The 55869-nt window shown below is 65.4% G+C and carries 54 protein-coding genes, 2 tRNA genes and 1 pseudogene (2 of these 57 running past the window's edge); 35 read left to right on the forward strand and 22 right to left on the reverse strand.

Annotated features, from left to right (window positions below):
* Positions 1–237: the final stretch of a methyl-accepting chemotaxis protein gene (locus LGN17_RS18620; RefSeq protein ID WP_226198084.1), read on the forward strand. Its footprint begins 1437 nt before the window's first position; the window shows 237 of its 1674 coding nt (coding positions 1438–1674); the start codon falls outside the window, past its left edge; its stop codon occupies positions 235–237.
* Between the two features lie 106 nt (positions 238–343).
* On the opposite strand, the gene LGN17_RS18625 is transcribed toward LGN17_RS18620, so the two are convergent.
* The 4 genes from LGN17_RS18625 to LGN17_RS18640 are packed head-to-tail and all read right to left on the reverse strand — an operon-like array spanning position 344 to position 5240.
* Positions 344–1219: an HlyD family secretion protein gene (locus tag LGN17_RS18625; RefSeq protein ID WP_011351755.1), complete on the reverse strand. Its 876-nt coding sequence runs from the start codon at positions 1217–1219 to the stop codon at positions 344–346.
* A gap of 12 nt (positions 1220–1231) precedes the next feature.
* A complete protein-coding gene (locus LGN17_RS18630; RefSeq protein ID WP_048244099.1) occupies positions 1232–1435 on the reverse strand; it encodes a DUF1656 domain-containing protein in 204 nt (67 codons plus the stop codon).
* The gene (locus LGN17_RS18635; protein WP_226198085.1) at positions 1432–3633 is read right to left on the reverse strand and encodes an FUSC family protein; all 2202 of its coding nucleotides are present in this window, start codon (positions 3631–3633) and stop codon (positions 1432–1434) included. The genes LGN17_RS18630 and LGN17_RS18635 overlap by 4 nt, the downstream gene beginning before the upstream one ends.
* Positions 3634–3647: 14 nt before the next feature.
* Positions 3648–5240, reverse strand: a complete 1593-nt coding sequence (locus tag LGN17_RS18640; RefSeq protein WP_226198086.1) for an efflux transporter outer membrane subunit — start codon at positions 5238–5240, stop codon at positions 3648–3650.
* A gap of 157 nt (positions 5241–5397) precedes the next feature.
* Between LGN17_RS18640 and LGN17_RS18645 the strand changes: the two genes are divergently transcribed.
* Entirely contained in the window at positions 5398–6339 is a 942-nt protein-coding gene (locus LGN17_RS18645) for a LysR family transcriptional regulator (protein WP_226198087.1), read from the forward strand.
* Between the two features lie 117 nt (positions 6340–6456).
* Positions 6457–6609, forward strand: coding sequence for a hypothetical protein (locus LGN17_RS18650; RefSeq protein ID WP_163008969.1), 153 nt, complete (start codon positions 6457–6459; stop codon positions 6607–6609).
* Between the two features lie 62 nt (positions 6610–6671).
* Here LGN17_RS18650 and LGN17_RS18655 read toward each other — a convergent pair whose 3' ends face one another.
* Genes LGN17_RS18655 through wrbA form a run of 4 tightly spaced genes read right to left on the reverse strand, consistent with a single transcriptional unit; the run spans position 6672 to position 9977 of the window.
* The gene (locus LGN17_RS18655; protein WP_226198088.1) at positions 6672–7502 is read right to left on the reverse strand and encodes a metallophosphoesterase; all 831 of its coding nucleotides are present in this window, start codon (positions 7500–7502) and stop codon (positions 6672–6674) included.
* A gap of 25 nt (positions 7503–7527) precedes the next feature.
* Entirely contained in the window at positions 7528–8946 is a 1419-nt protein-coding gene (locus LGN17_RS18660; protein WP_226198089.1) for an FAD-binding oxidoreductase, read from the reverse strand.
* A 21-nt stretch (positions 8947–8967) separates the two neighbouring features.
* Positions 8968–9360, reverse strand: a complete 393-nt coding sequence (locus tag LGN17_RS18665; RefSeq protein WP_175971714.1) for a DUF2069 domain-containing protein — start codon at positions 9358–9360, stop codon at positions 8968–8970.
* Entirely contained in the window at positions 9357–9977 is a 621-nt protein-coding gene (gene wrbA / locus LGN17_RS18670) for an NAD(P)H:quinone oxidoreductase (RefSeq protein ID WP_226198090.1), read from the reverse strand. Before wrbA ends, LGN17_RS18665 begins: the two co-directional genes overlap by 4 nt.
* Positions 9978–10122: 145 nt before the next feature.
* Between wrbA and LGN17_RS18675 the strand changes: the two genes are divergently transcribed.
* Complete coding sequence (locus LGN17_RS18675; RefSeq protein ID WP_226198091.1) at positions 10123–11454, forward strand: YihY family inner membrane protein; 1332 nt, start codon at positions 10123–10125, stop codon at positions 11452–11454.
* A gap of 16 nt (positions 11455–11470) precedes the next feature.
* Here LGN17_RS18675 and LGN17_RS18680 read toward each other — a convergent pair whose 3' ends face one another.
* The gene (locus LGN17_RS18680) at positions 11471–11788 is read right to left on the reverse strand and encodes an Mpo1-like protein (RefSeq protein WP_226198092.1); all 318 of its coding nucleotides are present in this window, start codon (positions 11786–11788) and stop codon (positions 11471–11473) included.
* A 158-nt stretch (positions 11789–11946) separates the two neighbouring features.
* Here LGN17_RS18680 and LGN17_RS18685 point away from each other — a divergent pair, with 158 nt between their 5' ends.
* The 3 genes from LGN17_RS18685 (at position 11947) to aroC (ending at position 15855) form a co-directional block, all read left to right on the forward strand.
* Positions 11947–12402 carry a CBS domain-containing protein gene (locus LGN17_RS18685; protein ID WP_006488504.1) on the forward strand — a complete coding sequence of 152 codons (456 nt, stop codon included), beginning with the start codon at positions 11947–11949 and terminating at the stop codon, positions 12400–12402.
* 142 nt (positions 12403–12544) lie between these two features.
* A complete protein-coding gene (locus LGN17_RS18690; protein ID WP_226198093.1) occupies positions 12545–14479 on the forward strand; it encodes an MFS transporter in 1935 nt (644 codons plus the stop codon).
* Positions 14480–14754: 275 nt separating this feature from the next.
* Positions 14755–15855, forward strand: a complete 1101-nt coding sequence (aroC, locus tag LGN17_RS18695) for a chorismate synthase (RefSeq protein WP_226198094.1) — start codon at positions 14755–14757, stop codon at positions 15853–15855.
* A 136-nt stretch (positions 15856–15991) separates the two neighbouring features.
* On the opposite strand, the gene LGN17_RS18700 is transcribed toward aroC, so the two are convergent.
* Positions 15992–17665 carry an electron transfer flavoprotein-ubiquinone oxidoreductase gene (locus tag LGN17_RS18700; RefSeq protein WP_226198095.1) on the reverse strand — a complete coding sequence of 558 codons (1674 nt, stop codon included), beginning with the start codon at positions 17663–17665 and terminating at the stop codon, positions 15992–15994.
* A 178-nt stretch (positions 17666–17843) separates the two neighbouring features.
* On the opposite strand from LGN17_RS18700, the gene LGN17_RS18705 reads away from it, so the two are divergent.
* The gene (locus LGN17_RS18705) at positions 17844–18626 is read left to right on the forward strand and encodes an SDR family oxidoreductase (protein ID WP_011351770.1); all 783 of its coding nucleotides are present in this window, start codon (positions 17844–17846) and stop codon (positions 18624–18626) included.
* A 32-nt stretch (positions 18627–18658) separates the two neighbouring features.
* Positions 18659–19090, forward strand: coding sequence for an acyl-CoA thioesterase (locus LGN17_RS18710; RefSeq protein ID WP_011351771.1), 432 nt, complete (start codon positions 18659–18661; stop codon positions 19088–19090).
* Between the two features lie 110 nt (positions 19091–19200).
* Here LGN17_RS18710 and LGN17_RS18715 read toward each other — a convergent pair whose 3' ends face one another.
* Positions 19201–19746, reverse strand: a complete 546-nt coding sequence (locus LGN17_RS18715) for a LuxR C-terminal-related transcriptional regulator (RefSeq protein ID WP_226198155.1) — start codon at positions 19744–19746, stop codon at positions 19201–19203.
* A 222-nt stretch (positions 19747–19968) separates the two neighbouring features.
* Here LGN17_RS18715 and LGN17_RS18720 point away from each other — a divergent pair, with 222 nt between their 5' ends.
* Both LGN17_RS18720 and LGN17_RS18725 read left to right on the forward strand, forming a co-directional pair.
* Positions 19969–20673 carry a CoA transferase subunit A gene (locus tag LGN17_RS18720; RefSeq protein ID WP_175952969.1) on the forward strand — a complete coding sequence of 235 codons (705 nt, stop codon included), beginning with the start codon at positions 19969–19971 and terminating at the stop codon, positions 20671–20673.
* A gap of 1 nt (position 20674) precedes the next feature.
* The gene (locus LGN17_RS18725; RefSeq protein WP_047900502.1) at positions 20675–21316 is read left to right on the forward strand and encodes a CoA transferase subunit B; all 642 of its coding nucleotides are present in this window, start codon (positions 20675–20677) and stop codon (positions 21314–21316) included.
* Positions 21317–21392: 76 nt separating this feature from the next.
* Here LGN17_RS18725 and LGN17_RS18730 read toward each other — a convergent pair whose 3' ends face one another.
* From LGN17_RS18730 to LGN17_RS18740, 3 genes are read right to left on the reverse strand one after another with little or no spacing between them, the layout of a single operon-like run.
* Positions 21393–22106 carry an SDR family oxidoreductase gene (locus tag LGN17_RS18730; protein ID WP_226198096.1) on the reverse strand — a complete coding sequence of 238 codons (714 nt, stop codon included), beginning with the start codon at positions 22104–22106 and terminating at the stop codon, positions 21393–21395.
* Between the two features lie 37 nt (positions 22107–22143).
* Positions 22144–23154, reverse strand: a complete 1011-nt coding sequence (locus LGN17_RS18735; RefSeq protein WP_226198097.1) for a polysaccharide deacetylase family protein — start codon at positions 23152–23154, stop codon at positions 22144–22146.
* A gap of 11 nt (positions 23155–23165) precedes the next feature.
* Positions 23166–23723 carry an ester cyclase gene (locus LGN17_RS18740; RefSeq protein ID WP_226198098.1) on the reverse strand — a complete coding sequence of 186 codons (558 nt, stop codon included), beginning with the start codon at positions 23721–23723 and terminating at the stop codon, positions 23166–23168.
* A 138-nt stretch (positions 23724–23861) separates the two neighbouring features.
* On the opposite strand from LGN17_RS18740, the gene LGN17_RS18745 reads away from it, so the two are divergent.
* The 13 genes from LGN17_RS18745 (at position 23862) to LGN17_RS18805 (ending at position 36810) form a co-directional block, all read left to right on the forward strand.
* Positions 23862–24767 carry a LysR family transcriptional regulator gene (locus LGN17_RS18745; protein WP_226198156.1) on the forward strand — a complete coding sequence of 302 codons (906 nt, stop codon included), beginning with the start codon at positions 23862–23864 and terminating at the stop codon, positions 24765–24767.
* 124 nt (positions 24768–24891) lie between these two features.
* Complete coding sequence (locus tag LGN17_RS18750; RefSeq protein WP_226198099.1) at positions 24892–25788, forward strand: alpha/beta fold hydrolase; 897 nt, start codon at positions 24892–24894, stop codon at positions 25786–25788.
* Positions 25789–25868: 80 nt separating this feature from the next.
* Positions 25869–26222, forward strand: a complete 354-nt coding sequence (locus LGN17_RS18755) for a RidA family protein (RefSeq protein WP_175952967.1) — start codon at positions 25869–25871, stop codon at positions 26220–26222.
* Positions 26223–26266: 44 nt separating this feature from the next.
* Positions 26267–28501 carry a RelA/SpoT family protein gene (locus tag LGN17_RS18760; RefSeq protein ID WP_226198100.1) on the forward strand — a complete coding sequence of 745 codons (2235 nt, stop codon included), beginning with the start codon at positions 26267–26269 and terminating at the stop codon, positions 28499–28501.
* Positions 28502–28588: 87 nt separating this feature from the next.
* Positions 28589–28665 (forward strand) — tRNA-Val (locus tag LGN17_RS18765).
* A gap of 272 nt (positions 28666–28937) precedes the next feature.
* On the forward strand, positions 28938–30845 hold the full coding sequence (gene thrS / locus LGN17_RS18770; protein WP_226198101.1) for a threonine--tRNA ligase: 1908 nt from the start codon (positions 28938–28940) through the stop codon (positions 30843–30845).
* Between the two features lie 49 nt (positions 30846–30894).
* Positions 30895–31419: a translation initiation factor IF-3 gene (gene infC, locus LGN17_RS18775; protein ID WP_071734130.1), complete on the forward strand. Its 525-nt coding sequence runs from the start codon at positions 30895–30897 to the stop codon at positions 31417–31419.
* Positions 31420–31608: 189 nt separating this feature from the next.
* A complete protein-coding gene (rpmI, locus tag LGN17_RS18780) occupies positions 31609–31806 on the forward strand; it encodes a 50S ribosomal protein L35 (RefSeq protein ID WP_004191477.1) in 198 nt (65 codons plus the stop codon).
* A 29-nt stretch (positions 31807–31835) separates the two neighbouring features.
* Positions 31836–32195 carry a 50S ribosomal protein L20 gene (gene rplT / locus LGN17_RS18785; protein ID WP_004192938.1) on the forward strand — a complete coding sequence of 120 codons (360 nt, stop codon included), beginning with the start codon at positions 31836–31838 and terminating at the stop codon, positions 32193–32195.
* Between the two features lie 148 nt (positions 32196–32343).
* Positions 32344–33357 (forward strand): phenylalanine--tRNA ligase subunit alpha, encoded by a 1014-nt coding sequence (gene pheS, locus LGN17_RS18790; RefSeq protein ID WP_006486107.1) that lies wholly within the window; start codon positions 32344–32346, stop codon positions 33355–33357.
* 89 nt (positions 33358–33446) lie between these two features.
* On the forward strand, positions 33447–35876 hold the full coding sequence (pheT, locus tag LGN17_RS18795) for a phenylalanine--tRNA ligase subunit beta (RefSeq protein ID WP_226198102.1): 2430 nt from the start codon (positions 33447–33449) through the stop codon (positions 35874–35876).
* A 72-nt stretch (positions 35877–35948) separates the two neighbouring features.
* Positions 35949–36335, forward strand: a complete 387-nt coding sequence (locus tag LGN17_RS18800; RefSeq protein ID WP_040144036.1) for an integration host factor subunit alpha — start codon at positions 35949–35951, stop codon at positions 36333–36335.
* Positions 36336–36396: 61 nt separating this feature from the next.
* On the forward strand, positions 36397–36810 hold the full coding sequence (locus LGN17_RS18805; RefSeq protein WP_226198103.1) for a MerR family transcriptional regulator: 414 nt from the start codon (positions 36397–36399) through the stop codon (positions 36808–36810).
* 79 nt (positions 36811–36889) lie between these two features.
* Here LGN17_RS18805 and LGN17_RS18810 read toward each other — a convergent pair whose 3' ends face one another.
* On the reverse strand, positions 36890–39100 hold the full coding sequence (locus LGN17_RS18810) for a hypothetical protein (RefSeq protein ID WP_226198104.1): 2211 nt from the start codon (positions 39098–39100) through the stop codon (positions 36890–36892).
* A 336-nt stretch (positions 39101–39436) separates the two neighbouring features.
* Complete coding sequence (locus LGN17_RS18815; protein WP_226198105.1) at positions 39437–40204, reverse strand: tyrosine-protein phosphatase; 768 nt, start codon at positions 40202–40204, stop codon at positions 39437–39439.
* A 444-nt stretch (positions 40205–40648) separates the two neighbouring features.
* Here LGN17_RS18815 and LGN17_RS18820 point away from each other — a divergent pair, with 444 nt between their 5' ends.
* From LGN17_RS18820 to LGN17_RS18835, 4 genes are all read left to right on the forward strand, one after another.
* Positions 40649–41362: a class I SAM-dependent methyltransferase gene (locus LGN17_RS18820; protein WP_226198106.1), complete on the forward strand. Its 714-nt coding sequence runs from the start codon at positions 40649–40651 to the stop codon at positions 41360–41362.
* A gap of 154 nt (positions 41363–41516) precedes the next feature.
* Positions 41517–41593, forward strand: a tRNA-Pro gene (locus tag LGN17_RS18825).
* Between the two features lie 140 nt (positions 41594–41733).
* Positions 41734–42942, forward strand: a complete 1209-nt coding sequence (gene bamC, locus LGN17_RS18830; RefSeq protein WP_226198107.1) for an outer membrane protein assembly factor BamC — start codon at positions 41734–41736, stop codon at positions 42940–42942.
* Between the two features lie 524 nt (positions 42943–43466).
* The gene (locus tag LGN17_RS18835; RefSeq protein WP_226198108.1) at positions 43467–43757 is read left to right on the forward strand and encodes a putative quinol monooxygenase; all 291 of its coding nucleotides are present in this window, start codon (positions 43467–43469) and stop codon (positions 43755–43757) included.
* Positions 43758–43797: 40 nt separating this feature from the next.
* Here the strand turns inward: LGN17_RS18835 and LGN17_RS18840 are convergent, their stop codons facing one another.
* The 3 genes from LGN17_RS18840 to LGN17_RS18850 all read right to left on the reverse strand — a co-directional run bounded on the left by LGN17_RS18840 (position 43798) and on the right by LGN17_RS18850 (position 45398).
* On the reverse strand, positions 43798–44055 hold the full coding sequence (locus LGN17_RS18840; RefSeq protein WP_021162409.1) for a hypothetical protein: 258 nt from the start codon (positions 44053–44055) through the stop codon (positions 43798–43800).
* Between the two features lie 136 nt (positions 44056–44191).
* Positions 44192–44464: a hypothetical protein gene (locus LGN17_RS18845; protein WP_175952958.1), complete on the reverse strand. Its 273-nt coding sequence runs from the start codon at positions 44462–44464 to the stop codon at positions 44192–44194.
* 217 nt (positions 44465–44681) lie between these two features.
* Positions 44682–45398 carry a YdcF family protein gene (locus LGN17_RS18850; RefSeq protein ID WP_226198109.1) on the reverse strand — a complete coding sequence of 239 codons (717 nt, stop codon included), beginning with the start codon at positions 45396–45398 and terminating at the stop codon, positions 44682–44684.
* A gap of 157 nt (positions 45399–45555) precedes the next feature.
* On the opposite strand from LGN17_RS18850, the gene LGN17_RS18855 reads away from it, so the two are divergent.
* Entirely contained in the window at positions 45556–45873 is a 318-nt protein-coding gene (locus LGN17_RS18855; RefSeq protein ID WP_011351791.1) for a hypothetical protein, read from the forward strand.
* Positions 45874–45932: 59 nt separating this feature from the next.
* On the opposite strand, the gene LGN17_RS18860 is transcribed toward LGN17_RS18855, so the two are convergent.
* The 3 genes and pseudogenes from LGN17_RS18860 to LGN17_RS18870 form a co-directional block, all read right to left on the reverse strand.
* Complete coding sequence (locus tag LGN17_RS18860) at positions 45933–47153, reverse strand: ISL3 family transposase (RefSeq protein ID WP_226197338.1); 1221 nt, start codon at positions 47151–47153, stop codon at positions 45933–45935.
* A 227-nt stretch (positions 47154–47380) separates the two neighbouring features.
* Positions 47381–47632: a hypothetical protein gene (locus LGN17_RS18865; RefSeq protein WP_226198110.1), complete on the reverse strand. Its 252-nt coding sequence runs from the start codon at positions 47630–47632 to the stop codon at positions 47381–47383.
* A 201-nt stretch (positions 47633–47833) separates the two neighbouring features.
* A pseudogene (locus tag LGN17_RS18870) lies at positions 47834–48229 on the reverse strand (transposase); the annotation flags it as partial.
* A gap of 431 nt (positions 48230–48660) precedes the next feature.
* On the opposite strand from LGN17_RS18870, the gene LGN17_RS18875 reads away from it, so the two are divergent.
* From LGN17_RS18875 to nusA, 6 genes are all read left to right on the forward strand, one after another.
* Positions 48661–49563, forward strand: a complete 903-nt coding sequence (locus LGN17_RS18875; RefSeq protein WP_226198111.1) for a LysR family transcriptional regulator — start codon at positions 48661–48663, stop codon at positions 49561–49563.
* 75 nt (positions 49564–49638) lie between these two features.
* Entirely contained in the window at positions 49639–50850 is a 1212-nt protein-coding gene (locus tag LGN17_RS18880; RefSeq protein ID WP_226198112.1) for a pyridoxal phosphate-dependent aminotransferase, read from the forward strand.
* A gap of 272 nt (positions 50851–51122) precedes the next feature.
* On the forward strand, positions 51123–52142 hold the full coding sequence (gene scpB / locus LGN17_RS18885; RefSeq protein WP_226198113.1) for an SMC-Scp complex subunit ScpB: 1020 nt from the start codon (positions 51123–51125) through the stop codon (positions 52140–52142).
* A gap of 60 nt (positions 52143–52202) precedes the next feature.
* Complete coding sequence (gene rluB, locus LGN17_RS18890) at positions 52203–53969, forward strand: 23S rRNA pseudouridine(2605) synthase RluB (RefSeq protein ID WP_226198114.1); 1767 nt, start codon at positions 52203–52205, stop codon at positions 53967–53969.
* Between the two features lie 453 nt (positions 53970–54422).
* Positions 54423–54881 (forward strand): ribosome maturation factor RimP, encoded by a 459-nt coding sequence (rimP, locus tag LGN17_RS18895; RefSeq protein WP_014897219.1) that lies wholly within the window; start codon positions 54423–54425, stop codon positions 54879–54881.
* Positions 54881–55869 carry the 5' portion of a transcription termination factor NusA gene (gene nusA / locus LGN17_RS18900; RefSeq protein ID WP_006476166.1) on the forward strand. It continues 487 nt past the right edge of the window, so 989 of the gene's 1476 nt are visible here — the first part of the coding sequence; its start codon is at positions 54881–54883; its stop codon lies off the right edge, out of view. The genes rimP and nusA overlap by 1 nt, the downstream gene beginning before the upstream one ends.

The following is a 55869-nucleotide window of genomic DNA, read 5'->3' on the forward strand; positions in this document are numbered from 1 at the left end:
ATGGGCGACGTCGTGCGCGCGGTCAAGCGCGTGACCGACATCATCGGTGAAATTTCAGCCGCTTCGGACGAGCAGAGCGCCGGGATCGACGAGATCGGCCGCGCGGTCACGCAGATGGACGCTGGCACGCAGCAGAATGCGGCGCTCGTCGAACAGGCTGCTGCCGCGGCGAACGCGCTCGACGAGCAGGCGCAGGCGTTGAAGTCGCTGGTCGGGCGCTTTCGCATCGCGGCCTGAGCGCGCCCGGCAGCGGGCCGGCTGGCCGTGACGCGCGCATCCGGCGGGTTGCCGGCTGTTCCGGGAAGGAAGCGCCCGGGCGGGGCGCCGTCCGGGCGTGCCGCGCTTACGACTTCTTCTGCTTGTCGGGATCGATGATGACCGTGCAGGTCGTGCCTGCCGACAGCACCACGTCGGCCGGCACGTCGTCGATCTTGATGCGCACCGGCACGCGCTGCGCGAGGCGCACCCAGTTGAAGGTCGGGTTCACGTCCGCGACGAGGTCGCGGCTCTGCGGGTTGTCGCGATCGTAGATCCCGCGCGAGATGCTTTCGACGTGGCCCTTCATCACGCCGCCGCTCATCAGCCGCATCTCGGCAGGCGCGCCGATCTTCACGCGCGGCAGCTTGGTTTCCTCGAAGTAGCCGTAGACCCAGAACGAATGGCTGTCGACGATCGCGAGCTTCGCCTGGCCGGCCACCGCGTAGTTGCCCTTGAACGTCTGCAGGTTCGTGATGTAGCCGTCGACCGGCGCGACGACGCGTGTGCGCTCGAGGTTGAGCTTCGCGGCATCGAGCGCGGCGATCGCCTGCTGGTACTGCGCATCGGCGCTCGACGCGCTGTGCGCCGCGTTCTCGCGGTTTTCCTTCGACACGACGAGCGCGTCGAGATCCGCGCGGCGGGCCGCGTCGTCACGGCGCATCTGCAGTTCCGCGCGACGGGCGGCGACGGCCGCTTGCGCCTGCTCGACCGCGATCTGGTAGTGCGACGGGTCGATCTGCATGATCAGGTCGCCCTTTTTCACGAGCTGGTTGTCATGCACGGGCAATTCGACGATCGCGCCCGACACGTCCGGCGCGACGTTGACGATCTCGGCGCGCACGCGCCCGTCGCGCGTCCACGGATCGTCCATGTAGTGCACCCACAGCGAGCGCCCGATCAGGATCGCGACGAGAAGAATGACGGCGGTCGCGACGAAGCCGAAGAGTTTTCTGAGAATCATGATGGTTCGGAATCAACGGTAAACGGCAAGACTCAGTCCGCCGCAAATGCAGACGAGAAGGCAGGCCCGGAACAGCGACGGGTGCCAGACGACACGGTAGAGGCCTGTATAGGCGAGCAGGCGGTCGACGGCCCAGGTCGCGAGCGCGCCGAGGACGAACATCAGCACCACCGTGGGCATGTAGGCATCGAGAATGGCGATTTCACGCGGCATCATGACGAGGCTCCTGGTTGGGGACGCACGGGGCGGTTGCGGTTGAGCGCGGCGAGCGGCGATTCGGGATCGAGCAGTGCCGTGCGCACGAAATGCAGGTGGCTCAGGATGCGCTGCAGCCGGTGACGTTCCTCGCGCGTCGGCGTGAACGCGTCGAGCGTCTGCCGGGTCGCGTCGATCGCATCGTTGACCGCGGCGAGCGTGGTGTCGAAGCGTTTGGCGTCAGGCCGGGTGAACAGCGACGCCAGCGCGGCGCGCATCGTCTCGATCGCGCGTCGCCACGGCGTCGCCGGCGCGTAGCGCGGGTCCGGCGGCAGCGTCGCCAGCTCGTGGCGCAGGTCGATGGCCGCATTGCCGGTTTCGAGCACCGCGAACATCCAGCGCAGCGCGTCGCGCTGCACGTCGGGCTGGTCGGCCGACAGCGTGTGCGCCTGGTACATCAGGTCGCGCGCGCCGCTCTCGAAGCGCGTGCGCAATCCGGCGAGCCGCGCATGGCAGGCCGCGACGGCCTGGTGACGCAGGTCGGCGAACAGCCGCTTCTTGAGCCACGGCGCGGTCGGCGGGAACAGCACGGCGAACGCGATCGCCGATACCAGCATCGACAGCAGCAGCGCGAGCGCGTCGTTCATGAAGCTGGTGGGATCGTAGTGCGTGATGCTGTCGGGGCCGGCCAGGAAGCAGAAGAAGATCAGGTAGCCCATTCCGTAGCCCGCGAGCTTCGGCTTCAGCGTCATGTAGATGCCGATCGCGAGTAACGGCGCGAGCGCCGCGCACAGCAGGACGAAGCCGTCGATCCGCGGGTAGATGCCGAACATCAGCAGGAAGCCGGTGCAAACGGCCAGCGCCGTGCCCATCCCCATCTGCGCGGCCATCGCGGTCGGGCGTGGCGCCGACGACGCGAGCGCGCAGGTCGCCGCGGCGTTCAGCACCAGCATCACGCCGCTCGGCCACGCGGTCTCGATCCAGAACCAGCCCAGCGCGAGAATGACCGTTGCGGTGCGGATGCCGGCGATCGTGGCGGCCGTCCGGTTGGTGCGCGGCTCGTAGCGTTCGATCCAGCGTTCGCGCTCGTGCGTCGCGGTCGTGAGCGACGCATAGGTCGCCGCGTATTCCTGCAGGTCGGTGATGAAGCGGTACAGCAGTTCGGCGGCCGTGTCGAAGTCGAGCAGCGGGAAGTCGGGCTGCGTTTCGAGCTCCGCGCGCGTCGCGCGGATGCGGCGCGGCAGCGCGTCGCGCCACGCGAGCAGTTGCTCGGCCGAGTGCGCGGCGTCGACCGACGTGCGCACGGGTTCGCCATCGCGCGTGAGCAGCGGCGCGATTTCGCGGAAATATGGTTCGATCGCATCGATCGCGGCCTGCGCACCGGCTGCGTGCAGTCGGTTCATCAACTGATGCAGCGCGTGAAAGCGGCTCGACGCGCTCATGAACTCGCTGTTCAGTCGCGCCAGGCGGCCGCTGCGCATGCGCGTGTCCGGATTCTCGAACACGGCCATGCTGCGCGCGGCCTCGAAGCCGACCACGTCGGCGACGAAGCGCGTGTGGATGGTCTCGATGTGCGCGCGGTCGAGCTGGCCCGACAGCGCCGACGCGACGTAGTCGACGAAGCTGCCGAAGCGCTTGCGCACCGTCGTGCGCATCTGTTCGCCCGTGTACTGCGGGAACACGAGCGCGCTGACGACGCCGGCCGACACGATCCCGATGATGACTTCCGAGACGCGCGTCATCGCGCTCATGAATGCACCGTCAGGGTGTTGCGACGCGGGCAGGCCGATCAACGCGGTCGTATAGCCGGCGAGCAGGAAGCCGTAGCTGCGGAAGTTGCGGTTGCGCGCGGCGCCGGCTGTGCACAGCGCGATCCACAGCGCGATGGCCAGCAGGAACAGCTGCGGCTGCTGCGGGAACAGCCCGACGAACGTGAGCGTCGCGATGAGCCCGAAGATCGTGCCGGCGACCCGGTAGAAGCTTTTCGCGAGCACGGCGCCGCTTTGCGGCTGCATCACGATGAAGACGGTCGTCATCGCCGTCTTCGGTGCCGGCAGGTCGAGCCGCATCGACACGCCGAGCGCGATGAAGGTCGCGAGCAGCGCCTTGAACAGGTAGAGCCACGCGGCGCCGTCGGTGCGGGCCCAGTCGCCGAACGCGGCGCTCCAGGCAGAGAACGGACCGCCGGCGGGCGTGGAAGCGGGGGGGAAGGCTGACATGGCGTCGCTCCGCGTTACCGTGCGGCCGGCACGCCGGACGCACCGGCGGCGGCCACCTGCGCGGGCCGGGCGCCTGCCGCCACGGGCTTGGCACCCGGCGCGGCGGCAGGCGCGGCTGCGCCCGCGGCGGATTCGTCGTGCGACGGATGGCCGTCCTGCAGGTCCGTACCCGTCTCGACGCCGCCGCCGAGCGCGGCCATCAACTGCGCGTGTGCGGCGATGCGTTCCGCATCGATGCGGGCGGCCGTCTCCTGCGCGCGCAGCAACTGCTGCTGCGCGACCAGCACGTTCACGTAGTCGGTCAGCCCGCGGCGGAACCCTTCGCGCGACAGCTGATAGCTGCGGTCGTTGGCGGCCACCGAGCGTGCGGCGTCCTTCTTCTGCGCATCGAGCGAACGAATTCGCACGACCTGGTCGGCGATATCCTTGAGCGCGCCGACGATCGTCTGGTTGTAGCGCTCGACCGCCTGGTCGTAGCCGGCATTGGCCGCGCCGAGCTGTGCGCGCAGCCGGCCGCCTTCGAAGATCGGCAGCGACAGCGCGGGGCCGGCCGTCCAGCCGCCGTTCATCGCGCGCAGGAAGTCGGTGAACGGTGCGGTCACGCCGAAGCCGCCGACCGTCGCGAGCAGATCGATGTTCGGGTAGAACGACGCCTTTGCGACATCGATGCCGCGCGCCTGCGCGTCGACTGTCCAGCGCGCCGCGACGACGTCGGGGCGGCGGCCGAGGAGGTCGGCCGGCATCGCCGACGGCAGGCCGGCAGGCGCGTCGAGCGACAGCTGCGGCCGCTTGATCGCGTCGCCCGCGCCCGGACCCTTGCCGGCCAGCGCGGCAAGCTGGTGCCGCGCGAGCTGGATCGCTTCCTCGTAGCTGTCGATCTGGCGCTCATAGTCGGGCAGTGTCGATTCCGCCTGGCTCACTTCGAGCTGCGTGCCGAGGCCCGCCTGCAGCCGCTTGCGCGCGAGATCGGCGAGCGAGTGCTGGCGTTCGAACGTCTGGTGCGCGAGATCGAGCAACGCATAGTTCATCGACATCTGGACATACGCGCGCACGACGTTGACCTCGAGCTCGAGCTTTGCCGCACGCGCATCGGCGGCGCTCGCATGCGCCGTGTCGAGCGCGCGCTCGGTCGCGTTCTTGTCCTTGCCCCACAGGTCGAGGTGGTACGACAGGCCGAGCGTGCCGGTGTTGTTCCAGGTATCGGCGTTCGCGAGCGGCCCCGGGCCGTAGTACACGTTGTCCGGCCAGTGCTCGCGCATCAGCGAGAGGTTGCCGTTGATCTGCGGCAATTCGGCCGAGCGGGCCACGCGCGCCATCGCCTGCGCTTCGCGCACCCGGGCCTCGGCGGCCGCGAGTGTCGGGTTGCCGGCCTGGGCGGCAGCAATCCAGGCGTCGAGTTGCGGATCGCGGTAGGCGCGCCACCAGTCGGCCGCGGGCCAGCCCGCGTCACGGTCGGCAGCACGGATCGCGGCGCCGGCGTCGAGCGCGTTCGCCTCGATGCGGGCCGACTGCGGCTTGTTGTCGCCCATGCTCGCGCATCCGGCCATTATTAATGAGACTGCAAGAACCGCCAGTGCGAGCGTCCCTTTTGTCGCCGGAGACTGCACGATTTTCTCCCTTTCGGATATAGATGAGTCGGATGCGATTATATTTTTCAGTGATTCCTGAATAAATGGACAAGGGTGCAAGTCATTTTTACGAATCCTGAGACAATACTTGTTCGCCTCTGTGCAACAATCCGTCCGGATTCAAATGGGCAATGGGATGGATACGTTACAAAACATGCGGGTATTCGTCCGCGTGGTCGACGCGGGAAGCTTTACCGCGGCCGCCCAGCAGATGAATTCGACCACCGCCTACGCGTCGCGCGCGGTTTCCGATCTCGAGGCGCACCTGCGCACGCGCCTCCTGAATCGCACGACGCGCCGGATCGCGCTGACCGAAGCCGGCGAGCGCTACCTGCAGCGCTGCGAGCAGATCCTCGCGTATGTCGACCAGGCCGAAGCCGAGGCGGGCGACGCGCATGCGCGCCCGTCGGGCAAGCTGAAGGTTCATTGCTTCACGAGCCTCGGCCAGCACTACCTGGTGCCGGCCGTCGCGCGCTATCGCGAGCGCTACCCGGACGTGCACGTCGAGCTGACACTTGCGCAGCGGATGCCCGACCTGCTCGACGAGGGGTATGACGTCGCGATCGTCGTCGGCCGCGACCTGCCGGATTCGGGGCTCGTGTCGCAGCGGCTCGGCGAGAGCTACAGCGTGGTGTGCGCGTCGCGCGGCTATGTCGAGGCCCATGGCGTGCCGCAGCGGCCGGCGGATCTCGCGCAGCACGTCTGCCTCGGGATGGTCGCGCCGGGTTTCCAGTTCGACGAATGGGCGCTGGCGGGGCCGAACGGCGACGAGGTCGTCCCGATCACGGCGCCGCCGTTTCGCGTCAACGTCGCCGAGGCGCTCGCGGTGGCCGTGCGGGAAGGGATGGGGATCGGCGGTCTGCCGCTTTATTCGGCGATCGGCTGGTTGCGCAGCGGCCACATCGTGCGCGTGATGCCCGAATACCGGTCGCACGTGATGAACATCTATGCGCTGTATCCGTCGCGCCAGTACCTCGACGCGAAAATTCGCACCTGGGTCGATTTCCTGCGCGACGAACTGCCGGCCACGCTCGCAGCCGACGAAGCCGCGCTCGAGCAGTACACGCGTGCGGCATGACAGCGCGGATGACTGCGATCTGACGAGATTTGTCCTTCACGCAACATTTTTTTACGAACGCGTGTCAGACAGTTTGATACTGTGGGAATTAACGAGATACGCAACCCCGGAGTAGCAATGGATACGCACCTGATGATCGGCCTTGGAGTCCTGCTGGGCGCGGCCGCGGCCGCCGCGGCGACCCGCGACCTGCTGCGCGCGATGAAGGCGAAGGCGCAGATGAAGCCGGTGCCGGTGCGGGTGCGCGAGCAGCGCCGCCCCGGCCGCTGATCCCGCCGTTATCACGCTCCAGGTCGAACAAGGCCGCGCAATGCGGCCGGGCGGGCCGGCGTTCAGCCGAGCTCGACGACCTTGTCCCACGCGAACGCGGTATTTTCCAGTTCGCCGGTACGCCGGTGGATGTAGCCGCGCGGGTTGCACACCACGCGTGTGCCGCCGTCCGCCACGTAGTCGAATGACGTATGCGTGTGGCCGTGGAGCCATAGATTGACCGGCGGCTGCACGAGTGCCGCCATGTCCGTCACGAATCCCGCCGACGCAAGATCTTCCGCATAGCGCTCCGCCAGCGAGCGCCGGTGCGGCGCGTGGTGGGTCACGACGATCGTTTGGCCCGCGAACGGCGTCGCGAGCTGTGCTTCGAGCCACGCGCGACTGCGTCGATGCAGCGCGATGGCGTCGGCCGGCGAGAAATCCCGTTCCGGCGTGCCCGGCACCGCATGCAGCGCCGCGTCGTGCGGCCAGGTCACCTGGATCAATCCCTTGAAATCGAGCATCACGCGCAGCCCGGCCTCGATCGATCGGGCAAGGCTGGCTTCGTCGGCACCGAACAGCGAAAAATCGGCCCAGAGCGTCGTGCCAAGCACGCGAAAACGCTGCCCGGGATCGACGTAGGCGTCGTTGTTCAGGTAATGCACGTTGTCGAGCGCCTGCGCTGCATCGCGCATCGCCGTCTCCAGTGCGCCGAATTCCCCGTCGTAGTACTCGTGGTTGCCCGGCACGTAGATCACCGGCACCGCGGGATCGAACGTTTCGGCGGCCCAGCGCAGGCCTTCCGCGTGGTTGTGGATGTCGCCGGCCAGCACGACGAGATCCCCGTCGGCATGCGGAATCGCGTCGGGCAGGTTGCTTTCGAGATGCAGGTCGGACAGGACGCGGACTTTCACGGACGTGGCTCCGGAGTGGGTGGCTTCAGCGCAGGACCTTGCCGGGATTCATCAGGCCGCGCGGATCGAGCGCGGTCTTCAGCGTGCGCATCAGCGTCGTTTCCACCGGCGACTTGTAACGCTGCGCGTCCTCGATCTTCAACTGGCCGATGCCGTGCTCCGCGCTGATCGTGCCGTGGTGGCGGTGCACGTTGTCGTAGACGATCCGGTTGATCGGCGCCTGGAACGCGGCCAGGAACGCTTTCGGGTCGCCGCCTTCGGGCATCTGCACGTTGTAGTGGAGATTGCCGTCGCCGAGGTGGCCGAACGTGACCATCCGCGCGCCCGGCGCGGCTTGCTGGATCGCCGCGTCGGTCTCGTCGATGAAGCGCGCGATCGACGAAATCGGCACCGCGATGTCGTGCTTGATGTTGAGCCCCTCGTCGGCCTGCGCGAGCGGGATGTGTTCGCGCAGGTCCCAGAATGCGCGCGACTGCGCGAGATTCTCCGCGACCACCGCGTCGACCACGAGCCCCGCCTCGAACGCTTCCTCCATCAGTTTCTCGAACAGCGCGCGCGCATGCGCTTCGCTTTCGTTGTCGGACAGTTCGAGCAGCACCGTCTGCGCATGCGTCTGCGCGAACGGGTAGCGCAGTTGCGGGTAGTGCTTGCCGACGAGCTGCATGCAGAAGTCCGACATCAGCTCGAAGCCGGTCAGCAGCGGCCCGGCCGCGCGCTGCGCGAGCGCGAGGAAATCGAGCGCCGCGTGCGGCGAATCGAGCGCGGCGAGTGCCGTGACCTGCGCGGCCGGCAGCGGATGCAGCTTCATCACGGCCGCCGTGATGATCCCGAGCGTGCCTTCCGCGCCGATGAACAGGTCGCGCAGGTCGTAGCCGGTGTTGTCCTTGCGCAGTCCGCGCAGGCCGTCCCAGATTTCACCCTGGGGCGTCACGACCTCGAGCCCCAGACACAGCTCGCGCGCGTTGCCGTAGCGCAGCACGGCGGTGCCGCCCGCATTGGTCGACAGGTTGCCGCCGATCGTGCAGCTGCCTTCCGCCGCGAGGCTCAGCGCGAACAGCCGGCCGCCTTCGCGGGCGCGCGCCTGCACGTCGGCGAGGATCACGCCGGCTTCGACGGTGATCGTGTTGTTGTGGGGATCGAGCGCACGCACGCGGTTCAGCCGCGCGACGCTCAGCACGGCCTGGCTGCCGCTCGCGTCGGGCGTGGCGCCGCCGGCCAGGCCTGTATTGCCGCCTTGCGGCACGAGTGCGATGCCGTGTGCATTGGCCAGCTTGACGAGCGCGGCGACCTCGGCGGTGTTCGCGGGCTTCAGCACCGCGCACGCGGCACCCTGGTAGCGGCGGCGCCAGTCGGTCAGGAATGGTTCGGTATCGTGCGGGTCGGTCAGCACATGATCGGCGCCGATCGCGTCGCGGCACGCGGAAACGAAAGCTTCGGAGGACATCTTCACCTTGTCGCGTAAGGGTCAGGACGCAGCGCGCGACTTTTTCGCCGCGCGCTTGAACGGCGCGACGTACGCCAGCGCCGCCGCGAAGAAGGCGACGGCAAGCGTGGTCTCGCACCAGCCGAGCGTCGCGGACAGTCCGCGATCGGACATGCCGCGCACGACGCCTTCGGCGAAATAGACGAGTATCAGCATGCTCGCCCACTGCATCGTATAGATGTTACGCCGCCAGACGCCCGGCAGCGCGAGCGCGAGCGGGATGGCCTTGAGCATCAGCGCGGAGCCGCCCGGGCGCAGCGGCGCGAGCCACAGCTCCCACGCGAGCGACAGCGCGATCAGCGCGACGAGGCACGCGGTGGCGACCCGCGCGTAGCGCGGCCGGGCCGCGACGGCGGGGCGGGCGGGGGCGTTCATGAGGCCTCGGCGGCCTGGGCGCTGGAGAGGGCGGCCGCCGCGCGCGCGAGCCGCACGCCGAGCGCGGCCGCGAGCGCCTTTTCGTCCGCCGACAGCCCGGCGGCTGCCGAGCGATCGTGCTGCGCGACGTGCGACGCGCCGTACGGCGTGCCGCCGGTGCGCGTCGTGGTGAGCGCGGATTCCGTGTACGGGATCCCGACGATCATCATCCCGTGATGGAGCAGCGGCAGCATCATCGACAGCAACGTCGATTCCTGGCCGCCGTGCAGGCTGCCCGTCGACGTGAACACGCTGGCCGGCTTGCCGGACAGTGCGCCCGACAGCCATTGCGGTGTGGTGCCGTCGAGGAAATACTTGAGCGAGGCGGCCATGTTGCCGAAACGGGTCGGCGAACCGAGCGCGAGGCCCGCGCATTCCTCGAGATCCCGCAGTTCCGCGTATGGCGGGCCGTTGGCGGGGATGTCGGGGGCGGTGGCTTCGCAGACGGCCGACACGGGCGGCACGGTGCGGATGCGGGCCTGCATGCCCGGCACGCTGTCGATGCCGTTCGCGATCGCGAGCGCGAGATCGCGCGTGGCGCCGTGACGGCTGTAATAGAGGACGAGAATGTCTTTCATGGGCGACGGAGCCGCGTGCGGCCGCGCGCGCGCCCGGTGCAGTCGGCCCCTGCTGGAATCGAGCGGCTATTATAGGGGCTGAAGCCGTCGCGCAGCGCGGTGGCGGCGCGCCGTCGGGCGCGCGGAATCAGGAAGGAGAAGCCGTTTGCCGAAGTTGAGCGTCGATCTCGACACCATCAAGCGCCTGGCGCAGTTCGCGGCCCGGCGCAGCGCCGAGGATCGCATCCCGCAAGTGGCGGGCAGTCTGACGTTTACGACGATGCTGGCGCTCGTGCCGCTCGTAACGGTCGCGTTCGCGCTGTTCACCGCTTTCCCGATGTTCTCGTCGTTCCAGATCTCGCTGCAGGGGTTCCTCGCGGATCACCTGATGCCTGCGCAGTTCAACATCCAGATCTTCAAGTACCTGAATCAGTTCGCGTCGAAGGCGAAGGGGCTGACGACGGCCGGCCTGATCGTGCTCGTCGTCACGTCGGTGATGACGATGATGACGATCGAGTCGGCCTTCAACCTGATCTGGCGCGTGCGCAAGCCGCGGCCGTTCGCGCAGCGCGTGCTCGCGTACTGGGCGCTGATTACGCTCGGCCCGCTGCTGTTCGGCGTGAGCCTGTCGATCTCGTCGTACCTGTTCACGCAGTCGCTGGCGTTCACGGGGGCGGCGCCGTCGACGTCGATCGTCGAATGGCTGCTCGCGCTCGTGTCGCTGCCGCTGACGGTGCTCGCGTTCACGCTGCTGTACGTGTACCTGCCGAACTGCACGGTTGCATGGCGCGACGCGGTGATCGGCGGGCTGTTCGCGGCCGTCGCGTTCGAGCTCGCGAAGCGCGGCTTCGGCTACTACGTGCGGCGCATTCCGACCTATACGGCCGTCTATGGCGCGTTCGCGGCGTTGCCCGTGTTCCTGTTATGGGTGTACCTGAGCTGGTTCATCGCGCTGCTCGGCGCGATGGTGGCCTCTGCGCTGCCGGCGATCCGCGTCGGCCAATTCCACCGTATCCACTATCCGGGCAGCGATCTGCTTGACGCGCTGGAAATGCTCGCGCGGCTGGCCGACGCACGCACGGCCGGCAAGCGCGGCTACACGGCGATGCGGCTCGCGACCCTGCTGCGCTGCGACATGGAAACCGCGCAGCGCCTGCTGACGACGATGGAGGAGCGCGAATGGATTGCGCGGCTCGACGGCGGCGGTGAGACCACGCCGCGCTACATCCTGCTCGCGAACCCCGAGCAGCTGACGCTTGCGCAACTGTTCGACGTGCTGGTGATCGACCGCACGGAACTCACCTACCAGCTGCAGCGGCGCCGCAGCCACGTCGATGGCGCCGCGCTGCTCGCGGTGCTGTCGAGCGACCGGTTCGACGTGTCGCTCGCGTCGCTGATCGCCGCGCACCGGCTTGCGGGCGCGCAGCCGGCGGCAAGCCCTGGGCAGGCGCCGGGCACCGTGTCCGACCCGCATGCGCGGCCGCCGCGGCCGGCGTGAGCGGGGCGCTCGGCCGTTACAGCGGGATCTTGCCGGTGCAAATGTCCTTGAACATCACCCAGTCGCCCATCAGGCTGTAGATCGGGTGCCGGAACGTGGCCGGGCGGTTCTTCTCGAAGAAGAAGTGTCCGATCCACGCGAACCCGTAGCCGCAGACGATGGCTGCCGGCAGCCACGGCCAGTTGCCGGTCGCGATCGCCATCGCGACGCAGCCGATCACGCCGAGCGAGCCGATGAAGTGCAGCCGCCGCGACGTCAGGTTCTGGTGTTCGTTCAGGTAATACGGGTAGAAATCGGCGAAGCTGGCGAATTGCTCCGAATGCGTATGCGCCATGGACGTCTCCTCTGGCCGCTGTTCATGGGGCCATTGTGCTGCCGGCGGACCGCTTCCGCAAGCGGGGCGCGGGCCGCCGCGCGGGCCCGAGCTTTCCTTTTGACAGGCTTTCCGATAGGATCGAAAGAGGTTTTGCATTCAAGCATGAGGGGACTACGATGCGCGTCAGCGATATTCTGAAAGTGAAGGGCAACACGCTGTTTACGGTGACGCCCGATAAGCCGCTGCGCGAAGCGGTCGATACGATGGCCGAGCACGACATCGGTTCGCTCGTCGTGATGGAGTACGGCGATCTCGTCGGGATGCTGACGTTCCGCGAGATCATCCTGCGCCTGCACGTGAATGGCGGCGCGATCGGCGACGTGCAGGTGCGCAAGGTGATGGACGAGCCGCTCACCTGCACGCCGGAAACGGACGTCAACGAAGTGCGCCGGATGATGCTCGAGCGCCATGCGCGCTATATGCCGGTGCTCGACAAGAAGGTGCTGATGGGCGTCATTTCGTTCTACGACGTCGCGAAGACGGTCGTCGAGGCGCAGAGCTTCGAGAACCGGATGCTGAAGGCGTACATCCGCGACTGGCCGGAATCGGAAGCCGAAGCGCACAAGCCGTGAACCACGCCGCGCCCTGCGCCCCGACGCGCGGGCGTCGCCATCCGGCACGCGGCGGCGCAGGTTGGTCCTGCGCCGCCGTTTTTTCAACGACAACACAACAAGGCCCGCGCAGCTTCGCCAAGACGACGCGCGCGTATTCCGCATGAGCGATCAAACGCAAGCCACATCCGGGCAGCGCGACGAACGGCGCGCCCACGCGTCGCAGTTCGACCTGCTGCGCGAGCGTCGTTTCGCACCGTTCTTCACGACCCAGTTCCTCGGCGCGCTGAACGACAACGTCTTCAAGATCGGCTTCACGTCGCTGGTCACCTATCACACCGCGCGGTTCGCCGGCGTCGATGCGAAGACGGCCGCCTTCCTGATTTCCGCGATCTTCATTTTGCCGTTCGTGCTGTTCTCGGCGACCTCCGGCCAGATCGCCGACAAGTACGACAAGGCGACTCTCACGCGCTTCGTGAAGACCTTCGAGATCGTGCTGATGCTGGTCGGTGCGGCGGGCTTCGTCACGCATAGCGCGCCCTTGCTGTACCTGTGCACGTTCATGATGGGGATGCACTCGACGCTGTTCGGGCCCGTCAAGTATTCGTACCTGCCGCAGCATCTCGGCGAGCACGAGCTGGTCGGCGGCAACGGCCTCGTCGAGATGGGCACGTTCATCGCGATCCTGATCGGCACGATCATCGGCGGCGCGGCCGCGGGCATCGAAGGCAGCGGCGAGCGCGTGCTCGCGGTGAGCGTCGTCGTCATCGCGCTCGCGGGCCGGTTCGTCGCGCAGCGCGTGCCGTCCACGCCGGCGCCGCAGCCCGATCTCGTGATCAACTGGAATCCGTTCAGCGAGACCTGGCGCAACCTCGGGCTCGCACGCCAGAACCGCACCGTGTTCCTGAGCCTGCTCGGCATCTCGTGGCTGTGGTTCGTCGGCGCGACGTTCCTCACGTCGTTCTTCAATTTCGCGAAGGACGTGCTGTCCGCGAGCCCTGACGTCGTCACGATCCTGCTCGCGACGTTCTCGGTCGGCATCGGCCTCGGCTCGCTGCTGTGCGAACGCCTGTCGCAGCGGCGCGTCGAGATCGGCCTCGTGCCGCTCGGCTCGATCGGCATCAGCGTGTTCGCGATCGAGCTGTATTTCGCGAGCCATGCGCTGCCGTCGCCCGGCCATCTGCTGTCGGTTGGCGAGTTCCTGGCCGGTGCGCGCCACTGGCGCATCCTGGCCGACCTGTTCCTGCTCGCGATGTTCGGCGGCTTCTACAGCGTGCCGCTGTACGCGCTGATCCAGAGCCGCAGCGCGCCGACGCACCGCGCGCGGATCATCGCCGCGAACAACATCCTGAACGCGCTGTTCATGATCCTGTCGGCCGTGATGGCGATGGGGTTGACCAAGGCCGGCGTCGATATCCCGGGGCTGTTCCTCGTCACCGCGCTGCTTAACGTGATCGTCGCCACGTATATCTATCTGCTCGTGCCCGAGTTCCTCCTGCGCTTCGTTGCGTGGGTACTCGTACACACCTTCTACCGGATTCGCCTCGTGCATGCGGAGCGGATTCCGGCAGAAGGGGCCGCCGTGCTCGTGTGCAACCACGTCAGCTACGTCGACGCGCTCGTGCTGGCCGCCGCGAGCCCGCGTCCGATCCGTTTCGTGATGGATCACCGGATCTTCAAGACGCGCTTCGCGAGCTGGGTGTTCCGGCATGCGAAGGCGATCCCGATCGCGCCGCGCCACGAGGATCCCGCGATGCTCGCGCGCGCGTACGACGCATGCGAGGCTGCGCTGAAGGAAGGCGAACTCGTGTGCATCTTCCCGGAAGGCAAGCTGACGAAGACGGGTGACATCAACACGTTCCACCACGGCATCACGGAGATCCTGACCCGCACGCCGGCGCCGGTGATTCCGATGGCGCTGCGCGGGCTGTGGGGCAGCTATTTTTCGCGGCATTCCGATGCGCGGATGCCGCGGCCCATCAAGCGCGGCGTCATGAGCCGGCTGACGCTGGCGGTCGGTGAGCCGATCCCGGCGTCGGTTGCGACGCCCGAGTCGCTGCAGGCCGCGGTGACCGAACTGCGCGGCGCGCGGAAGTAGGCGGCGGGCAGGTGGCGTCAGGCGGCTCCGAGCGGTGCGGTCCGGCTCCGATCACTCGCCGATTCGATCGAGGCTTGCCTGCTTTCGTCCGCGCGAAGGCCGGCTTGCCCGTCCCACGGTACGTCCCGCCGGCGACATGCCGTGCAGGGCCCGCGCCGGCGGGACGACTGGCATAATATAGGCCTGTCTATATTTCACGACGCGCAAGATATAGGCCTGTCTATATTTCGGCAGGTCCGTACTGGCTTGTCCTTTTCTCATTCGGCGGTTCCATCATGTCCGGCAATACCCTCGGCACGCTTTTCACTGTCACGACCTTCGGCGAATCGCACGGTCCCGCGATCGGCTGCGTGATCGACGGCTGCCCGCCGGGAATGGGGCTGACCGAAGCCGACATCCAGGTCGAGCTCGATCGCCGCAAGCCCGGCACGTCACGTCACGTGACGCAACGGCAGGAGGCCGACGAGGTCGAGATCCTGTCGGGCGTGTTCGAAGGCGTGACGACCGGTACGCCGATCGCGCTGCTGATCCGCAACACCGACCAGCGCAGCAAGGATTACGGCAACATCGTCGAGACGTTCCGTCCCGGCCACGCTGACTACACCTATTGGCAGAAGTACGGCATCCGCGACTACCGCGGCGGCGGCCGTTCGTCGGCGCGCCTGACCGCGCCGATCGTCGGCGCGGGGGCGGTTGCGAAGAAGTGGCTGCGCGAGCGCTTCGGCGTCGAAGTGCGCGGCTACATGAGCGGTCTCGGCGAGATCGACGTGCCGTTCGTCGACTGGTCGCACGTGCACGAAAATCCGTTCTTCTCGCCGAATGCGGATGTCGTGCCGGAGCTCGAGGCGTACATGGATGCGCTGCGCAAGGACGGCGATTCGATCGGCGCGCGCATCGACGTCGTCGCGTCGGGCGTGCCGGTCGGCTGGGGCGAGCCGGTGTTCGACCGTCTGGATGCGGACATCGCAAAGGCGATGATGAGCATCAACGCGGTGAAGGGTGTCGAGATCGGCGCGGGCTTCGAAAGCGTCGCGCAGCGCGGCTCGGTGCATGGCGACGAGCTGACGCCGGACGGTTTCGTCGGCAACCATGCGGGCGGCGTGCTCGGTGGGATTTCGACGGGTCAGGACATCACGGTGTCGATCGCGATCAAGCCGACGTCGAGCATCCGCACGCCGCGCCGTTCGATCACGAAGGCCGGCGACGAGGCGACGGTGGAAACGTTCGGTCGTCACGATCCGTGCGTCGGCATTCGTGCGACGCCGATCGCCGAGTCGATGCTCGCGCTGGTACTGATCGACCATGCGCTGCGCCATCGCGCGCAGTGCGGGGACGTCGAGACGTCGACGCCGAAGATCGCGGGCAGCGCGACCTGACGCAAGCGGGCGGGGCGCTGCGCGTCTCGCCCGGCCGTTGCGCGGAGCATGCAAAACGGGGCGCTGCTTGAGGCAGCGCCCCGTTTCGTTTGCGGCGGCCGATCAACGCGCCGTTCGTGGCGGCGCGTTCCGGCAATTACATGTTCGGGTAATTCGGCCCGCCGCCGCCTTCCGGCGTGACCCACACGATGTTCTGCGTCGGGTCCTTGATGTCGCAGGTCTTGCAGTGCACGCAGTTCTGCGCGTTGATCACCAGCCGGTCGCTGCCGTCGTCGTTCTTCACGAACTCGTACACGGCCGCCGGGCAGAACCGCCCCTCCGGCCCCGCGTAGGTACGCAGGTTCACGTTCACCGGCACGTTCGCATCCTTCAGCGTCAAGTGCGCCGGCTGGTTCTCCTCGTGGTTCGTGTTCGAGATGAACACCGACGACAGCCGGTCGAACGTCAGCTTGCCGTCCGGCTTCGGATACTCGATCGGCTGGCATTGCGACGCCGGTTTCAGCATCTCGTGGTCCGCGTGCTTGTGGTGCAGCGTCCACGGCACGTTGCCGCCCATCACCTTCTGCTCGAGTCCCACCATCAGCGTGCCGAGGTACAGGCCCTTCGCCATCCACTGCTTGAAGTTGCGCGCGCGGTACAGCTCCGTGTACAGCCACGACTGCTTGAAGGCGTCCGGATATGCGTTGAGCTCGTCCGACTGGCGGCCGGCCTGCACCGCGTCGAACGCCGCGTCGGCCGCCAGCATGCCGGTCTTGATCGCCGCGTGGCTGCCCTTGATCCGCGAGGCGTTCAGGAAGCCCGCGTCGTCGCCGATCAGCGCGCCGCCCGGGAACACCGTCTTCGGCAGCGACAGCAGCCCGCCGGCCGTGATCGCGCGCGCGCCGTACGACACGCGCTTGCCGCCTTCCAGGAACGCGCGGATCGACGGGTGCGTCTTGTAGCGCTGGAATTCCTCGAACGGCGACAGGTACGGGTTCGTGTAGCCGAGGCCGACCACGAAGCCGACCACGACCTGGTTGTTGTCCATGTGATACAGGAACGAGCCGCCGTAGGTATCCGACTTCAGCGGCCAGCCGGCCGTGTGGATCACGAGGCCCGGCTTGTGCTTGGCCGGATCGATTTCCCACAGCTCCTTGATGCCGATCCCGTACGCCTGCGGATCCGCGTTCGCGTCGAGCTTGAACTTCGCGATCAGCTGGCGGCCGAGGTGGCCGCGGCAGCCTTCGGCGAACAGCGTGTACTTCGCGTGCAGCTCCATGCCGAGCTGGAAGTTCTCGGTCGGCTCGCCGTCCTTGCCCACGCCCATGTTGCCGGTCGCGACGCCCTTCACGGAGCCGTCGTCGTTGTAGAGGATCTCGGCGGCCGGGAAGCCGGGGAAGATCTCGACGCCCAGCGCTTCGGCCTGCGCCCCCAGCCAGCGCGTGACGTTGCCCAGCGAAATCACGTAGTTGCCGTGGTTCTGGAAATTGGCGGGCAGCGCCCAGTTCGGCGTGGTGACCGCGCTTTTCTCGGACAGGAACAGGAAGCGGTCTTCCGTCACCTCGACGTCGAGCGGCGCGCCGCGTTCCTTCCAGTCGGGGAACAGTTCGGTGATCGCGCGCGGGTCCATCACCGCGCCCGACAGGATGTGCGCGCCGATCTCGGAACCTTTCTCGAGCACGCAAACGCCGATCTCGGCGCCTTTCTCGGCGGCCAGCTGCTTGAGCCGGATCGCCGCCGACAGCCCGGCGGGGCCGCCGCCGACGATCACGACGTCGTATTCCATCGATTCGCGCGGGCCGTATTGCTCGATGAGGCTTGCGGGGGTCATTGGCGTTCCTCTAACCGTTAGAATGCTTTTATTCGGGAGCGTATTGTCTGCGAAACGAAACGCTTGCCGCAACAGCATGCGGCTAGATTAGCACGATCGTTCTATTTTTGTGCTAGGGTAATGCAGTCCGGGCCGTACTGCCCGTGGCGGCGAAACGACATCGAAAGGGGAAGTGCAAATGGGTCGGTCGATCAATCTGGAAGGCAAGGTTGCGCTGGTCACGGGTGCGTCGAGCGGCCTCGGGCAGCGCTTTGCGCAGGTGCTGTCGCAGGCCGGTGCGAAGGTCGTGCTTGCGAGCCGTCGCGTCGAGCGCCTGAAGGAGCTGCGTGCCGAGATCGAGGCGGCGGGCGGTGCCGCGCATGTCGTGTCGCTCGACGTCACCGACGTCCAGAGCATCAAGGCGGCGGTCGCGCACGCGGAGACGGAAGCCGGTACGATCGACATCCTCGTGAACAATTCGGGCGTCTCGACGATGCAGAAGCTCGTCGACGTGACGCCGGCCGATTTCGAGTTCGTATTCGACACCAACACGCGCGGCGCATTTTTCGTCGCGCAGGAGGTCGCGAAGCGGATGATCATGCGCGCGAACGGAAGCGGCAACGGCAAGCCGCCGTGCCGGATCATCAACATCGCGTCGGTGGCCGGGCTGCGCGTGTTTCCGCAGATCGGCCTGTACGCGATGAGCAAGGCGGCGGTCGTGCAGATGACGCGTGCGATGGCGCTCGAGTGGGGGCGCCACGGGATCAACGTCAATGCGATATGTCCGGGCTATATCGATACCGAAATCAATCATTACCTGTGGGAAACCGAGCAGGGCCAGAAGCTGCAGTCGATGCTGCCGCGCCGGCGCGTCGGCAAGCCTCAGGATCTCGACGGGCTGTTGTTGCTGCTCGCGGCCGACGAGTCGCAGTTCATCAATGGCTCGATTATCTCCGCCGACGACGGCTTTGGCCTCGCCTGAGCGGATGACATTCAGCAACACAGAAGACTGCAATGAGTGATTATTCCCCCGTTTTTGAGATGTCGATGCCGATCCGCTGGGGCGACATGGACGCGTTCGGCCATGTGAACAACACGGTCTATTTCCGCTACATGGAACAGGCGCGGATCTCGTGGTTCGAGGAACTCGGCATCGCCGGCGGCAACGGCGAGGGGCAGGGGCCCGTCATCGTCACGGCGTCGATGGAGTTCCTCAAGCAGCTGCACTATCCGGGTGACGTGATCGCGAGGATGTCGGCTGCGAAGCCCGGCCGTAGCAGCTTCGACACGGGTTTCGAGCTGACGCGCGCCGACGATCCGCAGCACGTCTATGCGCGCGGCAACGCGCGCTGCGTGTGGGTCGACTACGCGCTCGGCAAGTCGGTGCCGCTGCCCCAGTTGCTGCGCGACACGATCGAGCGCGCGCTCGCGGCGAAGGTCGGCTGAGCGTCGACACGGCGCGGCCGGGCCGGCACAAGGTCGCCCGTGGCACGCCATATCCGCTGTTTCCCGAATCGGCCGCCATGTGCGGCCGATTGTCGTCAGGGAGCCGCCATTTACTGCCCGAGCAGGCGCTGCAGCAGCTCAGGGGTATTGTTGGTCCCGTACTTGCGCATCAGCCGTGCGCGGTAGATATCGACCGTACGCGAACTGATGTCGAGCACGCGCCCGATTTGTTTGCTGGTCTTGCCGGTCGCGAGCTGCGCGGCGATCTCGCGCTCGCGCGGCGTCAGTTCGACGGCGACCCGGCGCGTCGCACTCAAATCCTCGAAGGTCCACACGCCCGCCGCAAGTGGCGCGGTGCGGTCGAGCGCGCGGCCGGTGACGTGGCACCAGAACAGTTCGCCGTCCGCCCGTTTCATGATTCTGTCATCCGAGTAGATGCCGTTCGCGGCCATCACGCGCGAGATCCGTTCGCCGATTCGCTGGAATTCGTCCGTCGACGGGTAGAGCACCTCGTACGATTTTCCGATGAGGTCGGCCCGCACGCAGCGAAAGATCGACGCGAGCGCGTCGTTGCAGTCCTCGATCACGCGGTCGCGCGACATCACGAGGCCGAGCGGCGCGAGGTGGAAGGCAGTCTGGTAATCGAGAGCGGGCATGGCGCGGGCAACCGGAGGCAAACGCTTATGTATTTTTGCGTATTGTGCCGCATCCGCGCCGCATCGTACCCTTTCAGGCATCTCACGGCGGTTTGCCGCGACATAAAAACAGCGCGCCTCGACGCAGCATCGCCGCGCATGCATAGAATGATGCGGCGGGCTTGCGGGCCAGGTGGGCGCGTGAACCGGTTTTGCTGGTTTCCATAAAGGAAGGGACAACAGATGAACAAAGTCTATCCAAGCGCGGCTGCCGCGCTGGAAGGGATCGTCCACGACGGACAGACCTTCGCGGTGGGCGGCTTCGGCCTGTGCGGGATTCCGGAGGCGCTGATCGCGGCGTTGCGCGATTCGGCCGTCAAGGGCATCACCTGCATCAGCAACAACGCGGGCGTCGACGGTTTCGGCCTCGGCCTGCTGCTGGAAACGCGCCAGATCAAGAAAATGATCTCGTCGTACGTCGGCGAGAACAAGGAGTTCGAACGCCAGTATCTGGCCGGTGAACTCGAGCTCGAATTCACGCCGCAAGGCACGCTCGCCGAAAAGCTGCGGGCGGGCGGCGCGGGCATTCCGGCGTTCTTCACGAACACGGGCTACGGCACCGTGATCGCGGAGGGCAAGGAAACGCGCCAGTTCGGCGATCGCCACTACGTGCTCGAGCCGTCGCTGACGGCCGATGTCGCGCTCGTGAAGGCCTGGAAGGCCGACAAGTCCGGCAACCTGATTTTTCGCCGCACCGCGCGCAACTTCAACCCGATGTGTGCGATGGCCGGCAAGATCACCGTCGCGGAGGTCGAGGAGATCGTCGAGAACGGCGAGCTCGATCCGGACCACATCCACACGCCGGGGATTTTCGTGCAGCGCATCGTGCTGAACGCGACGCCCGAAAAACGCATCGAACAACGCGTCGTACGCGCGAAAGGAGACTGACATGGCCTGGAATCGTGACCAGATGGCCGCGCGCGCGGCGAAGGAACTGCAGGACGGCTTCTACGTGAACCTCGGCATCGGCCTGCCGACGCTCGTTGCGAACCACGTGCCGGAAGGCGTCGAGGTGTGGCTGCAGTCGGAGAACGGCCTGCTCGGCATCGGCCCGTCGCCGACCGAAGACGAAGTCGACGCCGATCTCATCAACGCCGGCAAGCAGACCGTCACGACGCTGCCGGGCTCGTCGATCTTCTCGTCGGCCGATTCGTTCGCGATGATTCGCGGCGGCCATATCAACCTCGCGATCCTCGGCGCGATGCAGGTCAGCAAGCAGGGCGACCTCGCGAACTGGATGATCCCGGGCAAGATGATCAAGGGGATGGGCGGCGCGATGGACCTCGTCGCCGGCGTGAAGCGCGTCGTCGTGCTGATGGAGCACGTCGCGAAGGGCGATCAGCACAAGATCCTCGACGAATGCAACCTGCCGCTGACGGGTGTCGGCGTGGTCGACCTGATCATCACCGATCTCGGCGTGATCGAAGTCACCCCGGCCGGGCTGAAGGTCCTCGAGCTCGCCGACGGCGTGAGCGCCGACGAGATCCAGGCGAAGACGGGCGCACCGCTCGACGTCAGCGCGGTGGCCTGAGCGTCACCTTGTTGCGTTATTCTCGACGCCCCGCGCTCCTGACGGAACGCGGGGCGTTTTGTCGTGAATGCATGCGTCACGCGATCGCGCCGCCGCCGTCGATCAGTACCGTCGAGCCGGTGGCATAAGGCGTCGCCGCGAGATACAGGATCGCATTCGCGACATCCTCCGGCTGGCCGACTCTGCGTGCCGGAAGCCGCTGTGCGGCGCCGGCGTACATCGCGTCGCGTGCGTCGGGAGCGAGCTTGTCCCACAGCGGCGTCGCGATCAGGCCCGGCGACACGGTATTCACGCGAACCGGCGCCAGCTCGAGTGCCAGGCCGCGAGCGAGCGCCTCGAGCGCCGCATTGATCGCGCCTTGCAGGACCGACGACGCGTTCGGCCGCACACTGAGGTAACCCGACACGAACGTCAGCGAACCGCCGGGCGCGACATCGATTGCGCGGGCGATGCGGTATGCGCCCCAGAACTTGCTGTCCATTGCCGCTTGTGCGTCGGCAAGCGGCAACGCACGGACGGGGCCCGTGGCTGTATTCGCGGCCGAAATCACGACGTGGTCGAACTGGCCGGCGCGCGCGCAGAATTCATCGACGTCCGCGGTATCCGTGATGTCGAGCGTTTCGGTCCGCACGTGCGCGCCTGGCATGGTGTCGATGTCGAACCTGCGTGGATGGCGCGAAGCGATTGTCAGGCGCGCGCCGCGTCGCGCGAAGGCTGCCGCGGCGGCGGCGCCGATGCCGGAGCTTCCGCCGACGACGAGTACTTTCTTCCCGTGGAGCAAATCATTCATGAAGGTCTTTCCTGGGTGACGCGTTGAACGGAGTCCGTTAGATCGTTTCGGTCTCGCGCAGCGTCGACGGACTCTGCAGCGCGAAGCGCGCAATGTCGTCCTTGCGCATGAAAGCGACACCCGGGTGTGATCGGGCGTAGTGCAGGAAGGCGTCCCACGCGCGGACTATCTGCGGGGTGCCGCTGATCCGGTCGTGCGCGCTGATCGACATCAGTCTGCGCCGCTGCCCGGCTTCCGCGTACAACTGGTCGAAATCGAGCTTGATCTGCTCGAGGAACATCGTCGGCGAGTAGTTGCGACCTTCGATCAGCAGGATGTCGTTGTTGCGCAGCGTGTACGGGACCACCACGAAATCGCGACCGCCGACGGTCTCGATGAACGGTTCGTCGCGACTGACGTCGTCGATGTGATACGCGTAGCCGAGTTCCTGCAGCAGCGACAGCGTATGCGGTCCGCGCCGCAGCCAGTTGCAGTTGTACCCGGTCGGCCGCTGGCCGGTCGCCGCTTCGACCATGTCGCGTGCTTCGGCCAGGAAGCGGCGCTCGTCGTCGCGGCTCATCGCGAATTGCGCGCGCCACGTCGGGCCGTGCGCGGCGGCTTCATGGCCGCGCGACACGATTTCGCGCGCCAGTTCGGGGTGGCGGCGTGCGGCTTCCCCGATCATGTGCGACGTGACCTTCACGCCGTGTCGGTCCCAGAGATCGAGAAGGCGGGGAATCCCTTCCCGGTAGCCATACGCGAACCAGGTGGCCGACGCGAGATCGACCGGCACCGACGGCGGGAACGCGACGGCCGGAAACGGGCTGTCCGCGCCGGTAGGCGGTTGTCCGCCCGCCTCGAACTGCATCGAGATCGAGATCACGATGCGTGCGCCGTCCGGCCAGAACGGCGTGGCGCCCGGTGCCGCGGGCGCCGGCATCGATGCGGCGGTTGCCGGCAGGGAGGCGCCTGCGGCCGCCGCGACGCCAGCCGCGAGCCCGGCGCCGGCCTGGGCCAGGAACGTGCGGCGCGGCAGCGGCGTCGCGGGATAGTCGTGACCTTGAGTCATCGTCACCTCCGTCAGCCGACGAGCCCAAGCTGGCGCATCAGCGTCAGGTTGTCCTCGATGTGCCAGTTTTCCGCGATCCGGCGGTGGTCGATCCGGTAGATATCGGTCGCGATGAAGTCGATTGCCTGTCCGCGCCCGGCCGTTCCGTTGAAAGCGCCGGTGAAATGCCCGCGAAAATGCAGGTGCACGACGACACGATCGCCCGCGACGATCATCTGTTCGATCTCGCAGCGCAGGTCCGGGATCGCGCCGCGCATCGTGCCGGAGGCCGCGAGCGGCCCAGGTACGCCTTGTTCGCGGCCGGGCGGCAGCGTTCGGTCGATGAAGCCGGCGGCGAGCGCCGCGCGGGCGAGGGCGGGGTCGCCGGTATTCCAGAAGGTGCCGTAGCGGCGTGCGGCCAGAATTTGCGCCCGGGCCTGCGCCGCCGGCAAATCTGCCGCGACGGTCAGGCTGTGCGGCGCGACGAGATCGGCGGCGCGGGCGGCGGCGGGCCATAGCGCAACGACACAAGCGGCCGCCGCGCATGCGCGCGCGAGGGAGCGGGTGGCTGAACGAAGACGGATCGACATGGTTTCGGAGGTCCTGTGAAGCGCGTCATGCGACGACGCGGAACAGGTATGGTAGGTTTCCGTTTCGCATGCAAATACGGGCAAACGGCGAATGGATTATTCGAAAAAAAGAAAGGTTGGGATGAGGCGGGTTCCATGATGCTGATCGACGATTTCCCGGCGCTCGATACCTTCGCGAGGATCGTGTCGACCGGCAGTCTGTCGGCGGCGGCGCGCGAGCTCGACCTGTCGTTGTCGGTCGTCAGCAAGCGCCTCGCGCATCTCGAGTCGCGGCTCGGCGTGCGCCTGCTGCACCGGACGACGCGGCAGCAAACGCTCACCGACGACGGTGCCCAGTTTCACGCACAGGTGCTGCGCATCCTGGCCGAGGTCGATCGTGCCGAAACGCTGATGCGCGATCGCCGCGGCACGGTCAGCGGCGTGCTACGCGTGACGGCGCCCGGCGAGCTCGGCCGCCTGCGGATCGCGCCGCTCGTGGCGGCATTTCAGCAACGCCATCCGCAATTGACCGTGCAGTTGATGCTGACCGATACGGTTGTCGATCTGCTCGCATCGGACATCGACGTCGCCGTGCGGATCGGCAATCTGGCCGATTCGACGATGATCGCGCGCGAACTGGCGCCGAATCATCGCGTGCTGTGTGCGTCGCCGGGCTATGTGGCCGCGCACGGGTTGCCTGCCCATCCGACGGAGCTCCGCGCGCATCGATGCATCGTGATGGGTGACCAGCCGCGTGCCGAATGGCGGTTCGACGGCGCTCAGGGCGGCGTGGCGGTCGAGGTGACGGCCGCGCTGCTGACGAATGACGGCGGCGCGGCGCGCACGCTGGCGCTCGAGGGGGCGGGCATTGCATTGAAGTCGATCTGGGATGTCGGCGCGGATCTCGACGCCGGTCGGCTCGTGCGCGTGCTGCCGGCTTTCGAGGCGTGCGCAGCACCGCTGCATGCCGTCTATCCCGGTGGCCGTCACGTGCCGTTGCGGGTGCGGACATTCGTCGATTTCCTGCGCGAGCAGTTGCGGGGCGCGTGGCGCCGCGACGATTGAACCCGTCCCGGGCGATGGGCCGGGCGCGTGGCGCCTCGTCGTTCCGAAGCGGTTTACAATCGTTTGCATCAGGCGCCGCAGGCGTTGTCCCGCGCGTCGCCCCCCGTTCGACAGGATGCCAACGATGCCAACGACTCCAGTGAATCCCCCGGTTCCCCGCCAGCGGCGCGTGCAGTGTGCGAGCGCGGCCGGCCTGCACCACGTCGCCTATACCGAATGGGGCGATCCCGCGAATCCGCGCGTGCTTGTCTGCGTGCACGGCCTGACCCGCTCCGGGCGCGATTTCGACAGGCTTGCCTCCGCGCTGTCCGATACGTATCGCGTCGTCTGCCCCGATGTCGTCGGGCGTGGCCGGTCGGACCGGCTCTCCGATCCGCAGCTCTATGCGATTCCGCAGTACGTGGCCGACATGGTGACGCTGATCGCACGGCTCGACGTCGAATCGGTCGACTGGTTCGGCACGTCGATGGGCGGCCTGATCGGCTTGGCGCTTGCGGGGCTGCCAGGTTCGCCGCTGCGCCGGATGATCGTCAACGACGTCGGTCCGCGTATCGAACCCGATTCGCTCACGCGCATCGGCGAATACCTCGGCGTACAGCCGCGGTTTGCGACGGAGCAGGAGGGGATCGACTATCTGAAGTCGCTATCGCTGCCGTTCGGCGCGCTGAGCGCCGACGAGTGGCGCGAGATCAACGGGCCATTGCTGCAAGAACTGCCCGAAGGCGGCTGGACGATGCGCTACGATCCGCGCATCGCCGAGCCGTTCAAGGCGACGACGCCCGAACTGGCCGCACTCGGCGAGGCCGCGCTATGGCGCGCGATCGAGACGACGGACGCGTCGCTGCTGGTCGTGCGCGGCGAGACGTCCGACTTGCTGTCGCGCGAGACGGCGGCCGAAATGGTGCGTCGCGGCCGGCATGTGACGCACGTCGAGATTCCGGGTGCGGGCCACGCGCCGGCGTTCGTCAGTGCCGATCAGATTGCGCTCGCGCGGCGGTTTTTCGTCGAAGGCAGCGCATAAACGCGTCATAATATGCGGTTCGGCGGCACGCGGGCCGTGTTGCCGCCCGATTCCTTACCCCATCACGACCGGAACATTTCATGGCAGTCATTCGTCACCACGTCGGGGCCCGACTCTCCGAAACCGCGATCCACAACGGTACCGTGTATCTGGCCGGCCAGATCGCCGAAGACACCACGCAGGACATCAGGGGCCAGACGCGCGAAGTGCTCGGCCATATCGACCGCCTGCTCGCCGAAGCGGGCAGCGACAAGGCGCATCTGCTGTCGGTGCAGATCTACATCTCGGATCTGGCGAACTTCGAAGGCATGAATGCGGAGTGGGACGCATGGGTCGCGCAGGGCAACACGCCGCCGCGCGCCACCGTCGAGGCGAAGCTCGCGGATCCGGCACTGCTCGTCGAGATCGTCGTCGTCGCCGCGCAACGGAGCTGAGCTGAGCGTTATCCGACGATGACCGTAATTCGCCAGACCGTGCAATGACCGAATCCGCTTCCGCCTCTTCCGTCGCGGCGCCGTCGTTCGACGACGTGCTCGCGTTCGTGCGCGAGCGGGCCGGCGACGCGCGCCTGTCGTCCGGCGAATTGCTGGCCGATCACTCGGCGGGCACGGCGGCGATCATGCGCACGCTGAACGTCGATCCGTCCGCGATGCAGGCCGCTGCGCTGTTCGTGCTGACGCCGCACCTGAGCGATCCCGAGCGCGAGCTGACCGAACGTTTCGGCGACGAAGTGGCGCGGCTCGTGTCCGACGTGCGCAAGCTGCTGCGGCTCGGCACCGTCAGCCTGCGCGCCGCGCAGAACGCGAAACCCGACTCCGGGCGCGACGCGGCGGAAGAGCGGCGCACGCAGATCGAGGCGCTGCGCAAGATGCTGCTCGCCTTCGCGCAGGACATCCGCGTGGTGCTGATCCGGCTCGCGTCGCGGTTGCAGTCGCTGCGCTACTACGCGGCCGCGAAGATCGACCCGCCGCCCGACGTTGCGCGCGAGACGCTCGAGATTTATGCCCCGCTCGCGAACCGGCTCGGTATCTGGCAGCTGAAGTGGGAGCTCGAGGATCTCGCGTTCCGCTTCGAGGATCCCGTGACCTACAAGCGGATCGCGAAGCTGCTCGACGAGAAGCGCGTCGAACGCGAGGCGTACGTCACGCAGGCGATCGCGCGGCTGCAGCACGAGCTCGCGGACGCGAACATCCAGGCCGAAGTGAGCGGCCGGCCGAAGCATATCTACAGCATCTGGCGCAAGATGCGCGGCAAGGAGCTCGATTTTTCCGAGTTGTACGACGTGCGCGCATTTCGCGTGATCGTGCCGGACATCAAGGATTGCTACGCGGTGCTCGGCATCGTGCATCACCTGTGGCAGCCGGTGCCGAAGGAATTCGACGACTACATCTCGCGACCGAAGCCGAACGGCTACAAGTCGCTGCATACGGTGGTGATTGGCGACGACGGCCGCGCATTCGAAGTGCAGATACGCACGCAGGAGATGCACCGTTTCGCCGAGTACGGCGTCGCCGCGCACTGGCGCTACAAGGAAGCCGGCGCGCGCGGCTATGGAGGCCAGTTCTCGGCGAGCGACAAGTACGACGAGAAGATTGCATGGCTGCGCCAGTTGCTCGCATGGAAGGATGACGTCGAGGACGGCGCGGAAAAGTCGGGCGACAAGGCGTGGGCGCAATTGCGCGAGACGTCGCTCGACGACGACCACATCTACGTGCTGACGCCGCAGGCGCGCGTGATCGCGTTGCCGCAGGGCGCGACGCCGGTCGATTTCGCGTACCACCTGCACAGCGAACTTGGCCATCGCTGCCGTGGCGCGCGCGTCGACGGCGCGATGGTGCCGCTCAACACGCCGCTCGCAAACGGCCAGACGGTCGAGATCGTCGCGGTGAAGGAGGGCGGGCCGTCGCGCGACTGGCTGAACCTACAGCTCGGCTATTTGAAGAGCTCGCGCGCGCGTCAGAAGGTGCGGGCGTGGTTCAACTCGATCGAGCAGGAAGAAAACGTCTCGCATGGCCGCGCGCTCGTCGAAAAGACGCTGCAACGCGAGGGCAAGACGTCGGTCAACCTGGACAACCTCGCCGCGAAGCTCGGCTTCAAGTCGCCCGAGGAACTGTTCTCGGTCGTCGGCAAGGAAGAGTTCAGCCTGCGCAATGTCGAGCACGCGCTGTCCGATGCGCCGCCTCCCGAACCGGCGCCCGAGGCGCCTGCCGATTTCGAGAAGCGCAGCAGCGGTGCGAGCGTTGCGCACGGCGCGTCGACCGGCGTGCTGGTCGTGGGTGTCGACGCGCTGCTGACCCAGCTCGCGCGCTGCTGCCGTCCGGCGCCGCCCGATCCGATCAGTGGTTTCGTCACGCGCGGCAAGGGGATGTCGATCCATCGCACCGATTGCCCGACCTTCCGCCGGATGGTCGAGCGCGCGCCGGAGCGCGTGCTGCAGACGACCTGGTCGGCCGACGTGCTCGGCGGGCGCGGCGCGTCCGTCTATCCGGTCGACCTGATGATCGAGGCGAGCGACCGGCAGGGGTTGCTGCGCGACATCTCCGAAGTGTTCGCGCGCGAGAAGATGAACGTCGTGGGCGTGAAGACGCAGAGCCGCCGCAACGCGGCATTCATGCAGTTCACGGTCGAGGTGTCGAACTCGGCGCAGGTGCAGCGCGCGTGCACGCTGCTCGGCGAGGTGCAGGGCGTCGTGCGAGCCGGTCGGAAGTCCTGATATGGGGTTCGAACACCGTTATTTTGCTGCGACTGCATAAAAATACTTGCCAAGCGGGTAACGGCTCCATATAATCTTAGCTTCACTAGGCTCGTAGCTCAGCTGGTTAGAGCGCCACCTTGACATGGTGGGGGTCGTTGGTTCGAGTCCAATCGAGCCTACCAACGAATTGAGAATGTCCGGTCCTCCGGATGTTCGATGCAGTAAATAACTCAACGCAAACAAGGCGAATACGGTTATGGCACCGCGAACGTTGACCGAAACCTTTTCGGAGCGACGCTAGTCGAGGAACCCTTTCGCCCTTTCAGTTTGAGTGAAGTATCGAATGCGGCCCCTCGAAAGCGGGGTCGCATTTTTTTTGTCGCGAAATTTTCCCGCGTGATTTTTAAATCGCGTACCTGGTCTGCCGCCCACTGTCGGCATCACGGAGATTGCTATGGTTTCGATACGCTTGCCTGACGGCTCAGTTCGACAATACGAGCATCCGGTGACAGTTGCCGAGGTTGCAGCCTCGATCGGTCCCGGCCTTGCGAAGGCTGCGCTTGGTGGCAAGCTCGATGGCGAGCTCGTCGATACGTCGGCCGTGATCGACCGCGACGCGTCGCTCGCGATCGTGACCGACAAGGACGCCGACGGCCTCGACATCATCCGTCACTCGACGGCGCACTTGCTCGCGTACGCGGTGAAGGAACTGTATCCGGACGCGCAGGTGACGATCGGCCCGGTGATCGACAACGGCTTCTATTACGACTTCTCGTACAACCGCCCGTTTACGCCGGAAGATCTGGAAAAGATCGAAAAGCGCATGCAGGAACTCGTGAAGAAGGACGAGCCCGTCACGCGCCGTGTCGTGTCGCGCGACGAAGCGGCCGGCTACTTCCGCAGCATCGGCGAGAAGTACAAGGCCGAGATCATCGAATCGATTCCGCAAAGCGATGAAATCAAGCTGTATTCGCACGGCGGCTTTACCGATCTGTGCCGTGGTCCGCACGTGCCGTCCACCGGCAAGCTGAAGGTCTTCAAGCTGATGAAGGTCGCGGGCGCGTACTGGCGCGGCGATTCGAAGAACGAGCAGCTGCAGCGCATCTATGGCACGGCCTGGACGAAGAAGGAAGACCAGGACCAGTACCTGCACATGCTCGAGGAAGCGGAAAAGCGCGACCACCGCAAGCTCGGCAAGCAACTCGACCTGTTCCACATGCAGGAAGAGTCGCCGGGCATGGTGTTCTGGCATCCGAAGGGCTGGGCGCTGTGGCAGCAGGTCGAGCAGTACATGCGCCGCCGCGTGAGCGAAGCCGGTTACCTCGAGATCAAGACGCCGATGATCATGGACCGCTCGCTGTGGGAAGCGTCGGGCCACTGGCAGAACTACCGCGAGAACATGTTCACGACGGAGTCGGAGAAGCGCGACTACGCGATCAAGCCGATGAACTGCCCGGGCCACGTCCAGGTGTTCAAGCACGGCCTGCGTTCGTATCGCGACCTGCCGCTGCGTTACGCGGAATTCGGTTCGTGCCACCGCAACGAGGCATCGGGCGCGCTGCACGGTCTGATGCGCGTGCGCGGCTTCGTGCAGGACGATGCGCACATCTTCTGTACGGAAGACCAGTTCATCTCGGAATCGATCGCGTTCAACACGCTGGCAATGAGCGTGTACAAGGACTTCGGCTTCGATCACATCGACATCAAGCTGTCGCTGCGCCCGGAGCAACGCGCGGGTACGGACGAAACCTGGGATCGCGCCGAGCAGGGCCTGCGCGATGCGCTGACGGCCTGCGGCCTCACGTGGGAAGAGCTGCCGGGTGAGGGTGCGTTCTACGGTCCGAAGATCGAGTATCACATCAAGGATGCGCTCGGCCGTTCGTGGCAGTGCGGCACGCTGCAGCTCGACATGGTGCTGCCGGAGCGCCTCGGCGCCGAGTATGTCGCGGATGACAGCAGCCGCCGTCGTCCGGTGATGCTGCACCGTGCAATCGTCGGTTCGATGGAGCGTTTTCTCGGCATTTTGATCGAGCACCACGCTGGTGCGATGCCGGCCTGGCTCGCGCCGTTCCAGGCAGTTGTGCTCAATATCGCCGAAAGTCAGGCCGAATATGCGCAATCTCTGGCCCAATCGTTGCAAAAACAAGGGGTTAGAGTGACGGCCGATTTGCGCAATGAGAAGATTAGCTATAAAATACGCGAGCACACGCTGGAAAAGGTGCCTTATCTCCTCGTCGTGGGTGATAAGGAGCGTGATGCGCAAACGGTAGCCGTGCGTGCCCGTGGCGGCGTCGATCTTGGCGTAATGCCGGTCGATGCCTTCGTTGAGCGTCTGCAGGAAGACCTGCGATCGTTCAAGTAACCGCCCTGGCAGCGCGGCTCGTTTTTTTAATTTTTAGAGGAAACGTAACATCGCTACTGATAAGTCGTCGCACCGCATCAACGGTGAAATCACTGCGCCGGAAGTGCGCCTGGTCGGGATCGAGAACGAGCCGCTCGGTATCGTAAAACTCGCTGATGCTTTCCGTAAATCGGAAGAACTGGATGTTGACCTGGTGGAAATCGCGCCGCAAGCGGTTCCCCCGGTTTGCCGTCTGATGGATTACGGCAAGTTCAAGTACCAGGAATCGAAAAAGCAACACGAAGCGAAGCTGAAGCAGAAGGTCATCCAGGTCAAGGAAGTCAAGTTCCGCCCGGGTACCGATGACGGTGACTACAACGTCAAGCTCCGCAATCTCGTGCGCTTCCTCGAAGAAGGCGACAAGACGAAGATCACGTTGCGTTTCCGCGGCCGCGAAATGGCTCACCAGGAAATCGGTATGCGGATGCTTGAGCGTCTGCGCACGGATCTCGAGGAAGTCGGCCAGGTCGAGCAGATGCCGAAGATGGAAGGGCGCCAGATGATCATGGTGCTCTCGCCGAAGAAAAAGAAGTAACGGGCCCGCGCGCTTCGCGCGCAGGTTCGCAGTGGTTCGGCGCGTTGCCCGGTCAGGGCAGCGTGCCAACAATGACGGCGGCTGCGCAAGCGGTTCGCCGTACACAAGTGGACTGGGTTTCGAAGGGCGGGTCAAGGGCGCAAGCCAACCGCACACCCATCGCCATCTAATAAACTGGAGTTGTTCGTCATGCCTAAGATGAAGACCAAGAAGAGTGCTGCAAAGCGCTTCGTGGTGCGGCCGGGCGGTACCGTCAAGCGCGGTCAAGCCTTCAAGCGTCACATCCTGACCAAGAAAACCACGAAGAACAAGCGTCACCTGCGCGGCGCAACGGCAGTTCATGATTCCGATCTGAACTCCGTCCGCGCGATGCTGCCGTTCGCGTAACCCCTAACTGATACTCTAAGGAGAGAAACATGCCTCGAGTCAAACGTGGGGTAACCGCACGGGCCCGCCACAAGAAGATCATCAACCTGGCCAAGGGTTATCGCGGCCGCCGCAATAACGTCTACCGCATCGCCAAGCAGGCGGTGATGCGCGCTGGTCAGTACGCGTACCGCGATCGCCGCAACAAGAAGCGTGTGTTCCGCGCACTGTGGATCACGCGTATCAACGCGGCAGTTCGCCAGCACGACATGACCTACAGCGTGTTCATCAACGGCCTGAAGAAGGCGTCGATCGAACTCGACCGTAAGGTGCTGGCCGATATGGCGGTGTTCGACAAGGCTGCTTTTGCTGCGATCGTCAAGCAGGTGAAAGCCGCCGTTGCAGCCTAATTGCGAAATTAGCACTGCGTGGTTAGTTGCAGCGATGTTCCGGTAGTCTCGGCCGCTGCAGCGAAAACGGGGCTCTTCCGAGCCCCTTTTTTGTTTGGTGGGCGATTTCGCTCGCCAAGACCGAATGACGTTGGAAATGATGGGATCTATGGATCTGGACCAGATTGTCGCCGACGCGCAGCAGTCCTTCGAACAGGCTGCCGACATCACCACGCTCGAAAACGAGAAAGCACGATTTCTCGGCAAGTCGGGCGCGCTGACCGAGTTGCTGAAGGGTCTCGGCAAGCTCGATCCCGAAGCACGCAAGACCGAAGGCGCACGCATCAACGTCGCGAAGCAGCAGGTTGAAGCCGCGCTGACCGCACGTCGTCAGGCACTGGCCGACGCGCTGCTGAATCAGCGCCTCACTGCCGAAGCGATCGACGTGACGTTGCCGGGCCGCGGCGCCGGAGCAGGCAGCCTGCACCCCGTGATGCGCACGTGGGAGCGTGTCGAACAGATTTTCGGCTCGATCGGCTTCGATGTGGCCGACGGCCCCGAAATCGAGACCGACTGGTACAACTTCACGTCGCTGAACAGCCCGGAGAACCATCCGGCGCGTTCGATGCAGGACACCTTCTACGTCGAAGGCAAGGATGCCGACGGCCGCCAGCTGCTGCTGCGCACGCACACGAGCCCGATGCAGGTGCGTTATGCGCGCATGAACCGTCCGCCGATCAAGGTGATCGCGCCGGGCCGCACGTATCGCGTCGACAGCGATGCGACCCACTCGCCGATGTTCAATCAGGTCGAGGGGCTGTGGATCGACGAAAACATCAGCTTTGCCGACCTCAAGGGCGTCTATACCGACTTCCTGAAAAAATTCTTCGAGCGCGACGACATCCTCGTGCGCTTCCGTCCGTCGTATTTCCCGTTCACGGAACCGTCGGCCGAGATCGACATGATGTTCGAGCAAGGCAAGAACGCCGGCAAGTGGCTCGAGATCTCCGGTTCGGGGCAGGTGCATCCGACCGTGATTCGCAACATGGGCCTCGATCCCGAGCGCTACATCGGCTTTGCGTTCGGCAGCGGCCTCGAGCGCCTGACGATGCTGCGCTACGGCGTCCAGGATCTCCGGCTGTTCTTCGAGAACGACCTGCGTTTCCTGCGCCAGTTCGCGTAACGCCGCGCCGACCTGTGCCCGCGCACGCCCCGACGGCCGATCCGACGGGGCCCGGGCGTCGATCTAACCTGTTTCGAACGTAGACATCCATGCAATTCCCTGAATCCTGGTTGAGAACCTTTGTCGACCCGCAGCTGACGACCGACGAACTGTCGCACGCGCTGACGATGGCGGGGCTCGAAGTCGAATCGCTGAGCAAGGCTGCGCCGCCGACGTCGAAGATCGTCGTCGGCCGCGTGCTCGAAGTCGTCAAGCATCCGGATGCGGACAAGCTCAATGTCTGCCAGGTCGACGCCGGCACCGGCGCGACGCTGAATATCGTCTGCGGCGCACCGAACGTCGCGCCCGGCATCAAGGTGCCGGTCGCGCTGGTCGGCGCCGAACTGCCGCCGGCAGAAGAGGGCGGCAAGCCGTTCGCGATCAAGCTGTCGAAGTTGCGCGGCGTGGAGAGCCAGGGGATGCTGTGCTCGGCGCGCGAACTGAAGCTGTCCGAGGATCACAGCGGCCTGCTGGTGCTGCCGGAAGACACGCCGGTCGGCCAGGACATCCGCGAGACGCTCAATCTCGACGATACGATCTTCGAAATCAAGCTGACGCCGAACAAGGCCGACTGCCTGTCCGTGTTCGGCATCGCACGCGAGACGGCCGCGATCACCGGCGCGCCGCTGACGCCGGTCGACATCCGCCCGGTGCGCGTCGAGCTCGACGAGACGCTGCCGGTGCGCATTGCCGCCCCCGATCTGTGCGGCCGTTTCTCGGGGCGCGTGATCCGCGGCGTGAACGCGCATGCGAAGACCCCGCAGTGGATGGTCGAGCGCCTCGAGCGTTCCGGGCAGCGCAGCGTGTCCGCGCTCGTCGACATCTCGAACTACGTGATGTTCGAGCTCGGCCGCCCGTCGCACGTGTTCGATCTCGACAAGATCCACGGCGGCATCGAGGTGCGCTGGGGCAAGCGCGGCGAGTCGCTGAAGCTGCTCAACGGCAACACGGTCGAACTCGATGAAACGGTCGGCGTGATTTCGGACGACCGCCAGGTCGAAAGCCTGGCCGGCATCATGGGTGGCGACAGCACGGCCGTTACGCTCGATACGACCAACATCTACCTGGAAGCGGCATTCTGGTGGCCGGACAGCATCCGCGGCCGTGCGCGCAAGTACAACTTCTCGACCGATGCGGCGCATCGCTTCGAGCGCGGCGTCGATTACGCGACGACCGTCGAGCACGTCGAGCGCATCACGCAACTGATTCTCGAAATCTGCGGCGGCAAGGCCGGGCCGGTCGACGATCAGTCCGTGAACCTGCCGCAGCGTGCGCCGGTGAAGATGCGCGTATCGCGCGCGAACCGCATCATCGGCGTGCAGATCGGCGCCGACGAGATCGCCAGCATCTTCACGCGCCTCGGCCTGCCGTTCGAGCGTGAAGACGACGCGTTCCTCGTCACGCCGCCGTCGCATCGCTTCGACATCGAGATCGAGGAAGACCTGATCGAGGAAGTGGCGCGGATCTACGGCTTCGAAAAGATTCCGGCGCGTCCGCCGGTCGCGACGAGCGAAATGCGCGCGACCAACGAGACGCGGCGCTCGATCCACGACATCCGTCACGCGCTCGCCGCGCGCGACTACGCGGAAACCGTCAACTTCAGCTTCGTCGATGCGGAGTGGGAGCGCGATTTCGCCGGCAACGACAACCCGATCCGGCTGCTGAACCCGATCGCGAGCCAGCTGTCGGTGATGCGTACGACGCTGTTCGGCAGCCTGATTTCCGTGCTGCGCCACAACCTGAACCGCCGCGCGGATCGCGTGCGGGTGTTCGAGGCTGGCCGCGTGTTCCTCGCCGATGCGGCGGCGAAGGCCGGTGAGCTGACGGTCGAGGGTTATGTGCAGCCGAAGCGCGTCGGTGCGCTTGCCTATGGTCCGGCGCTCGATGAGCAGTGGGGCGCAGCGACCCGCGCGGTCGATTTCTTCGACGTGAAGGGCGATCTCGAGGCGCTGCTCGCGCCCGCTGCCGCGCGTTTCGTGAAGGCAGAGCATCCGGCCCTCCATCCGGGCCGCAGCGCGCGGATCGAAGTCGACGGCCGTGCGGTCGGCTGGATCGGCGAGCTGCACCCGCGCCTGATGCAGAAGTACGAGCTGCCGCAAGCGCCGGTGATGTTCGAGATCGATGCGGATGCGCTGATTGCGCGTGCGTTGCCCGCGCCGACCGACGTGTCGAAATTCCCGCCGGTTCGTCGCGATATCGCCGTTGTCGTCGATCAGGCGGTCGAGGTTCAGGCACTTTTCGACGAAATGAAGAAGGCGCTTGCCGAAGAGGCCTGCCGATTCGTTCAGAAGGTTGTACTCTTCGACGAATTTCGTGCAAAATCAAATACTTCCGGTGGTCTTGCCGCGCACGAGAAGAGCCTTGCCTTCCGCGTGACGCTGCAGGACGCGGCTGGCACGCTGCAGGACGAGGTCGTCGATCAGGCGATCCAGACGCTGGTCGAGCGGATGGCTCGTGCCGGTGCGCGCCTGCGCGGCTAAGGAGAAGGTCCGCCCGCTCGCGGGCGGCCTTTTCCGATCGTAAGTTTTGATTTAACGCGCTGTATGGCAGATATGAACGACATGACCTCGAGTGAATTCGAAGCCCTCCTGACGGCGCAACGCAGCGCCATGAACCGCGACGCTTCGGCGCCGGCGTCCGCCGAGACGCCTACGCTGACGAAGGCGGAACTGGCGGAGCTGCTGTTCGACAGCGTCGGGCTGAACAAGCGTGAAGCGAAGGACATGGTCGAGGCGTTTTTCGAGGTGATTCGCGACGCGCTCGAAAACGGCGAAAGCGTCAAGCTGTCGGGGTTCGGCAACTTCCAGTTGCGCGACAAGCCGCAGCGTCCGGGCCGCAATCCGAAGACGGGTGAGGCGATTCCGATCGCGGCTCGCCGGGTGGTAACCTTCCACGCGAGCCAGAAGCTGAAGGCGCTGGTCGAAAACGGCGCGGAGTAAGCCCCGCGCGCTGACGCCCCCGCGCGGCCGCCGCGCACCCTTTACCGACGGTTAACCGACGATGACCACTACGGTTGAGAAAGTCGTCTTGCCTCCGATTCCCGCGAAGCGCTACTTCACGATCGGTGAAGTCAGCGAACTGTGCGGGGTCAAGCCGCATGTGCTGCGTTATTGGGAACAGGAATTTACTCAACTGCGGCCGGTGAAGCGGCGCGGCAATCGCCGGTACTACCAGCACCACGAAGTGCTGCTGATCCGGCGGATTCGCGAATTGCTGTACGAGCAGGGATTCACGATCAACGGTGCACGCAACCGGCTCGATTCGCCGGCCGCCGAGCGGGCCGCGGCCACACCCGTCGAGCCGGACGCGCAGGCTGCCGATGCACGCGCGCCGGGCAAGCCGGGTGCAACCGTCGACGTCATTGCATTGCGGCAGGCGCTGCTCGACGTGATCGACGGACTGAAGCACGACTGAGCGCGAAGCGCGAAGGATGAAATGAAAAGCCCGGTTGGCGACGTGCCACCGGGCTTCTTTCATGCGTGTCGTGTGCGCTTCAGCGTGATGCGAGCGGGTTTTTCTGCCCCATGTCGACGACCAGCGTGCCGTCCGGCAGCATCCGCACCGAGCCTTGCGCGACCTGGCTGCGGTAGCCGTACAGGTCGAAACGCATCGGGCCGGCCTCGGCCGAATTCCGGATCAGCGCGCGCACGTTCAGTTCGAGCACGTTGAACATCTTCATGTCGCCGCCTTCCATCCACATGTAGCTCGGTGCATCGATCTTCGGCCGTTGCGGCGCGGGCGCGCCTGCCATGCGCCTGAACGTGAGGCGCAGCCCGTCGCGCTCGACCGTTGCCTGTCCGAGCTTGCCGTTCAGCACGGGTGGCGGGAACACGGTGTACTGGTCGAGCACGAGCGTGTCGCCACGTAGTTCCGCGCCGCGCCGCTGCAACGGCGTCAGCGAAGCGAGCTCGATGCCGAGCGAACGCAGCAGCTTCGCCTGCGGAATGCCGAGCACCGACACCTGGGACGGCTTGAACGCGAGGTGCCGGTCGTCGAGCACGGACAGCGTGCCCTTCATGTCGGTCGGCAGCCAGACGCCCGGCACGTGATTCCACAGCTTGATGCCGCCCTGGACACGCAGGTTCGTGCCGTCCGCGCTCAGTTGCAAGTCGTTGAGCGAGCGCGGCGAGTAGTCGAGCAGATAGTTGTTGAAGAGCGCGGACATCGCCTTCCACGACTCGACGACGGTGCCGCCGAGAATGCGGATGTCGTACTGGTTCGGGTCGTCGAGATCGACGGGGTCGCCGGGCCGCTTCGATACGAGTTCCACGTCGAGATCCTCGACGTGAAAGCCGATATCGCCGGACAGGTTGAAGTCGACGTTGCGCAAGTGGATCGTCGGGTTGCGGTTCGACACGTGCCGTTCGTTGAACGGCGTGGTCGACGTGCGGCGCATCGCAACCTTCTGCATGCGAGGGGAGGCGGTGTTTGCCGCGAGCGCATAGGCTTCCCAGTGCTGTCGTATGTCGCGCAGCGCATTCTGCTGCGCGGCGAGGAAGCTGTCGTTCAGGCGCGCGGCCGCGTTGCCGAGCGGCGCGCCGCTGGCCGGGCCCGCATACGAGGGCATCCGGATCGCCATCGCCCCACTTTCGTCGAAGTTGAAGTAGCCGGCCGACACCTGGTCGCGGTAGTGATACAGGTCGAACACGAAAGTCTGGCCGGGCTTCGTGGAGTCGACCGGGCCGATCAGGATGTCCGCGTTCATCGGCATCGAGCGCATGAACTTCACGTCGCCGCCGCGAATGACCATCGCCTGCTGCGGTGCGTTCGCGGGCATCGCGAAGCCGGCGTGCGTGCCGTCGTCGAGCTTCAGGTCGAGGCCGGCCGGCGTCACGCGCAACGCGGTGATCGTGAGCTTCAGGCGTGGCGGCGGCATCAGCTTGTCGACCGACATCACGAGATCGTCGCCGGCGAGCTGCGCGATCGGCGTCTGGACTTTCAGCAGGTCGGCCATCTTCACGTTGGCCGCGCGCATCACGGGCTGCGCGTTGATGCCCGATACCTGCACACCCGTCGGATGGAACACGAGCTGGCTGCCATCGCGGATCGCGAGCGTGCCGGTCAGCGAGAACGGCACCCAGCCGTCGCGCTGCATCTCGCCTTGCAGGTGAATCACGCCGTCGCCGGCCGATACGGCGAGCTTGCGCAGCGGTGCGTTGCGGTAGCCGAAGATGTAGGTGTTGAAGAGGGCGGTCAGCTTCGCGTTGTCGAGCGTGACCGTGCCTTCATGCACGTCGATCTCGAAACTTGTCGGATCGTCGAATACGATCGGCGCGCCGGCCTGCGTCGGCACGAGCGTCGCTGACAGCTGGTGGATGAAGAAGCCGAGGTTGTTGACGATACGGAAATCGACGTCGCGCAGGAACGTCATCGCGCCGTTCTGGCCCGAGTCGCGCAGCGTGAACGGGCGCGATTGCGTGAGGCTGATCGACGCGAGCGACGGCACGGTGCGTGCGACCTGCTGCTCGCGGGCGAGGCGTTCGGCCTTGGTGCGTTCTATCTTCGTCGACGCGGCCGACGCGTTGCCGTCGCGCTGCGCGGATGATTCCGCGCAACCGGCACACAGCATGGCGAGTGCCAGTACGCCGCAGCCGAACGCGCGGGATGTCCTGGGCGAGAGGGGGCGGGCCGCGCGTGGCGGGCCGGAAAACCAGTCGAAAATTGCCAAAGGCGAGCGATGGCCGCGCCGGACCGCATTCCGCATCGTCTGTCTCCATGTCTTGTCGTGATCGACGGCTGCGCGCGCCACTGCACGGCGCGAGCGTCGATGCGCTGCAGTGTGGCATAGCGCGCTAGAGCGGCGTTACCAAACAACGGGCGCCCGGGCGGGGCCGGCCGATGGGCTGCGGGACAATGGATTCGGGGTGATTGGACGGCTGGATCAAACGGTCGTTTGGTTGACGCGGCCCGTCATCGGCGGCTCTTGCTGCGTCTGGGCAAACCCGCTCCAGCCTTGGCCGGTGCGGGTTTCGTCGGATTTGCGTTGCAGCGGGCGCGGCGCGGATGCGATCCGGCCCCGTCGCGGCGGCGCGCAGGTCGGTCAGGTCAGCATGTGCTGCCGGATTGCGTTCAGCGTCGCCTGGCCGAGTTGCAGGCCGTTCGCGATATACGACGCCATCGAGCCGTACGACGCGGTGACCTGATCGAATGCCGCCTGCAGATAGTCGGTGTGTGCGCCTTGCAGCGCGGTCATCATGTCTGCCGCATTTTGCCCGCCGGCTTTTTGCGCCTGGGCGACCGAAGCGGCGATTTCCGAGGCGCTATAGACGTTCGTTAGCAGATAGTCGGCGAGTATCGTCTGTTCGGACGCGCCGAGGATCGTGTGCAGGATCGCGGTTGCCCAGCCCGTGCGATCCTTGCCGGCCGTGCAGTGGAACACCAGGTTTTCGCCGGAGGCAGCGAAGCCGGTGAAGAGCGCGTGATAGCTGGCATGCGCGGTGTCCGACGTGACGAACGCGCGGTACATGCTCGACATGAAAGCCGTCGCGGTGGCGCCGGTGGTCGGGATCGGATCGATGCTGGCGGCCCCGAGCACGTTGAGGTTTTGCCAGGTGGCGCCGGCCAGCGGCATATCCGGTTGCGTCTTGATCTCGGCGGGCGTGCGCAAGTCGCAAACCTGCCTGATGCCGAGCGTGCCGACGGTGGCGACATCCGCGGCCGACAACGCGAGCGCGGATGAACGATAGATCACGCCTTTCTTCATCCTGGCGCCGCTCGTTGTCGTGTAGCCGGTGCCGTCCGGCCCGGCCGTGTCGCGAAAATTCGAAGCGGAACTCAGCCGCGGTGTCGTGACGGGCGCGACCGACATCGAGTCGCCTCCGCATGCCGACAGAAACGATGCGCTTCCCAGCGCCATGCCTATCGTGCCGACGCCCAGCCGGAGAAAATGTCGACGGGAAATTTCGTTTTTCTGATGCATTCAATGCCCTGTGTCGGAGACGGTTACAAGAGGTCACGACCGCGGTGGTGACCGAAGTCGCCGCCCGTATCACGCGCGACGCGGCAAAGCCGGGGCGGCCGGATCGATCGGCAAGCAGTCGGACGGTTTGCCCGCGCGCATCGATCTCGCGCCGGGTAATCGCACGGTAGCGATTTGCGGCGAACCGGCCATCGTCCTTTTCGATTAGGTTGGAAAGCGGGTTGCCACTGTCGGTTGCGCGTTGGGGCAGGTAGGATCGGCGGCAGCAGCGAGGTAAGATCGGTAGCAGTGACTATATCGACCAAAGCACGGTGGCCATCACGGGGAAGCGTCATGGATCTCAAGGAAGTCGACGTATTGGGTGCGGGCGTGGGCGATCACTGGTACTACGCGTCGAAGGCGAGTGCGATCCGCCGGTTCCTGGGGGCGCCAGGCGCGAACCGGATACTCGATGTCGGTGCAGGCTCCGGCTTCTTCTCGAAGCACTTGCTGGAGCGTACGCAGGCGACGGAAGCTTGGTGTGTCGATACGAGCTACGCCGACGATACCGATGGCGAGGCGGCCGGCAAGCCCATCCACTTTCGGCGATCCGTTGATCGATTCGATGCCGATCTCGTGTTGCTGATGGACGTGCTCGAGCATGTCGACGACGATGTCGGTCTGCTCACGCAGTATGTAAAGGGTGCGCCTTCGGGCAGCCGCTTCCTGATCACGGTTCCCGCGTTCCAGTTCCTCTGGAGCGGTCATGATGATTTTCTCGAGCACAAGCGCCGATATACGCTCGGCAGTCTCGAGGACGTGGTACGTCGCGCGGGGCTCGACGTCGAGCACGGCGCCTACTATTTCGGCCTCACGTTTCCGCTCGCGGCAGCGTTGCGGCTCGGCGAGCGCGTGCGTCGGCAACCGAGCGCGCCGGCGTCGCAATTGCGTCGCCACCATCCGTTCGTGAACGGCCTGCTCAAGACGATCTGTCGGATCGAGTTGCCGATGTTCCGTTTCAACCGCGTCGCCGGGCTGACGGTCATCTGTGTCGCACGCAAGCGGTGAAAGCGAGGCCGTGTGGCTGGTGCGCAGGGCGCCATGCCATGCGCGTCGTTGCTTGCATCGGAACCGCCGCACCCAAAAAATTTCACAAGAACATTCACAAAATGCATGCGACCCGTTCTAAATCGGAAAACTGTCTGTTATAATTTTTTTCTTTCGGGGCGTAGCGCAGCCTGGTAGCGTACCTGCATGGGGTGCAGGTGGTCGGAGGTTCAAATCCTCTCGCCCCGACCAGACAAGAACCCGCGTCAGCTTAAGCTGACGCGGGTTTTTTCTTGCCCGTCGCTTTTTTGCACATCGTGGCGCGGCCCCGGTAAAATGCAAGGTTGATCCACGGAAAGCGCCGTGATTTAGCGGAAGAGGATTCCCCGAACATGACTGATCTTCGTCTTACCATGCGGTTCGCTGCAGTGCTCGCCACCGGCGCGCTCGTTGCCGGTTGCGGTACGTCGTCGCCCACGAAAGTGGACTACAAGAGCGATTCGAAATCGAAGGAAGCGTCGCTCGCAGTGCCGCCCAATATGCTCGACGAGACGGCCGATCAGCGTTCGCTGCCGCCCCAGGGCGGCGCGACTTCCCTGTCCGCGCTTCAGCAGGTCCAGCAGGCAGCGCCTGCGCTGGACACTGTCGCTCCGGCCGTGACCGGCATGCATATCCAGCGCGATGGCACCGAGAGCTGGCTCGTGATCGACGGCAAGCAGCCGGCCGACATCTGGCCGCAGGTTCGCCGCTTCTGGCAGGAGCAGGGCTTCCTGCTCGTCGTCGACCAGCGCGACAAGGGCGTGATGGAAACCGACTGGAACGAAACTCATCCGCAGATCAACGACGGCCTGATCCGTAGCGTGATCTCGAAGGCGATGGGCAACTCGTACGTGACGGCCGAGCGCAACAAGTACCGTACGCGTCTCGATTCGGCGCCCAATGGTGGCACCTATGTCTTCATCAGCCAGAAGGGGATGCGCGAAGCGATCACGGGCTCGAACAACGATTCGAGCAAGTGGGAGCCGAAGCCGAACGATCCGGCACTCGAGACCGAATACCTGAAGCGATTGATGGCGGTGCTCGCACAGAACGAGCAGCGCGCGAAGAACGGCGAGCCGCCAATCGCGAACATCAAGGACAACACGGTCCCGAAGGACAAGAAGGCCGACACCGACGCATCGTCGAAGGCTGCTGCAGCGATTGCCGCGCAAAACGTCTCGCGCACGTCGGCGCAAGGCAACGATGCGGCCGACGCTGCCGTTCCGTCGGAAGTCACGCTTGGCGAGTCGTACGACCGGTCGTGGCTGCACGTCGGTCTCGCGCTCGATCGTGCGAACTTCACGGTCGACGATCGCGATCGCACGAAGGGCCTGTATTTCGTGCGCTATGTCGATCCGAAGGATCTGACTTCGGCCGAGCAGGGCTTCTGGAGCCAGTTGTTCCACGGCAAGAAGGAAAAGCAGGCGAAGCAATACCGTGTCAACGTGAAGGCACTCACGGCCGACCAGACGCGTGTCGCGGTCGTCGACGATTCGGGCGCGATCGACACGTCGTCACCGGCTCGCCAGATCATGGGCCTCCTCGTGAATCAGCTCCGCTGATTTCGGCGTTTCTCCGCACGACTGAAAAGCCCGCCACATGGCGGGTTTTTTTATGGCCGCTCGCCGGAGCGCGCCTGTGCTGGACGTTCGGTCCCTCCTCGTGACGTTACGTAACATCCGCGCGTTACGGCGGAAAAACGCATGCGGTACTGTCGGTTGGAAAAATTTTCCCTTATAAATCAACGAGGTGGTCGGTTTGGTGCAGCTGGCACGCAACCTGCTTTATATGTTGAAATTGTTGGAACAGGGAGGATGGCGTCAGATACCGGGGGTGCGCCGCGAGCGCCCGATAAACAGTATCGACGTCTTCGAATGTCGGCGCGACGAGCGTCGGCGCAACTGATGACGATCCGCGCCAGCGTGCGGATCTCGATGGCCCCGTCGCCTATCCTCGTAGGGCGACGGTTTCGCCCGCGCTTCTCTGAAGCGCGGGCTATTTTTTTGGGGCCTCCGGCGGTGCGGTGCCGGCGCAGCCGATACGTGATGCGCGTATTCTCGTGCTTTTCCAGAGGAAGGAGGCGGGAATGGCGGAAATTGCAGTCGTGGCGCTGATCGTGGCGAAACCGGGCGCCGAGGAGAAGTTGCGCGCCCAGCTCGAAGGGATCGTCGAGCCGACCCGCAACGAAGCAGGGGCATTGCAGTACGACCTGCATCGGGACTTGAGGGAGCCCGCGCGGTTCGTATTCATTGAGCGCTGGGAAAGCGAGGAGGCGCTGGCTGCGCATGCGCGTTCCGCGCACATTCTCGCTTATCGCGAAGCGGCCGCGGACTGGATCGAGCGTTCCGAAATCCGCGTGCTGTCGAAGCTCGTTTGAGCCGGGTGGGGCGACCGGACGTGTCCGGTCGCGGGGTGCATCAGTGCGACGTGTTGGGTACGTCGAGGATCAGGATGATCGTCCAGTCGGCGTCGCCGTCGTGATGGTACTGGCGCTCTGCGACGATGAACGGTTGCTGCTTGCCTTGCGGGCCGAGGAAAAGCACGTCGCCCTCCATCGGCAGGCACTCGATCGGCGGCAGCGCGAGGAACGCGTCAGCCGAGCCGCGGGGCATCAGTTGCTTGATCTGGCGAGTGGCGGCTTCGGTCCACTCGATGTCGAGTTGAATGTTGCTCATGCTGTCCTCCGCACTGGGGTGCGCACGGGTGGAAAATTTCGGTGCGCGACTTTAGCACAGCGCACGGGCACCGCAACCAAAAAAGCCGAACCCGGTTGCCCGGATTCGGCTTTTCGCTTGTGCGGTACCGCCGAACTTACTGGCTGGCAGCGTCTGCGGCCTTGGCAGCCTTCTTCGCAGCAGCCTTGTGGTGAGCAGCCTTCTTGCCGTGGTGATGATGATGCTCTTCCTGCATCGCCGGCTGTGCGGCTTCAGCCGCCTGCTGCTGTTGCAGTGCCTGTGCGCGCTGCTCGATCTCGGAGATCTTGGCCGGATCGGTAATCGTCTTGATTTCCGTGCTCTCTTGCGCATACGCTGCGCCAGTCAGCGCCGACATCGCTACCAGGATAGCCAGGGACGTCTTCTTCATTGCTTTACCTCCGCTAAGTGGTGATGAACCCGAGTGTTGCCGTTTTGTCTGGCGACTGCAATCGAGTGCGTGTCGAGTGTAACAAAAGTGACGGATCAATGTGCATCGGATCGTGGCGCGACGCAAGGCCCCGTTGAAGTCGCGCAACACTTCGCACGTTTCGTCACGCGCTTGCCATCGCCGCCGCAGTCATTTCGGCCCGGTTTTCCCGCAGCCGTTAGAACCATCCAAGCCATCGATAGACATGGAACTGAGCGATGCCGACCAGTTCGTGCAGCGCTTGCTCGGCGTTGACCACATTGAGCCAGCGCGGCCGCCAACCCGTTTGAGCGCGTCGGCGATTCGCATAAACGGGCTGCGGATCGATCCCGAAACGGTGGAAATCGAGTAATGCGCGGCGCATCTGGTATGACGAAGTGACGAGAATGCGTGCGTCGTCATACTGTGAGCGTAGTATAGATGCAGTGAATTTCGCGTTTTCGTAGGTTGTGCGGCTATCCGGTTCCAGAACGAGATCCGCGGGCGCGACGCCTTCGGCGACGAGTTGGCGCCCGTATACGGCAGCCTCGGTTTCGCCGTGATTCTGCGGGTCGCCGCCCGACATTACCACGGTGCAGCGCTCGGCCTGCTGCCGGCAGGTGCGGTAGAGCGCGGCGATCTTGTGGATGCGGGCGGCTCCATCGGGTGGCGGCTGCAGCCCGGAGTCGGTGCGCTTCGTTCCGGCGCCGATGAGTATCAGTGTGGTCCGTCCGTGCATGTCCGGGTGCTCGACGGGTACGACGCCTGCCTCGCTCCAGGCGATCAGCGGCGCGGCGAGCCAGCCCGTCGCGAGCAGCCAGAACAGCGCAACGGCGGCGATCGAGATGATTCGTCGCCGCTTGCGGCAGAGCATGAAACAGATGAAGAGAAGTACAAATGAATCGAACAGAATCAATTTGATTGGGGTATGGTGTCTTTTTATGGACGGCTGACGATCCGGCCCTGATGCGACGCCGAACGTCGGCCCCCAGAATCGGTGGCGGTATCGGCGGGCGGTGACGCCGCCCGGCGCGCCGCTTCGCATTGTCGCTGCACTTTAAGAAAGAATCGAGATGGCCACGTATTCCAATGAAGCGGTGCTCGACGCATTGAGACGAGTGCAGTACCGCCAGGTACCGTGGGCGCGCCGCCCGGGCGTGTTCGAGTATCTCCGTTCGCTCGGGCTGATGGACACGGTCAGGCAGAAAACCGTTGCTCCAGCGCCGGGCTTCCATGCACCGGTCGACATTGCCGTGCTGACCGAAAGCGGTCGAGCCGAATTCTCGCGCCTCGAGCGCGACGAGAAATTACTTTCCTGGACAGATCGCCGCATGGCCGACTACGCATTGAGCGAAGCGAGTGCCGTGGCGATTCTCGAAAGCCGCCTGTAGCGGCCGATCATCCCGCCGCCCGCATCGCCATGCGGCTGGCGACGCCCCAAAAAAAAGGTTCAACGGGGAATTCCGGGGAACGCGGCGCGGATCTTGAGGAAGAAGTACTCCTCGTCGCGGTACCCGTAAGCCCGACGCTTAATGACCTTGATGGTGTTGTTGATGCCTTCGACAACGCTGGTATTGAGCGGATGGCGGCAGCGGGTCACGATTCCGTGCCAGTAGCCCTGCAAGCGCTCGGCGAACTTTTGCAGGGCGGCAATCCCGCTTTGCTGGGCCTGTTCAAACCATTGCCCCCAAGCCTTGTCCGCCCAGGCTGGCTTTCGGTAGAACCAGAGCCGTTTGAGCTCGTCGCGTAGCACGTAGACGCATAACAGCGACTGATTGGCGGCCAGCAACTCCCTCAACTGCACGGCCTGTTCTGGCTTCAGATTGTGCCGGTTGCGCAGTAACAGCCAGCGGCTGGACTTCAGAACCTTCCGGGCCGGCTTGTCATGTCGAAGTTGATTGGCCTGATCCACACGTACCCGGTCGATCACTTCGCGGCCGTACTTGGCCACGACGTGGTACAGGTCAAAGACGATTTCCGCTTGCGGGCAATGCTCCTTGATCTCCAGCTCATAGGCCGTGGTCATGTCGATGGCGACCGCTTCGATGCGCTCGGCGACACCTTCAGGCAACTGTTCGAAGAAGGTTCGAGCCGTTTCGCGCGAGCGTCCAGGGCCCACCCAGAGCACTTGTCGGCCGATCGGATCGACTACCACCGTGGCGTAGCGATGGCCCTTATGCAGCGCAAACTCGTCCATCGCCAGATAGCGGATCGTCGACCAGTCCGGCTCGGCCACGCGCGCCCGCAGGCGCATCTTGTCGATCGCTTTGACCGTGTGCCAGCCCAGATCGTAGAAGGCCGCCACCGCCTGCACGCTGGCAGCCTGTAGCAGCTTCTCGCACGCCTTGGCGAAGCGCTCCGTCACTCGTTGGTAGCGGCCCAGCCATGCAAGCTTCTCCAGTCGCGGGCCACCGCAGCGTTCACACCAGACCCGGCGACGAGGCACATGCAACACCACCCGGTATTCGAACAGCGGCAGATCACGCACTCGGCGAACCGTCGTCTCGTGGATCTGCTGGCAGCGTGCACCGCATTGCTCGCAGTACATGACCTTGCTGACTGGCTTCAGATACAGCGATAGCGTGCGGCCTTCGCCTTCCGGCCATTCCACACGCTCCAACCGATAACCCGTCCAGCAGCCCAGCGCCTGCAGTGCTTTGCGATCCAGCAATTTGGCCTCCAACGCCCGTTTCTAGCGGCATCAGATTACCAATTGCCTCGAAAACCTCCACGGTTTTCCACGATGAACCAAAAAAAAGCCCGTATCGCGAGGATACGGGCGTACCGGATACTTTTGCTGTTGCCACGCTGTGCTCATGGCAACGTTGTGACTCGTCGCGTGCGGCGCAGTTCCCGGCCGCGGGTATTTTCTTGGGCGAAATCCCGAAATTGGCAGGACTACGGATGACGCGGTACGTCGGACGGCTGCGAGCCGATACGCGCTCGCGCATTGCTGGCGATGTCGCCGCGCAGGTCGCCACGCGGCACGGTCTGCCGGCTGGGCGGGTTGGCGGACGGCGGCTGGCGGAGCGTGTTCCGGTGATCCTGCTGGCGATGGGGCGGCTTCGCGCGATCGTCGGCATGGGCTGGAGCGGACAACGCCAGGGAAATGACAATGCCGCATGCAACGAGCAGTGACATTGGTTTCATGGCGGGGCTCCCTTCAAGCCGTCGACGCGGCCTGTTGATATGTCGCTAAGGTAAGCGTGGGAGTGCAGGCTTGCTGTAAATATTGGTAAATAGATGTATCGCGGCACGACAACGGTAATCGACGGCAACGCGGGCGTCGCGAACAAGTCGCGTCGCAGAAAGAAACCGGGCGGCCGAGGCCGCCCGATCGAGCATTCGTTACGCCATCTTCACGGGCGCGCGCCAGGATTCCGGGTTGGTCCAGAAGGCGCCGCGCAGTCGGTCGCGGCTCGGCGGTGCAGGCGGCTTCGCAGCGCTTGCGCCGATGCGCCCGCGCAGGGAGATCTGCCGACCGCTCGTGCCGAGTCGCTTCACGATTTCGGCGAGCGTGCCGTCGGCCTGCCATTCGTCGAAGCGACGGCGGCAAGTCGGCGGCGACGGATAGCGGCCCGGCAGCTTCGACCAGCCTTCTCCGGTCGACAGCACCCACAGCACGGCGTTCACCACCGAGCGGGCTTCCACCCGGGGGCGGCCGCGCCGCTCACTCCGTGCGGGTTCCGAGCAAAACAGACCCTCGACCAGCGCCCACTCGTTATCTCTCAAATCGTCGAACAGCATCATGTCCTCACCTCAGCGAAGCTAACTCCGGTGCGCTGCCCTGCGCCGCGCACTCTTCAAGCACTCGATCGTCGAGTGCCGGGTGGGGGCGTCCGGTTGGCCGGCAGCGGCGTTTCTGCTCTTCCGTCCGACGAAACCTGCGCCCTGTGCGTCAGGTAATGCACGAAGCGTGCCATGTCGGAGGTAATTCCCTCGAGAGCCGCTTGGCAGCGAGCTAACGGCTAAGTCAGCTAGGGGCGTATAAGACGCCAAAATAACCCACCAGCAAATCGGGACAATCACCAATCTTGTGCAGTTCGCCCGCACCACGTGCGTTCGCGGATGTATTGCACCGCAGCGAAACATGTGGGGCAGGTGCCTGATTCGTACATCGACGCCGGATTCGCGCATTAAAATCGCGCATCGATATCGAAGATTGATGAGGTCAGGAAATGAACGTCACGCTGCGCCAGCTTCGCGTCTTCATCGAGGTCGCGCGGCTCAAGAGCTTCAGTCGCGCGGGTGACGAGATCGGGCTCACGCAGTCTGCAGTCAGCCGCTGCGTGCGCGAGCTCGAGGCCGAGCTCGGATTGAAGCTGATCGACCGCACGACGCGCGACGTGCAATTGACCGATGTCGGTGCGAACCTGATCGCGAGCGTGTCGCGTCTGCTCGACGATCTCGACGACACGCTGCGAGAGATTCGCGAGATCGGCGAGCAGCGCCGCGGGCGCGTGATCGTCGCAGCAAGCCCGACGATTGCGTGCCGGCTGATGCCGCGCGTGGTTGCATCGTGCGAGCGCCAGTTTCCGTTCGTGACGCTCGGATTGCGCGACGACGTGCAGAGCGACGTGTTGCGCAAGGTGAAGTCGAGCGAGGTCGACTTCGGTGTCGTGATCGGGCCGCTCACGGTGGCCGATCTGGTCTGCGAATCGCTGATGACCGATTCCTTCTGTCTGGTCGCGCGCGCCGACCATCCGCTCGCGGCGCGTGCCGAGGTGCCCTGGACGGCGCTGGACGGCGAGCGCCTCGTGCTCCTCGATCATGCGTCGGGAAGCCGGCCGCTGATCGATGCCGCGCTGGCCGCCCATCGCGTCAACGCGACGGTCATGCAGGAGCTTGGGCATTCGGCGACCGTATTCGGACTCGTCGAGGCCGGCGTCGGCGTGAGTGTGCAGCCGTGGCTGTCGCTGCCGCTTCCGGCCGACTCGACGCTCGTCGCGCGGCCGCTCACGCCACGCACCGAGCGTACGGTCGAACTCGTGCGCCGCCGCGACCGGTCGTTGTCGCCCGCTGCGCAGGCGATCTGGGAACTCGTGCGGCAGATGCCTGCGAGGGCGGAGGATCTCGACTGACGCGCTCCGACGCGCGCCAGTTCGGCTTAGGGGCCGGTACACTACGCGGATCGTGTTCCTCGAAGGTGGTTCTCGATGGCGCATTTCGCAGAGTCTTTTCCGGTGCCCGGCGCGCCTGCGGCACGCGACGCAGTGCACGCGTTGCGTCCGTCACTGATCCGGGAGGTGGCAAACGCCGGCTTTGGCGTGCCGGACATGCTGCCGTTCTGGTTCGGCGAATCCGATCGCGTGACGCCGGACTTCATCCGCGACGCCGCGGCGGCGGCGTTGCGCGATGGCGCGACCTTCTACACGCACAACCTCGGCACTGCGCCGCTGCGCGACGCGATCGCGACCTATGTCAGCGCTCGTCACGGTGTAACGACGGCCGACACCGTGGCCGTGACGAGTTCGGGCGTGAGCGCGCTGATGCTGGCCGCGCAGATGCTGGTCGGTGCGGGCGAACGCGTCGTCGCGGTCACGCCGCTGTGGCCGAATCTCGTCGAGATCCCGAAGATCCTTGGGGCTCGGATGGAATGCGTCCCGCTCGGCTATGACGCTGCGGGCTGGCAGCTCGATGTCGGGCGGTTGCTTGCGGCGCTGACGCCCGATACGCGGATGCTTCTGATCAACTCGCCGAATAATCCGACCGGCTGGACGATGTCGCGCGACGACCAGCAAGCCGTGCTCGCCCATTGCCGTCGCCACGGCATTTGGCTGGTTGCCGACGAGGTGTACGAGCGGCTCGCTTTCGACGCATTTGGCGCGGACGGCGCGCCATCGTTCCTCGACATCGCATCGCGCGACGAGCGGGTCGTGGTCGTGAACTCGTTTTCGAAAGCGTGGGCGATGACGGGCTGGCGCCTGGGGTGGCTCATCGCGCCCGCAGCGGTGATGGCTGACCTGGCGAAGCTCGTCGAATACAACACGTCATGTGCGCCGGGCTTCGTGCAGGCAGCGGGGGAAGTCGCACTGCGCGATGGCGAGCCGTTCGTACGGTCGTTCGTTGCGGCGCTGCGCGATGCGCGCGATCACCTGGTTGCCGCGCTGCGTACCCTGCCGGGTGTCGAGGTGCCGCCTCCGTCGGGCGCGATGTACCTGTTTCTGCGCCTCCCGGGCGCGTCAGACAGTCTTGCGTTCTGCAAGACGCTGGTGCGCGAGGCGGGGCTCGGTCTTGCACCAGGGCGGGCGTTCGGCCCGGAGGGGGAAGGGTTCGTGCGCTGGTGCTACGCTTGCGATCCGGCACGACTCGACGCGGGTGTCGAGAGGTTGCAGCGGTTCCTCGCACTCGGCGCAGCCGTCCGCTGAAGCGGGGCCGGAGCGGACGCGACGCGCTGGCGGCGGCTCGTTCGGCTCATCTTTACGCACCGGGCAATTTTGCGTAATATGGCGCTCAGTCACGCGGTTCCGTCGTTGAGCCGTGCTGTTCCGTCCGGTTTGGGCCTGGCCTGAAGTTGGTTCGCCGCCCCCGGTTCGTGCTCCCATCAATATGACCGATCAGAATCGGGCGAGCGCGTCTTCCGTTCCTTTCGTCTGTTTGTTGATCCGGTTCGTTTGACCACAGGGTCTGGCCTAGCTGCATGAATACCCAAGAGGCGAAGATCGTCCTCGAGACTGCTTTGATCTGCGCGCAGGAACCGCTGAAACTCGGCGATTTGCGCAAGCTCTTTGCCGACGGCGTGTCGGCTGACACGGTCCGCACGTTGCTCGAAGATCTGAAACAGGATTGGTCCGGTCGCGGCGTCGAACTGGTGGCGCTCGCAACCGGGTGGCGCTTCCAGAGCAAGCCGGCGATGCGTCACTATCTGGATCGCTTGCATCCCGAGAAGCCACCGAAGTATTCGCGTGCGGTGCTCGAAACGCTCGCGATCATCGCGTACCGGCAGCCCGTCACGCGCGGCGACATCGAAGAGATTCGCGGCGTGACGGTCAATACGCAGGTGGTCAAGCAACTCGAGGATCGCGGCTGGATCGAAGTGATCGGTCATCGTGATGTTCCGGGGCGCCCGGCGCTGTATGCGACGACCAAGCAGTTCCTCGACGACCTCGGCCTGAAGGCGCTCGATGACCTGCCTGCGCTCGAAGAGCCGGCCGCGAACATCGAGGCCGCGCTGCTTGCGCAGCAGGCGATGGATTTCGACGAGGGCATGGCGGTCGCAGGCGACGCGCCGCAAACGGATGAGGCATTCGCCGGTCAATCGGCAGGATTGCCGGATGATCCCGCGGCGGACGTCGCGTCGACGCACGAAATCGCGAGCCGCGATACGCTCGATACTGATCGCGGGCAAACGGAACAAATCGAACAGGCTGGCACCGAAGCAGTGCCAGCCGGTGTGCAGCCCGAGCCGCTGCGCGCGGATTGGAGCGAGGAAGATCGCAAGCCGGCGGCCGAAGCGGTTGCCGGAGACGGAGCGGAAGCGGCCGGCGACATGCCTGGCGAGGCTGGTCAGGCCGACGCCCCCCGTTCCCGTCCTGCGGACGACGAGATGCTGGACGACACGTCCGACAGTCTCGCCGATGCCGTACGAAGCGCCAGTGCACCCATCGGTGCCGACGCGCTGCCTGACGACGAAGCAGAACCCGAACAGCGTCGCGCCTGATCGCGGCCAACTTCTTGCCGCGCCCGCGCCGGGCGCGAGACCTGACATTTTGAGGTTGTTTTGACAGATATCCACGATATTGAATCGTCCGCGCCTGCCGTGCAGGCGGCGCGTGCCGACGATGCACCGGAGCAGGGCGCTTCGGCCGAGGGTGGCGACGAGCGTCCCCGCCGCGGTCTGCGGCGAGGCCCGCGCAGCCTGATCGCGCGGCGTCGCGCGGCGGCCAAGTCGAAGGGCGCCGACGGCGAGCTGCAGGGCGGCGAAGGCGCTGACACGCAGCCGGCCGAAGCCGCCGAAGCGCAGCAGCCGGCGCGTGCACCGCGCAAGGAAGGTGCGGCCAAGGGTGCTCGCAAGCCGGCCGCCAAGCGCGAAGGTGCTGCGGCCAAGTCCCAGGGCGGTCAGGGACGTCGCGGTGGTGCATCGAAGGCTGAAAGCGGTGCGGCGAAGGTGGAAGGCGGCGATGCGTCCCAGGACGAATTGTTCGCCTACGTGACGTCGCCGGCATTCGACGCTGACAACTCCGCGGGCGGTAGCGGCGTGCGCGCGCCGATGCTGCGTCGCGGCCGCAACCAGCCGGCGAACAAGCGCGTGCTGTCGCCTGACGACGACGCGCCGAAACTTCACAAGGTGCTGGCGGAGGCGGGCATGGGCTCGCGCCGCGAAATGGAAGAGCTGATCGTTGCCGGCCGCGTGTCGGTGAACGGTGAGCCGGCGCACATCGGCCAGCGCATCATGCCGACCGACCAGGTGCGGATCAACGGCAAGCCGGTCAAGCGCAAGCTGCCGAACAAGCCGCCGCGCGTGCTGCTGTACCACAAGCCGACGGGCGAGATCGTCAGCCATGCGGATCCGGAGGGCCGTCCGTCGGTGTTCGACCGCCTGCCGCCGATGAAGACGGCGAAATGGCTTGCGGTAGGCCGCCTCGACTTCAATACCGAAGGTCTGCTGATGCTGACGACTTCGGGCGATCTTGCAAACCGCTTCATGCACCCGCGCTACAGCGTCGAGCGCGAGTACGCGGTGCGCGTCGTCGGCGAGCTGGCCGAAGGCATGCGGCAAAAGCTGCTGCACGGCGTCGAGCTCGATGACGGCCCGGCGAACTTCCTGCGCATCCGCGACGGCGGTGGCGAAGGCACGAACCACTGGTATCACGTTGCGCTGGCCGAAGGCCGCAACCGCGAAGTGCGCCGGATGTTCGAGGCAGTCGGCCTGATGGTGAGCCGCCTGATCCGTACGCGTCACGGCCCGATTCCGCTGCCGCGCGGCCTGAAGCGCGGTCGCTGGGAAGAGTTGGACGACACGCAAGTGCGCAAGCTGATGGCGACCGTCGGCCTGAAAGCGCCGTCCGAGGAAAAGGGCAAGCGCGGCGCTGCCGGCCAGGCCGAGCGACGCCAGCCCGATCCGATGCAGACGTCGATGGGCTTCATCAGCCGTGAGCCGGTGCTGACGACGCACGGGCAGCTGGATCAGCCGCGTCGTGGCGGTGGTCGCCGCGGCGGGCCGGGCCTGCCGGGCCTGAGCGGCTACGGCAGCCTGCCGGTCGCGCCGTCGGGCTACGGCAATCGCGCCGGCGGCGGTCGAGATGGCAACCGTGCAGGCGGAGGCGGGCGCGATGGCAATCGCGCTGGCGGTGGCCGTGGCGATGTCGACGGCAACCGCGCGTCGTATGGTGCAGGTCCCAAGCGCGACAGCGCGGGCCCCAAGCGCGGCGGCAGCAAGGGCGGTGGTAATCGCAACCCGAACGGCAATCGTGCCGACGGCGCCGGCAACGGCGGCGGCCCGCGCGGCGGTCAGCGTCCGCAGCGCAGCCGCACGCGCAGTCGCTGAGCATTCAGGCATGCGGTGCAAGGCCGTCGGCGTGCCGGCCGGATCGGCATCCGGCCGGTCTTGTCGACGCAAGGCATTGCGTTTATTGCTTTCGACTGTATATATGTCGCGCGGCGCTGGATGGCCGCCGGCATGTCCGATTGCCGGCATGCGTCGATCGCGCCGGTTGATCGAGCAGCCCGATTTCGCATTTTTGGGCCCGTAAAGGCAGTCGACACGCTGCTTTTACCGGCTGGCTTGGCGTTTGCGCCAAAAATCGCTATAATCGCGAAGTCGCTGGGCGTACGGATTCAATGTGCGGCTCAGGTGCGACCACCAGTAAGAAGATGGGCGTTCCGCCCATTTTTTTTTGCTGAAACGGTTAGGCATCTCGGGTAGCGCTTCCTGCGCCGGCTAAGGCGCGCGCCCGCGGGTGAATCGCGAGCGGCGGGCGCGAACACCTGAGAGGACACAGTGCAACTGACGGAACTGATAGAAACCACGGTCACCGGGCTCGGCTACGAGCTGGTGGATCTCGAGCGCACCGGGCGGGGCATGCTTTGCATCTATATCGATCAGCCTGCCGGCATCTCGCTTGAAGATTGCGAAAAGGTCACGCGTCAGCTCCAGCACGTCTTGACGGTCGAAAACATCGATTACGAACGGCTCGAAGTCTCGTCCCCGGGGCTCGACCGCCCGTTGAAGAAGCTGGCCGACTTCGAGCGCTTCGCGGGCAGCGAAGTTTCCGTGACCTTGAAAAAGCCGCTGGACGGGCGCAAGACGTACCGGGGCATTCTGCACGCGCCGAATGGCGAAACGATCGGTTTGGAATTTGAGAGGAAGAAGGGCGAGGCGGCCATGCTGGATTTCACGCTGGCCGATATCGACAAAGCCCGCCTGATTCCGCAAGTTGACTTTAGGAGCCGCAAATAATGAGTCGCGAAGTGTTGATGCTGGTGGATGCGCTGGCGCGCGAGAAAAACGTCGACAAGGATGTGGTGCTGGGCGCCCTCGAGGCTGCGCTCGCGTCCGCTTCCAAGAAGCTGTTCGACGAAGGCGCCGAAATCCGCGTCCATATCGATCGCGAAAGCGGCGAGCACGAAACCTTCCGTCGCTGGCTCGTCGTCCCCGACGAGGCAGGCTTGCAGGAGCCGGATCGCGAGATCCTGCTGTTCGAGGCACGTGAGCAGAAGCCCGACGTCGAAGTCGGCGAGTATGTCGAGGAACCCGTTCCGTCGATCGAGTTCGGTCGCATCGGCGCACAGGCCGCGAAGCAGGTGATCCTGCAGAAGGTGCGCGATGCCGAGCGCGAGCAGATCCTGAACGACTACCTCGAGCGTGGTGAAAAGATCATGACGGGTACGGTGAAGCGCCTCGACAAGGGCAACTTCATCGTCGAATCGGGCCGTGTCGAAGCGCTGCTGCGCCGCGATCAGCTGATCCCGAAGGAAAACCTGCGCGTGGGCGACCGCGTGCGCGCGTACATCGCGAAGGTCGACCGCACCGCGCGCGGCCCGCAGATCGAGCTGTCGCGTACGGCGCCCGAGTTCCTGATGAAGCTGTTCGAGATGGAAGTGCCGGAAATCGAGCAGGGTCTGCTCGAGATCAAGGCGGCTGCCCGCGATCCGGGCGTGCGCGCGAAGATCGGCGTCATCGCATACGACAAGCGGATCGATCCGATCGGCACCTGCGTCGGCATCCGCGGTTCCCGCGTGCAGGCCGTGCGCAACGAGCTCGGTGGCGAAAACATCGACATCGTGCTATGGTCGGAGGATCCCGCCCAGTTCGTGATCGGCGCGCTCGCGCCGGCAGCTGTCCAGTCGATTGTCGTCGATGAAGAAAAGCACTCGATGGACGTCGTCGTCGACGAGAACGAGCTGGCTGTCGCGATTGGCCGCAGCGGTCAGAACGTTCGCCTTGC

The sequence above is a fragment of the Burkholderia sp. AU30280 genome (genome assembly GCF_020420125.1).
Classification (GTDB): Bacteria; Pseudomonadota; Gammaproteobacteria; order Burkholderiales; family Burkholderiaceae; genus Burkholderia.

Bases quoted from the DNA above. Each gene is read 5' to 3' on its own strand.
- LGN17_RS18625 (WP_011351755.1), bottom strand. From the start codon at position 1,219: ATGATTCTCAGAAAACTCTTCGGCTTCGTCGCGACCGCCGTCATTCTT.
- LGN17_RS18630 (WP_048244099.1), bottom strand. From the start codon at position 1,435: ATGATGCCGCGTGAAATCGCCATTCTCGATGCCTACATGCCCACGGTG.
- LGN17_RS18635 (WP_226198085.1), bottom strand. From the start codon at position 3,633: ATGTCAGCCTTCCCCCCCGCTTCCACGCCCGCCGGCGGTCCGTTCTCT.
- LGN17_RS18645 (WP_226198087.1), top strand. From the start codon at position 5,398: ATGGATACGTTACAAAACATGCGGGTATTCGTCCGCGTGGTCGACGCG.
- LGN17_RS18650 (WP_163008969.1), top strand. From the start codon at position 6,457: ATGGATACGCACCTGATGATCGGCCTTGGAGTCCTGCTGGGCGCGGCC.
- LGN17_RS18660 (WP_226198089.1), bottom strand. From the start codon at position 8,946: ATGTCCTCCGAAGCTTTCGTTTCCGCGTGCCGCGACGCGATCGGCGCC.
- LGN17_RS18665 (WP_175971714.1), bottom strand. From the start codon at position 9,360: ATGAACGCCCCCGCCCGCCCCGCCGTCGCGGCCCGGCCGCGCTACGCG.
- wrbA (WP_226198090.1), bottom strand. From the start codon at position 9,977: ATGAAAGACATTCTCGTCCTCTATTACAGCCGTCACGGCGCCACGCGC.
- LGN17_RS18680 (WP_226198092.1), bottom strand. From the start codon at position 11,788: ATGGCGCATACGCATTCGGAGCAATTCGCCAGCTTCGCCGATTTCTAC.
- LGN17_RS18685 (WP_006488504.1), top strand. From the start codon at position 11,947: ATGCGCGTCAGCGATATTCTGAAAGTGAAGGGCAACACGCTGTTTACG.
- LGN17_RS18690 (WP_226198093.1), top strand. From the start codon at position 12,545: ATGAGCGATCAAACGCAAGCCACATCCGGGCAGCGCGACGAACGGCGC.
- aroC (WP_226198094.1), top strand. From the start codon at position 14,755: ATGTCCGGCAATACCCTCGGCACGCTTTTCACTGTCACGACCTTCGGC.
- LGN17_RS18700 (WP_226198095.1), bottom strand. From the start codon at position 17,665: ATGACCCCCGCAAGCCTCATCGAGCAATACGGCCCGCGCGAATCGATG.
- LGN17_RS18705 (WP_011351770.1), top strand. From the start codon at position 17,844: ATGGGTCGGTCGATCAATCTGGAAGGCAAGGTTGCGCTGGTCACGGGT.
- LGN17_RS18710 (WP_011351771.1), top strand. From the start codon at position 18,659: ATGAGTGATTATTCCCCCGTTTTTGAGATGTCGATGCCGATCCGCTGG.
- LGN17_RS18715 (WP_226198155.1), bottom strand. From the start codon at position 19,746: ATGCCCGCTCTCGATTACCAGACTGCCTTCCACCTCGCGCCGCTCGGC.
- LGN17_RS18720 (WP_175952969.1), top strand. From the start codon at position 19,969: ATGAACAAAGTCTATCCAAGCGCGGCTGCCGCGCTGGAAGGGATCGTC.
- LGN17_RS18725 (WP_047900502.1), top strand. From the start codon at position 20,675: ATGGCCTGGAATCGTGACCAGATGGCCGCGCGCGCGGCGAAGGAACTG.
- LGN17_RS18730 (WP_226198096.1), bottom strand. From the start codon at position 22,106: ATGAATGATTTGCTCCACGGGAAGAAAGTACTCGTCGTCGGCGGAAGC.
- LGN17_RS18735 (WP_226198097.1), bottom strand. From the start codon at position 23,154: ATGACTCAAGGTCACGACTATCCCGCGACGCCGCTGCCGCGCCGCACG.
- LGN17_RS18740 (WP_226198098.1), bottom strand. From the start codon at position 23,723: ATGTCGATCCGTCTTCGTTCAGCCACCCGCTCCCTCGCGCGCGCATGC.
- LGN17_RS18745 (WP_226198156.1), top strand. From the start codon at position 23,862: ATGCTGATCGACGATTTCCCGGCGCTCGATACCTTCGCGAGGATCGTG.
- LGN17_RS18750 (WP_226198099.1), top strand. From the start codon at position 24,892: ATGCCAACGACTCCAGTGAATCCCCCGGTTCCCCGCCAGCGGCGCGTG.
- LGN17_RS18755 (WP_175952967.1), top strand. From the start codon at position 25,869: ATGGCAGTCATTCGTCACCACGTCGGGGCCCGACTCTCCGAAACCGCG.
- LGN17_RS18760 (WP_226198100.1), top strand. From the start codon at position 26,267: ATGACCGAATCCGCTTCCGCCTCTTCCGTCGCGGCGCCGTCGTTCGAC.
- thrS (WP_226198101.1), top strand. From the start codon at position 28,938: ATGGTTTCGATACGCTTGCCTGACGGCTCAGTTCGACAATACGAGCAT.
- rpmI (WP_004191477.1), top strand. From the start codon at position 31,609: ATGCCTAAGATGAAGACCAAGAAGAGTGCTGCAAAGCGCTTCGTGGTG.
- rplT (WP_004192938.1), top strand. From the start codon at position 31,836: ATGCCTCGAGTCAAACGTGGGGTAACCGCACGGGCCCGCCACAAGAAG.
- pheS (WP_006486107.1), top strand. From the start codon at position 32,344: ATGGATCTGGACCAGATTGTCGCCGACGCGCAGCAGTCCTTCGAACAG.
- pheT (WP_226198102.1), top strand. From the start codon at position 33,447: ATGCAATTCCCTGAATCCTGGTTGAGAACCTTTGTCGACCCGCAGCTG.
- LGN17_RS18800 (WP_040144036.1), top strand. From the start codon at position 35,949: ATGAACGACATGACCTCGAGTGAATTCGAAGCCCTCCTGACGGCGCAA.
- LGN17_RS18805 (WP_226198103.1), top strand. From the start codon at position 36,397: ATGACCACTACGGTTGAGAAAGTCGTCTTGCCTCCGATTCCCGCGAAG.
- LGN17_RS18810 (WP_226198104.1), bottom strand. From the start codon at position 39,100: ATGCGGAATGCGGTCCGGCGCGGCCATCGCTCGCCTTTGGCAATTTTC.
- LGN17_RS18815 (WP_226198105.1), bottom strand. From the start codon at position 40,204: ATGTCGGTCGCGCCCGTCACGACACCGCGGCTGAGTTCCGCTTCGAAT.
- LGN17_RS18820 (WP_226198106.1), top strand. From the start codon at position 40,649: ATGGATCTCAAGGAAGTCGACGTATTGGGTGCGGGCGTGGGCGATCAC.
- bamC (WP_226198107.1), top strand. From the start codon at position 41,734: ATGACTGATCTTCGTCTTACCATGCGGTTCGCTGCAGTGCTCGCCACC.
- LGN17_RS18835 (WP_226198108.1), top strand. From the start codon at position 43,467: ATGGCGGAAATTGCAGTCGTGGCGCTGATCGTGGCGAAACCGGGCGCC.
- LGN17_RS18840 (WP_021162409.1), bottom strand. From the start codon at position 44,055: ATGAGCAACATTCAACTCGACATCGAGTGGACCGAAGCCGCCACTCGC.
- LGN17_RS18845 (WP_175952958.1), bottom strand. From the start codon at position 44,464: ATGAAGAAGACGTCCCTGGCTATCCTGGTAGCGATGTCGGCGCTGACT.
- LGN17_RS18855 (WP_011351791.1), top strand. From the start codon at position 45,556: ATGGCCACGTATTCCAATGAAGCGGTGCTCGACGCATTGAGACGAGTG.
- LGN17_RS18865 (WP_226198110.1), bottom strand. From the start codon at position 47,632: ATGAAACCAATGTCACTGCTCGTTGCATGCGGCATTGTCATTTCCCTG.
- LGN17_RS18875 (WP_226198111.1), top strand. From the start codon at position 48,661: ATGAACGTCACGCTGCGCCAGCTTCGCGTCTTCATCGAGGTCGCGCGG.
- LGN17_RS18880 (WP_226198112.1), top strand. From the start codon at position 49,639: ATGGCGCATTTCGCAGAGTCTTTTCCGGTGCCCGGCGCGCCTGCGGCA.
- scpB (WP_226198113.1), top strand. From the start codon at position 51,123: ATGAATACCCAAGAGGCGAAGATCGTCCTCGAGACTGCTTTGATCTGC.